The organism is Micromonospora sp. NBRC 101691 (assembly GCF_030269285.1).
GTDB lineage: Bacteria > Actinomycetota > Actinomycetes > Mycobacteriales > Micromonosporaceae > Micromonospora > Micromonospora echinospora.
The window spans coordinates 173,015-230,085 of record NZ_BSTB01000006.1 but is presented as its reverse complement, the minus strand read 5'-3'; the positions used below and the strand labels follow the sequence as shown (position 1 = coordinate 230,085).

At 73.5% G+C, this 57,071-nt stretch carries 48 protein-coding genes and 1 pseudogene (1 of these 49 cut by a window edge); 23 read left to right on the top strand and 26 right to left on the bottom strand.

Annotated features, from left to right (window positions below; all coding sequences use genetic code 11):
• Positions 1-245: 245 nt before the first annotated feature.
• The 11 genes from QSK20_RS12860 to QSK20_RS12810 all read left to right on the top strand — a co-directional run bounded on the left by QSK20_RS12860 (position 246) and on the right by QSK20_RS12810 (position 13,834).
• Positions 246-2,384, top strand: coding sequence for an Agd3-related carbohydrate-binding protein (locus tag QSK20_RS12860; protein ID WP_285788841.1), 2,139 nt, complete (start codon positions 246-248; stop codon positions 2,382-2,384).
• Between the two features lie 51 nt (positions 2,385-2,435).
• The gene (gene pelF, locus QSK20_RS12855) at positions 2,436-4,163 is read left to right on the top strand and encodes a GT4 family glycosyltransferase PelF (RefSeq protein ID WP_285788840.1); all 1,728 of its coding nucleotides are present in this window, start codon (positions 2,436-2,438) and stop codon (positions 4,161-4,163) included.
• A complete protein-coding gene (locus tag QSK20_RS12850; protein WP_285788839.1) occupies positions 4,160-5,668 on the top strand; it encodes a hypothetical protein in 1,509 nt (502 codons plus the stop codon). The genes pelF and QSK20_RS12850 overlap by 4 nt, the downstream gene beginning before the upstream one ends.
• A 28-nt stretch (positions 5,669-5,696) precedes the next feature.
• Positions 5,697-6,419: a nucleotidyltransferase family protein gene (locus QSK20_RS12845; RefSeq protein ID WP_285788838.1), complete on the top strand. Its 723-nt coding sequence runs from the start codon at positions 5,697-5,699 to the stop codon at positions 6,417-6,419.
• Positions 6,416-7,312, top strand: a complete 897-nt coding sequence (locus QSK20_RS12840) for an NAD-dependent epimerase/dehydratase family protein (protein ID WP_285788837.1) — start codon at positions 6,416-6,418, stop codon at positions 7,310-7,312. Before QSK20_RS12845 ends, QSK20_RS12840 begins: the two co-directional genes overlap by 4 nt.
• Positions 7,309-8,268: a glycoside hydrolase family 191 protein gene (locus QSK20_RS12835; protein ID WP_285788836.1), complete on the top strand. Its 960-nt coding sequence runs from the start codon at positions 7,309-7,311 to the stop codon at positions 8,266-8,268. Before QSK20_RS12840 ends, QSK20_RS12835 begins: the two co-directional genes overlap by 4 nt.
• Before the next feature lie 100 nt (positions 8,269-8,368).
• Positions 8,369-9,715, top strand: coding sequence for a nucleotide sugar dehydrogenase (locus QSK20_RS12830; protein ID WP_285788835.1), 1,347 nt, complete (start codon positions 8,369-8,371; stop codon positions 9,713-9,715).
• A complete protein-coding gene (locus QSK20_RS12825) occupies positions 9,712-10,677 on the top strand; it encodes an NAD-dependent epimerase/dehydratase family protein (protein WP_285788834.1) in 966 nt (321 codons plus the stop codon). The genes QSK20_RS12830 and QSK20_RS12825 overlap by 4 nt, the downstream gene beginning before the upstream one ends.
• Complete coding sequence (locus QSK20_RS12820) at positions 10,677-11,369, top strand: putative glycoside hydrolase (protein WP_285788833.1); 693 nt, start codon at positions 10,677-10,679, stop codon at positions 11,367-11,369. Before QSK20_RS12825 ends, QSK20_RS12820 begins: the two co-directional genes overlap by 1 nt.
• Before the next feature lie 125 nt (positions 11,370-11,494).
• A complete protein-coding gene (locus QSK20_RS12815; RefSeq protein ID WP_285788832.1) occupies positions 11,495-12,451 on the top strand; it encodes an NAD(+)/NADH kinase in 957 nt (318 codons plus the stop codon).
• Between the two features lie 96 nt (positions 12,452-12,547).
• Positions 12,548-13,834 (top strand): MFS transporter, encoded by a 1,287-nt coding sequence (locus QSK20_RS12810; protein ID WP_285788831.1) that lies wholly within the window; start codon positions 12,548-12,550, stop codon positions 13,832-13,834.
• A gap of 311 nt (positions 13,835-14,145) precedes the next feature.
• Here QSK20_RS12810 and QSK20_RS12805 read toward each other — a convergent pair.
• The 5 genes and pseudogenes from QSK20_RS12805 to QSK20_RS12785 form a co-directional block, all read right to left on the bottom strand.
• A pseudogene (locus QSK20_RS12805) lies at positions 14,146-14,664 on the bottom strand (M23 family metallopeptidase); the annotation flags it as partial.
• 215 nt (positions 14,665-14,879) lie between these two features.
• Positions 14,880-15,344: a MaoC family dehydratase gene (locus QSK20_RS12800; RefSeq protein WP_285788830.1), complete on the bottom strand. Its 465-nt coding sequence runs from the start codon at positions 15,342-15,344 to the stop codon at positions 14,880-14,882.
• Complete coding sequence (locus QSK20_RS12795; RefSeq protein WP_285788829.1) at positions 15,341-16,513, bottom strand: acyl-CoA dehydrogenase family protein; 1,173 nt, start codon at positions 16,511-16,513, stop codon at positions 15,341-15,343. The genes QSK20_RS12800 and QSK20_RS12795 overlap by 4 nt, the downstream gene beginning before the upstream one ends.
• Positions 16,514-16,545: 32 nt before the next feature.
• Positions 16,546-17,304, bottom strand: a complete 759-nt coding sequence (gene fabG, locus QSK20_RS12790; RefSeq protein ID WP_285788828.1) for a 3-oxoacyl-ACP reductase FabG — start codon at positions 17,302-17,304, stop codon at positions 16,546-16,548.
• A gap of 17 nt (positions 17,305-17,321) precedes the next feature.
• Positions 17,322-18,470 (bottom strand): acyl-CoA dehydrogenase family protein, encoded by a 1,149-nt coding sequence (locus QSK20_RS12785; RefSeq protein WP_285788827.1) that lies wholly within the window; start codon positions 18,468-18,470, stop codon positions 17,322-17,324.
• Positions 18,471-18,573: 103 nt separating this feature from the next.
• Here QSK20_RS12785 and QSK20_RS12780 point away from each other — a divergent pair, with 103 nt between their 5' ends.
• The 3 genes from QSK20_RS12780 to QSK20_RS12770 are packed head-to-tail and all read left to right on the top strand — an operon-like array spanning position 18,574 to position 21,774.
• On the top strand, positions 18,574-19,239 hold the full coding sequence (locus tag QSK20_RS12780) for a TetR/AcrR family transcriptional regulator (protein ID WP_285788826.1): 666 nt from the start codon (positions 18,574-18,576) through the stop codon (positions 19,237-19,239).
• Positions 19,240-19,285: 46 nt separating this feature from the next.
• Entirely contained in the window at positions 19,286-20,704 is a 1,419-nt protein-coding gene (locus QSK20_RS12775; RefSeq protein WP_285788825.1) for an aldehyde dehydrogenase family protein, read from the top strand.
• Positions 20,701-21,774, top strand: a complete 1,074-nt coding sequence (locus QSK20_RS12770; RefSeq protein WP_285788824.1) for a zinc-binding dehydrogenase — start codon at positions 20,701-20,703, stop codon at positions 21,772-21,774. The genes QSK20_RS12775 and QSK20_RS12770 overlap by 4 nt, the downstream gene beginning before the upstream one ends.
• Positions 21,775-21,908: 134 nt before the next feature.
• Here QSK20_RS12770 and QSK20_RS12765 read toward each other — a convergent pair whose 3' ends face one another.
• Positions 21,909-22,736: an RNA methyltransferase gene (locus QSK20_RS12765; protein WP_285788823.1), complete on the bottom strand. Its 828-nt coding sequence runs from the start codon at positions 22,734-22,736 to the stop codon at positions 21,909-21,911.
• 112 nt (positions 22,737-22,848) lie between these two features.
• Entirely contained in the window at positions 22,849-23,682 is an 834-nt protein-coding gene (locus QSK20_RS12760) for a phytanoyl-CoA dioxygenase family protein (protein ID WP_285788822.1), read from the bottom strand.
• Positions 23,683-23,850: 168 nt separating this feature from the next.
• Here QSK20_RS12760 and QSK20_RS12755 point away from each other — a divergent pair, with 168 nt between their 5' ends.
• From QSK20_RS12755 to QSK20_RS12745, 3 genes are all read left to right on the top strand, one after another.
• Positions 23,851-24,255: a GyrI-like domain-containing protein gene (locus QSK20_RS12755; protein ID WP_352232292.1), complete on the top strand. Its 405-nt coding sequence runs from the start codon at positions 23,851-23,853 to the stop codon at positions 24,253-24,255.
• A gap of 61 nt (positions 24,256-24,316) precedes the next feature.
• Positions 24,317-24,880 (top strand): AAA family ATPase, encoded by a 564-nt coding sequence (locus QSK20_RS12750; protein WP_285788820.1) that lies wholly within the window; start codon positions 24,317-24,319, stop codon positions 24,878-24,880.
• Positions 24,881-24,925: 45 nt separating this feature from the next.
• The gene (locus QSK20_RS12745; RefSeq protein ID WP_285788819.1) at positions 24,926-25,747 is read left to right on the top strand and encodes a MerR family transcriptional regulator; all 822 of its coding nucleotides are present in this window, start codon (positions 24,926-24,928) and stop codon (positions 25,745-25,747) included.
• A gap of 21 nt (positions 25,748-25,768) precedes the next feature.
• Here the strand turns inward: QSK20_RS12745 and QSK20_RS12740 are convergent, their stop codons facing one another.
• From QSK20_RS12740 to QSK20_RS12675, 14 genes are all read right to left on the bottom strand, one after another.
• Positions 25,769-28,480 (bottom strand): helix-turn-helix transcriptional regulator, encoded by a 2,712-nt coding sequence (locus tag QSK20_RS12740; protein ID WP_285788818.1) that lies wholly within the window; start codon positions 28,478-28,480, stop codon positions 25,769-25,771.
• A gap of 75 nt (positions 28,481-28,555) precedes the next feature.
• A complete protein-coding gene (locus QSK20_RS12735) occupies positions 28,556-29,167 on the bottom strand; it encodes a TetR/AcrR family transcriptional regulator (RefSeq protein ID WP_285788817.1) in 612 nt (203 codons plus the stop codon).
• Between the two features lie 39 nt (positions 29,168-29,206).
• Positions 29,207-30,442, bottom strand: a complete 1,236-nt coding sequence (locus QSK20_RS12730; protein ID WP_285788816.1) for an acyl-CoA dehydrogenase family protein — start codon at positions 30,440-30,442, stop codon at positions 29,207-29,209.
• Positions 30,442-31,425, bottom strand: coding sequence for a phosphotransferase family protein (locus QSK20_RS12725; RefSeq protein ID WP_285788815.1), 984 nt, complete (start codon positions 31,423-31,425; stop codon positions 30,442-30,444). Before QSK20_RS12725 ends, QSK20_RS12730 begins: the two co-directional genes overlap by 1 nt.
• Complete coding sequence (locus QSK20_RS12720) at positions 31,418-32,197, bottom strand: SDR family NAD(P)-dependent oxidoreductase (protein WP_502888892.1); 780 nt, start codon at positions 32,195-32,197, stop codon at positions 31,418-31,420. The genes QSK20_RS12725 and QSK20_RS12720 overlap by 8 nt, the downstream gene beginning before the upstream one ends.
• A gap of 8 nt (positions 32,198-32,205) precedes the next feature.
• Complete coding sequence (locus QSK20_RS12715) at positions 32,206-32,973, bottom strand: SDR family oxidoreductase (protein WP_285788813.1); 768 nt, start codon at positions 32,971-32,973, stop codon at positions 32,206-32,208.
• A 43-nt stretch (positions 32,974-33,016) separates the two neighbouring features.
• Positions 33,017-34,300, bottom strand: coding sequence for an ABC transporter substrate-binding protein (locus QSK20_RS12710; protein WP_285788812.1), 1,284 nt, complete (start codon positions 34,298-34,300; stop codon positions 33,017-33,019).
• A 62-nt stretch (positions 34,301-34,362) separates the two neighbouring features.
• The gene (locus tag QSK20_RS12705) at positions 34,363-35,475 is read right to left on the bottom strand and encodes a branched-chain amino acid ABC transporter permease (protein WP_285788811.1); all 1,113 of its coding nucleotides are present in this window, start codon (positions 35,473-35,475) and stop codon (positions 34,363-34,365) included.
• Positions 35,472-36,350 (bottom strand): branched-chain amino acid ABC transporter permease, encoded by an 879-nt coding sequence (locus QSK20_RS12700; protein WP_285788810.1) that lies wholly within the window; start codon positions 36,348-36,350, stop codon positions 35,472-35,474. The genes QSK20_RS12705 and QSK20_RS12700 overlap by 4 nt, the downstream gene beginning before the upstream one ends.
• A 29-nt stretch (positions 36,351-36,379) precedes the next feature.
• The gene (locus QSK20_RS12695) at positions 36,380-37,102 is read right to left on the bottom strand and encodes an ABC transporter ATP-binding protein (protein ID WP_285788809.1); all 723 of its coding nucleotides are present in this window, start codon (positions 37,100-37,102) and stop codon (positions 36,380-36,382) included.
• Positions 37,099-37,884 carry an ABC transporter ATP-binding protein gene (locus QSK20_RS12690; protein ID WP_285788808.1) on the bottom strand — a complete coding sequence of 262 codons (786 nt, stop codon included), beginning with the start codon at positions 37,882-37,884 and terminating at the stop codon, positions 37,099-37,101. Before QSK20_RS12690 ends, QSK20_RS12695 begins: the two co-directional genes overlap by 4 nt.
• A 125-nt stretch (positions 37,885-38,009) precedes the next feature.
• Entirely contained in the window at positions 38,010-39,122 is a 1,113-nt protein-coding gene (locus QSK20_RS12685) for an acyl-CoA dehydrogenase family protein (RefSeq protein WP_285788807.1), read from the bottom strand.
• Complete coding sequence (locus tag QSK20_RS12680; protein WP_285788806.1) at positions 39,119-40,357, bottom strand: acyl-CoA dehydrogenase family protein; 1,239 nt, start codon at positions 40,355-40,357, stop codon at positions 39,119-39,121. The genes QSK20_RS12685 and QSK20_RS12680 overlap by 4 nt, the downstream gene beginning before the upstream one ends.
• A gap of 127 nt (positions 40,358-40,484) precedes the next feature.
• A complete protein-coding gene (locus QSK20_RS12675; RefSeq protein ID WP_285788805.1) occupies positions 40,485-41,384 on the bottom strand; it encodes an alpha/beta hydrolase family protein in 900 nt (299 codons plus the stop codon).
• A 354-nt stretch (positions 41,385-41,738) separates the two neighbouring features.
• On the opposite strand from QSK20_RS12675, the gene QSK20_RS12670 reads away from it, so the two are divergent.
• Positions 41,739-42,512, top strand: coding sequence for an SAM-dependent methyltransferase (locus tag QSK20_RS12670; RefSeq protein WP_285788804.1), 774 nt, complete (start codon positions 41,739-41,741; stop codon positions 42,510-42,512).
• A gap of 18 nt (positions 42,513-42,530) precedes the next feature.
• Here QSK20_RS12670 and QSK20_RS12665 read toward each other — a convergent pair whose 3' ends face one another.
• Positions 42,531-43,103: a TetR/AcrR family transcriptional regulator gene (locus QSK20_RS12665; RefSeq protein WP_285788803.1), complete on the bottom strand. Its 573-nt coding sequence runs from the start codon at positions 43,101-43,103 to the stop codon at positions 42,531-42,533.
• A gap of 74 nt (positions 43,104-43,177) precedes the next feature.
• Between QSK20_RS12665 and QSK20_RS12660 the strand changes: the two genes are divergently transcribed.
• Complete coding sequence (locus tag QSK20_RS12660) at positions 43,178-44,947, top strand: ABC transporter ATP-binding protein (RefSeq protein ID WP_285788802.1); 1,770 nt, start codon at positions 43,178-43,180, stop codon at positions 44,945-44,947.
• Between the two features lie 218 nt (positions 44,948-45,165).
• Here the strand turns inward: QSK20_RS12660 and QSK20_RS12655 are convergent, their stop codons facing one another.
• The gene (locus tag QSK20_RS12655) at positions 45,166-45,873 is read right to left on the bottom strand and encodes a DUF6585 family protein (protein WP_285788801.1); all 708 of its coding nucleotides are present in this window, start codon (positions 45,871-45,873) and stop codon (positions 45,166-45,168) included.
• A 135-nt stretch (positions 45,874-46,008) separates the two neighbouring features.
• The gene (locus QSK20_RS12650; protein ID WP_285788800.1) at positions 46,009-46,890 is read right to left on the bottom strand and encodes an AfsR/SARP family transcriptional regulator; all 882 of its coding nucleotides are present in this window, start codon (positions 46,888-46,890) and stop codon (positions 46,009-46,011) included.
• A 190-nt stretch (positions 46,891-47,080) separates the two neighbouring features.
• Here QSK20_RS12650 and QSK20_RS12645 point away from each other — a divergent pair, with 190 nt between their 5' ends.
• The 4 genes from QSK20_RS12645 (at position 47,081) to QSK20_RS12630 (ending at position 54,140) form a co-directional block, all read left to right on the top strand.
• Positions 47,081-47,872 (top strand): hypothetical protein, encoded by a 792-nt coding sequence (locus tag QSK20_RS12645; RefSeq protein ID WP_285788799.1) that lies wholly within the window; start codon positions 47,081-47,083, stop codon positions 47,870-47,872.
• Positions 47,873-48,146: 274 nt separating this feature from the next.
• Positions 48,147-52,484, top strand: coding sequence for a S8 family serine peptidase (locus tag QSK20_RS12640; RefSeq protein WP_285788798.1), 4,338 nt, complete (start codon positions 48,147-48,149; stop codon positions 52,482-52,484).
• Between the two features lie 182 nt (positions 52,485-52,666).
• Positions 52,667-53,350 (top strand): DnaJ-like cysteine-rich domain-containing protein, encoded by a 684-nt coding sequence (locus QSK20_RS12635; protein ID WP_285788797.1) that lies wholly within the window; start codon positions 52,667-52,669, stop codon positions 53,348-53,350.
• A 55-nt stretch (positions 53,351-53,405) separates the two neighbouring features.
• Entirely contained in the window at positions 53,406-54,140 is a 735-nt protein-coding gene (locus QSK20_RS12630) for a DUF8817 family protein (protein WP_285788796.1), read from the top strand.
• Positions 54,141-54,287: 147 nt separating this feature from the next.
• Here QSK20_RS12630 and QSK20_RS12625 read toward each other — a convergent pair whose 3' ends face one another.
• Positions 54,288-55,844, bottom strand: coding sequence for a ricin-type beta-trefoil lectin domain protein (locus QSK20_RS12625; protein ID WP_285788795.1), 1,557 nt, complete (start codon positions 55,842-55,844; stop codon positions 54,288-54,290).
• Positions 55,845-55,933: 89 nt separating this feature from the next.
• Positions 55,934-57,071 carry the 3' portion of a glycoside hydrolase family 64 protein gene (locus tag QSK20_RS12620; RefSeq protein WP_285788794.1) on the bottom strand. The gene runs 455 nt beyond the window's last position, so the window shows 1,138 of its 1,593 coding nt (coding positions 456-1,593); its start codon lies beyond the right edge, outside the window; the stop codon is at positions 55,934-55,936.

The window sequence follows — 57,071 nt, the reverse complement described above, 5'->3', positions numbered from 1 at the left end:
GATCACGAAACGCGCACGTCACGCCCCCGGGCCCGCCGCGACGTCACGGGAAATTCATCGAGAATCGCGATACCAAGGTCGAGAAATGGGCGACGCTCTAGCACCCGCTCGACGGTCGCGTCAATTCGGCAGGCGACAGTTGTAGCCTCTGACGGCCGCAATTTGTCATTGATAGCCTTCGTCGGCACTCGCCACCGTCCACATCGGACGGACCCACCGGTCGTCTCCTCATCGGAGGTCAGTACATGGTCCCCACCGGACCTGCGCGCCGTCGCGCCACACGACTCGCCCTCGCCGGGCTGACCGCGCTCACGGTCGTCCTCGGCACCCAGACCGCCGGCCTCGCCCGGCCGTCGACCGCACCGGCCCAGCCACCCACCGTCGCCGGCCACGGTCAGGTCGCCACCCCGAAGCAGGCCATCCCCAAACCGCTGCCCACCCGGTCCGGCACCGTCAAGGTCACCGGGTCGACGCAGAAGTCCCGCAGTGGTGGCGTCGGCACCCAGGCGATCAACGACAAGGTCACGCTCCGGGCGCTGGTCGTGGCCACCAACACGTCGGACTTCGGCGTGCCGGCGATCACCACCACCCTCGACCGGGTGGGCGCCAAGTACGACGTCTTCTACAGCGCCACCCAGGCGCTCACCGCCAGCGTGCTGGTCGACGCCAACGGCGTCGGCAAGTACAACGCGATCCTGCTCACCAGCGGCACGCTGCTGTACGAGTCGGGCGGCAACTACCTGGCGGGCTTCACCGACTCGGAGTGGAACCTCCTCTGGGCCTACGAGCGCAACTTCGAGGTCCGGCAGGTCGCCCTCTACACCAGCTACGGCACCTGGCCGGAGGACTACTGCCTCACCTCCAACGGTGAGGGCGGAGTCGGCGAGACGCCCCTGCCCGTCTCGCTGACCACTGCCGGCGCCGGCGTCTTCGACTACCTGAACAGCGCCGCCCAGATCCCGGTGACGGGCTCGTACGTCTACCGCAACGCGATCAGGAGCGGTTGCAGCGCCGACGCGCTGATGACCAACGGTTCCGACGTGCTCGCCGTGCGCAGCACCTCGTTCGACGGCCGGGAGCGCATCGCGCTGACCTTCACCTCGAACCAGTACCTGCTCCACACCGACCTGCTGGTCTACGGCCTGTTCCGGTGGGCCACCAAGGGTCTGCACCTCGGTGAGCAGAAGCACCACCTCAACGTCGACCTCGACGACTGGTTCAGCCCGTCGGCCCACTACAAGGACGACGGCACCGTCGAGTACTCCCCCGGTTTCCGGCTCAGCGGCCACGACGCGGTCAACCTCGACGCGCAGCAGACCGCGCTGCGCACCGCGTACCCGCTGGCGTCCGGGTTCACCTTCACCATCCCGTACAACGGCTTCGGGATCGACCCGTTCGCCGGCGACACCTGCAGCCCCAACGGTGGCCCCAACACGCTGACCGCCACCTCGAAGTGCCTCAAGAACAACTTCCGGTGGACCAACCACACGTACAGCCACCCCGCGCTGAACACGACGGACTACACCACCACCTACAACGAGATCGAGGACAACCGGACCGCGGGCGCGGCGATCGGGCTGAACGCCCCGAGCAACGTGCTGAAGACCCCGGAGTACTCCGGCCTCGGCGTCTACAACGCCACCCCGAGCAACCCCGGCGCTCCGCTCACCGACTTCGGCCTGGCCGCCTCCAACCCCGACCTGATCGAGGCGGCGGCGGACCTCGGCATCGACACCGTGGCCGGCAACATGTCCTTCGCCAGCCACGTCCCGGCGAACTTCAACACGGCCAAGGCGCACCCGATGGACACGAGCATCGCGGTGGTGCCGTGCTGGCCGACGAACATCGCCTACTTCACCACCACCGGGTCCGAGCAGGCGCACTTCTACAACTCCCTCTACGGCCCGAACGGCGCCTTCCCGTACTGGCCCACCGACCGCACCTACGCCCAGGTCCTGGACCTGGAGGCCACGGTGGGACTCCAGCACGTCGCGGCCGGCTCGATCTACGCGCACACCTTCCACATCGGCAACGTGCGTGACTACGACTCCGGCAAGACGCTGGTCACCGACTGGGTCAAGGAAGTGGTGAGCAGGTACAGCTCGTACTACTCGGTGCCGCTGCTGAACTCGTCGTGGGCGCAGATCGCCACGTACACCAAGGCGCGTACCGCCCACTTCGCCGCGCTCGGCGCCGGGGCGTCGGCGGTCTACGACCGGACCACCGGTGAGATCACGGTGACCTCGCCGGCCGCCGGTTCGCTCCAGCTCGGTGGCGTGGCCACGACCACCACGGGCGCCGTCTCGTACGGCACCGACGTCACCGTGCCGGTGACGCTGGCGGCGAACACCCCGGTGACGTTCACCGCCGCTCCCCGTCCGTAACACCCGAACAAGACGAAAGAACAGTGAAGCAGAAGTGAACGGGAGCGCTCGGTGAGGATCGCACTGGTCTCGGAGGGGACCTACCCCTACGCGATGGGAGGCGTGAGCATCTGGTGCGAGCAGCTCATCCGGGGGATGCCGGACTACCGGTGGGAGGTCGTGGCGCTCACCGTGGACGGCACCGAGAAACCGGTGTTCGACCGGCCGGAGAACCTGGACCGGGTGCACTCGATCCCGTTGTGGGGCGGACGGCCGTCGGGCCGCCGCCCCCAGCGGGGGGTGCTGGTCCGCACCGGGCGCCCCGGCGCGGGGTTCGTCGAGTCGTACGAGGTGTTCCTGCGGGCGCTGGTCACCCCGCTGGAGTCGACCCGTTCCCAGGCGGGCGCGGTCAACCGGAGCACCTTCCTGCTCGCGTTGCGCGGCATGTTCGAGTACGCCGCCGACGGCGGCGACCTGGACGCGGGCCTGCTCTCCAACCAGGCCCTGGGGATGATGCTGGACGCCTGGCACACCCTGCGGGTCGACGAGACCGGGCCCGCGCTCACCGTCGCCGACGCGCTGGAGGCGGCGTGGCTCATCGCGCACATGCTGCGTCCGCTGAGCGCGCCGCCGGTGCGGGCCGACATCGTGCACTCCTCGATGAACGGCCTGGCCATGCTCGTCGGGATGACGGCCAGTTGGGCGCACGGTACCCCGCTGGTCCTCTCCGAACACGGCATCTACCTGCGGGAGCGGTACATCTCGTACCTGCACGACGCCGCGCCGCACGCGGTGCGGGTGCTGGTGCTGAGCTTCTTCCGCTCCCTCGCCGGCGCGGCCTACCTGATCAGTAGCGCGCTGGCGCCGCACTCCCAGTACAACCGGCGCTGGCAGCTGCACAACGGCGGCGACCCCGAGCGGATGTGGACCATGTACAACGGCGTCGACCCGGACGACTTCCCCCCGGCGGCCGGTGAGCCGGACGTGCCGACCATCTCGTTCATGGGCCGGATCGACCCGCTGAAGGACCTGCACACCCTGATCCGGGCGTTCGCCCTGGTGCGGGCGGAGATCCCGACAGCCCGACTACGCATCTTCGGCGGCACGCCCGCCGCCAACAAGGTCTACCACGCCAGCTGCGAGGCCCTGATCGACGAGTTGGGGCTGACCGGGCACGCCGTCCTGGAGGGCCGGGTCGGCAACGCGGTCGAGGCGTACCACGCCGGCAACCTGGTCGCGTTGACCAGCATCTCCGAGGGCTTCCCCTACACGGTGGTGGAGGCGATGGCGTGCGGGCGGCCCACCGTGTGCACCAACGTCGGCGGCGTCGCCGAGGCGGTCGGGGACACCGGGTTCGTCGTCGCGCCCCGGGACGTCGCCGCCGTCGCCGACGCCTGCGTACGCCTGCTGCGCGACCGGGAGCTGCGGCTACGCCTCGGCGCGGTGGCCCGGGCCCGGGTGCTGGAGAAGTTCACGCTGCAACGCTCGTTGCAGGCGTACCGCGACATCTACGAGCGCCTCGCCGCGCCCCGCGCCGGGGCGACGCCGCCGAAACACCTGCGCGGCCAGGCCCAGGGCCGGGTCACCGTTCCGAACCGGCGGATCCCGCCGGGCGTGGCGGCCGTCCCGGTCCGGGTGCCCCAGCCGCGCGCGCCGCAGGAGCAGGGCGAGGTCAACCCGCCGTACGCGCCGCGCCGCGACCCGGGTCCGGCCAGCTGGCCGGCCCGCCCGCCGGACGGCGGACTCCTCGGCGGCGGCGCGACGGTCGGGACGCCACGGCTGGCCGGCGGGGCACGATGAGCCGCGACCCCGACGCCACCGACCCGGTGTCCCGGCCGGTCGGCACGATGACCGCCGCGACGGACCCGGCCGGCGAGCCGGAACGCACCATCCTGCTGCCCCGGATCTCCACCGACCCGGTCGACGAACTGGTCGAGCGGGTCCGGCCCCAGCTGGGTCGGGCGGTCGACGCGCTCCAGGTCGCCGCGGCCCTGGAGGCTGCCGGGCACACCGACCGGGGCGCCCAGGTCGAGTACGGCTACTCCGACGTCTTCGTGCTCGCCGCCGAGGTGTACCGGCGGCTGGGGCCGGCCTCGCCCGTCGCCGACGCCACCGGCGTGCCGACGCCGGGGACGGGCCGGTGGGACGGTCTGCGACCGGTCTGGCACGGTCCGCTCTACCTGCTGCCGAGCGCCACCTTCCCGGCCGTGCTGGCGGTCGTGGGACGCCCGGGTCTGGTCCTCGGGCTGGTCGTCGCCGGCACGGTGGGCTGGGTGGTCTCCGGGGTGACCGCGTACGCGGCGTACCGGCTGCTCGGGCTGGGCCGGCCGCGCTCGGCGGCCCGGCTGCTGCGCACGGCCGCCCTGGCCGGGACGCTGCTCGGCGTGCCGCTCGGACTGACGGTGCTGCCGCACGGTGGCCTGCCGCTGGCCGCGATGATGGTCTGCCAGCTCGCCTACCAGATGGCCAGCACGCTGCTGGTCTTCTACCGGCGCGAGTGGTGGCTGGCCGCGACGCAGGCGCCGGCCTTCCTGTTCGGCGCGGCCTACCTGCTGGTGGGCGGGGCGACGGCCCGGAGCTGGGCGGTGGCCGTGGCGGCGCTCGGCGTGCTCGCCGCGTTCGCCGCCGCCCTGCACGCCACCCGCGCCGCCGCCCGGGTCGAGGAGCGGCCCGCCCGGGAACCGCTGCTGCCGGAGACGACCGCGCTGGTCGGGGTGGCCGGCTACGGGCTCTGCTCGGCGGTGCTGCTGTTCCACGCGCAGATGCCGTACCTGCTGGACCGGCTGGACATCGCGGCGGCGGCCGCGCCGCTGCTCGTGTCGATGGGGTTCGTGGAGTGGCGGACCAGCCGGTTCCGGGTGAACGCGGTCGCGCTGACCCGGCGGGCACGCCGCCCGGCGGAGTTCGCCGCGCTCGTCTGGCGGACGATCGGCCGGGACCTGGCGGCCTGTGTCGCCGTGGCGGCGGTGCCCGGGGCGGCGCTGCTGGCCGGTCTCGCCCACGCGGGGATGCTCTCGGCCGCCGGAACGGTGATGACGCTCGCGCACGTCGCGCTCGCCGGCGCCTACTACCTGGCGTTCCTGCTGGCCGGACGGGGCCGGTACGGCTGGCTGTGCCTGTCCATGGTCGTGGTGGTCGCCCTGCACGTCGGGGTCGGCGGCCTGCTCGGTGTCGCGCCCCTGCTCGGTCAGGACGGGTCCGCGCTCGCCGACACCTCGCTCCACCTGGGCGGCGTGCTGCTGCTCCAGGCGCTGTTCGCGCTCGGTCTCCTGCCGGTCATCGGGCAGGTCCGGCACTACCGGTAGTTCACTCGAGACCCTTGGGGAGGTCCGGATGCACGCGGTGATCCTTGCCGGCGGTAAGGGGGTGCGGTTACGGCCGTACACGACGGCACTGCCCAAACCCCTGATGCCGATCGGCGACAGCCACTCGATCCTGCAGATCGTGCTCGACCAGCTCGCGTCGCGCGGGTTCACCTCGGTGACCTTGGCGATCAACCATCTCGGTCCGCTGATCCGGGCGTTCGTCGGGGACGGCCACCGCTGGGGGCTGACCATCGACTACGTCGAGGAGGACCGGCCGCTGTCGACGGTCGGCCCGCTGTTCGCGCTCAAGGACCGGCTGCCCGACGAGTTCCTGGTGATGAACGGGGACGTGCTCACCGACCTGGACTACGCCGACCTGTTGCGCGCCCACACCCTCTCCGGGGCGGCGCTGACGCTGGCCACGTCGGAGCGGGTGCACCGGATCGACTTCGGGGTGCTGGACGTGGACGCCGGGCGGATCGTCGGGTTCCGGGAAAAGCCGGCGCTGAGCTACCCGGTCAGCATGGGCGTGTACGGCATGTCCCGCAAGACGCTCGCGCCGTACCCGCCGGGGCTGTCCCTCGGGTTCGACCAGTTGGTGCTGGACCTGCTCGCCGCCGGTGAGTCCCCGGCCACGTACCCGTTCGACGGCTTCTGGCTGGACATCGGCCGGCCCGAGGACTACGACGAGGCGAACCGGTCGTTCGCGCATCTCAAGACGATCCTGCTGCCCTCCGGGGAGCGGGCGTGACGCGGGTGATGCTGTTCGGGGCGTCCGGCTTCATCGGCGGCCACGCCCGGGCCGCGCTGGCGGCCGACCCCCGGGTCAGCGAGGTGCTCTGCCCCGGCCGGGCCGCCGTCGACCTGCTCGACGGCACGACGGACGCGCTCGGCGCGCTGCTACGCGCGACCGCCCCGGACGCGGTCGTCTGCTGCGTGGGCGCGCTCACCGGGTCCACCGCCCACCTGGTCACCGCGAACACGCTGGTCGCGGCGAAACTCCTGGAGGCGGCCGGCACGGCGGCGCCGGCCGCCCGGCTGGTCCGGCTCGGCTCCGCCGGTGAGTACGGCGTCGTCCCGGAGGGGACCTCCGTGGCCGAGGACGACCCGGCGCGGCCGCTCAGCGCGTACGGGATCAGCCACCTCGCCGGGACCCGGCTGTTCCAGCTCGCCGGCGAGTCCGGGCAGGCCGACACGGTGTCGCTGCGGGTGTTCAACCCGATCGGTCCCGGCATGTCCGAGGAGAACCTGCTCGGCCGGGCGGCGGCGCGGATCCGTGGCGCGCTGGCCGACGACGCCCCCGAGATCACCCTGGGGCCGCTCGGGGCGTACCGGGACTTCGTGGACGTCCGCGACCTGGCCGCGCTGATCGTCGCCGTCGTGCTCGCGCCCGAACTGCCGCACCGCGTCTACAACGCGGGCAGCGGTCGGGCGGTCACCGCGCGGGAGGCGGTCGGACTGCTGGCGGCCACGGCCGGCTACCACGGCCGGGTCCGGGAGGCCGGCACCGGGCCACAGCGCTCGACCGCGGTCGACTGGATCCGGGCCGACGTCGGGCGGGCCGGCCACGACCTGGGCTGGGCGCCGGCGCGCGACCTGGCGACGTCGGTCACCGACATCTGGCACGCCGGGGAGGCCCGGTGAACCGACGGCCCGCAGGCGGCGGGGGACGGTGGCTGGTGGTCGTCGGCGTCACCACGACCCTGCTGGTGGTCGCCGGGTGGGCGCTCGTCGGCCGCCGGTCGCAGAGCACCGGACCGGACGCCGCCGTCACGCCGCCCCCGGCCGGGTCCGTCACCCGGTGGGCGTACCAGCTCCAGGGGTACGCCGACGGCCGGCTCGACGCGCTGGCCCGGGGCCCGTGGCAGCTCGCCGTGGTCGACCTGGCCCGGGACGGACACACCGGGTACTTCACGGACACCGAGATCGGCGCGGTGCGTCGCAGCGGCAAGTGGGTGCTGGCGTACTTCGAGATCGGCAGCATCGAGGACTTCCGCCCCGAGTACCCGGTCGTCCGGCGCGACGCCCCGGACCTGGTGGCCAACCCGTGGCCGGACTGGCCGGGCGAGTACTTCGTCCGCTACTGGGACGGTCGCTGGTGGGACCGGGTCGTGCGGCCCCGGGTGGACCAGGCGCTGCGCGCCGGCTTCGACGGGGTCTACCTGGACACCCCCCTGGCCTACGAGGAGATCTCCCTGGACGCCGCGCAGGGCCGCGACCGGACGCGGCTCGCCGCCGAGATGGCCGCCCTGGTCGTCCGGATCAGCGAGTACGCCAAGGCCCGCCGGCCGGGTTTCCTGGTCGTCCCGCAGAACTCCCCCGAACTGCGCGAGCAGCCGGGTTACCCCGCCGCCGTCGACGGCATCGCGATGGAGGAACTCTTCTACCTCGCCACGGACGAACCGTGCGCCCGCGACTGGTGCGCGGAGAACCTGGCGCACACCCGGGCGCTGCGCGACGCGGGCAAGTTCGTGCTCGCCGTCGACTACGCCGTACGACCCGACCACGTCCGGACCGCCTGCGGCCGGTACCGCGCGGAACGGTTCGCCGGCACGGTCACCGTCCGGGACCTCGACCGGATCCCCGCCCCCTGCGGCTGAGCCCCGCCGTCGCGGGACGGCCCCGCGACGGGAGGTCCGGGCCCGGACCTCCCCGCACGACCCACCCACCGCACTCAGGAACCAGAAAGGACTCAGGCGAATGCCTACAAAGATCGGAGTCGTCGGCCTCGGCTACGTCGGGCTCACGCTCACCGCCGCCCTCGCCGACAAGGGCTTCACGGTGTACGGCGCGGACGTGTCACCGGCGGTCCTGGCGTCACTGTCCCGTGGCCGGCCGCACATCTTCGAGCCGGGCGTCGAGGACGTCTTCGCCGCCCGGATCGGCCGGAACATCCACGTGGGCACCGAACTGCCGCGCGACACCGTCGACGTGGCGGTGATCAGCGTGTCGACGCCGGTCGACGACGTCACCCGCCGGCCGAACCTGGCGAACCTGGCCGCCGCCGCCCGGGCGGTCGCCGCCACCTGCCGGCCGGACACGCTGGTCGTGGTCCGCAGCACGGTGCCGGTCGGCGCCAGCCGCCGGGTGGTGCTGCCGGAGCTGCGGGCCGCCTGGGGCGACCGGGTCCGGCTGGTGATGGCCCCGGAGCGGACCATCCAGGGCCAGGCGCTGCGCGAGCTGGTCGAGCTGCCGCAGGTGGTCGGCGGCCTGGACGCCGAGAGCCTCGCCGCCGGCGTCGCGTTCTTCGAGGGGCTGGCCCAGCAGATCGTCCCGGTGTCCGGGCTGGAGACCGCCGAGCTGGTCAAGCTCTCCAACAACTGCCACACCGACCTGATCTACTCCTTCGGCAACGAGATCGCGCTGATCGCCGAACGCCACGGCCTCGACCCGCTGGAGGTGATCCGGGCGACGAACGTCGACTACCCGCGCCCGGACCTCGCCAAGCCCGGGTACGTCGGGGGCGGCTGCCTCTCCAAGGACCCGTACATCATGATCGACAGCGCCGGTGAGCGACGGCCGTTCCTGGTGGGCAAGGCCCGCCAGCTCAACGAGTACCTGCCGATCCACGTCGCCGAGACGGTCGTGCGACTGCTGACCGAGGCGCGCGGCAGCAGCCTCGGCACCCGGCTCGCGGTCCTCGGCTGGGCCTACAAGGGGTGGCCGCCCACCGACGACATGCGCGGCACGCCGATCGCCACCATGATGCGGGTCTTCTCCGCCGCCGGGGTGACCGTCCTCGGCCACGACCCGATGGTCACCGACGACGTCATCCGGCAGTACGGCGGCGAGCCGGTCGGCTTGGACAAGGCGTTCACCGACGCCGACGCGGTCCTGATCATCAACGACCATCCGGCGTACCGGGCGATCCGGATCCCGGAGGTGTTCGGCGCGGTCCGCCCGGCGTTCGTCTACGACTCGTGGCGGGTACTCGACGGCGACGCGGTCACCGCCGCCGGGGTCCGCTACGCGGGGCTGGGCTACCTGCCGCCCGCGCCCGCCGGGGCGTCGGTGTCCGCGCCGGCCGGAGCGGAGGCGTCGGCATGAGGGTGCTCCTGCTCGGCGGGGCCGGTTTCATCGGCCTGCACCTCGCCCGCCGCCTGGTGACCGACGGCCACCAGGTGACCATCGTGGACGACTTCTCCCGGGGGCGGGACGACGCCGACCTCGACCGCCTGCGCGCCCATCCGGCGGTACGGGTGGTCTCCGGGGACCTGACCGCCCCGGACACCTGGGCCGCCCTGCCGACCGGCTGGGACCAGATCTACCTGCTCGCCGCGGTGGTCGGCGTCCGCAACGTGGAGCAGGACCCGGCCCGGGTGGTCCGGGTCAACACCCTCTCCGCGCTGCACCTGCTCGACTGGGTGGCCCCGGGCGAGCGGGTGTTCTTCGCCTCCACCAGCGAGGTCTACGCCGGGGGTGTGACCTCCGGGGTGGTGCCGGTGCCGACACCGGAGACCGTCCCGACGATGATCTCCGACATCACCGCGCCCCGGTTCGCGTACGCGGCCAGCAAGCTGCTCGGTGAGGCCGCGTTCCTGCACACCGCGCGGGCCCGGGGCTTCGAGACGGTGGTGGGCCGCTTCCACAACGTGTACGGCCCCCGGATGGGCGCCGACCACGTCGTCCCGGAGATGTCCCTGCGCGCCCTGCGGGGAGCCGACCCGTTCCCGGTGCCCGGAGCCGACCAGTACCGGGCGTTCTGCCACGTGGACGACGCGGTCGAGGCCATGCTGCGGCTGATGGCCGCCCCGGCCGCCGCCGGCCAGATCGTGCACATCGGCAACGACCGCGAGGAGACCAACATCGGCGACCTCGCCAAGTTGGTCCTACGTGTGGCGGGGGTCAGCCCCGCCATCGAGGCGACCTCCGCGCCGTCCGGATCGGTCAGCCGACGCTGCCCCGACCTGTCCCGGCTGCGGGAGCTGACCGGCTACGAGCCGACGGTGAGCCTTGAGGAGGGGGTCCGCGCCACCTTCTCCTGGTACCGGGAGCACGGGTGGTCGTGATGCGTCGACGCCCGATCTGCTTCTACTACGGCGACGGCCGGCTGGAGGAGCTCAGCGGATACCTGCGGGTGGTCCTGCAACCGGACTTCTACCAGCCCGCCGAGCTGCGCCACCTCGCCGACCAGGGGGTGCAGACCCTCGGTTACCTGTCGCTGTCGGAGGACCAGGGCCCGCCCGCCCCCTGGCAACGGCAGGAACGCAACCCGGACTGGGGTGGCGCGTTCGTCCAGGTGGGCCACCCGCTCTGGGTGGCCCACGTGGTCGGGCAGGCCAAGGACGTGATCGCCCGCGGCTTCGCCGGGCTGTTCCTGGACACCCTCAACGTCGAGCTGACCTACCCCGAGGATGTCCCGCACCTGATCACCCTGGTGGGCGCGGTACGGGAGGAGGCCGAACCGGCGTACCTGCTGGCCAACCGGGGCTTCGGCATGCTGCCCCGGCTCGCCGAGATCGCCGACGGGATCGTCTTCGAGTCGTTCTCGGCCCGGTGGACCGACCAGGGCTACGCCCCGTGGCCGCCCGACGTGCTGGAGTTCCACGCCCAGATCGCCGAGCAACTGCTCCAGCTGGAACTGGACCTGTACAGCCTGGACTACGCCGACAGCCCGGGACTGACCGACTTCGCCGAGCGCCGGGCCCGCCAGTTCGGCCTCCAGTCCTTCGTCAGCGACCGCGCCCTGTCCCGCGCCTGACCCGCCCGTCCCCGCCGGGCCGCAGCGCCCGCCCCGCGTCACCACGCGGGGCGGCTCCGGCACGGCGGGGACGGGAACGGGCAAAGGTCGCCGGTGCCGACCCCCGCCCCGGTTACGCTCGGCGGATGAGCCGTCAGACCGTCGGCGTCACCAGGGTCCCCACGTTGGGTCTGGTGGTCCACCCCAGCCGGACGGTGGGCGGATCCGTCTCGACGATCCTCGGCTGGGCCCGTACCCACTCGGTCCGGGTCGTCGCGCGCGACCAGGACCGCGACCGGATCGTCCCGGAGGTCGAGACGGTGCCGGACCACCGGTTCGTCGCCCAGGTCGACGGGGTCGTCGCCCTGGGCGGTGACGGCACCATGCTCGGCGCGATGCGGCTGGTCGTCGGGCACCCGGTACCGGTGCTCGGCGTCAACCACGGCAACCTCGGCTTCCTCGTCGAGATCACCCCCGACGCGCTGGAGGAGGCGCTGGCCCGGCTGGTCGGTGGCGACTTCACCGTCGAGTCGCACAGCTGTCTGGTCGCCGAGCACACCGGTGGCACGCCGCTACGGACCGGCACCGGCTTCAACGACATCGTGCTGGCCCGGCACGGCCGGACCGGCACCGTCTCGGTCGACCTCACCGTCAACGACCAGCAGTACGGCTACTACCGGTGCGACGCGTTGGTCGTCGCCACCCCCAGTGGCTCCACCGCCTACAACTACGCCGCCGGAGGGCCCGTCGTCTCGCCGTCGGCGCGCACGATGGTGATCACGCCGGTGGCGCCGATGGCGGGCATCGGCCGGTCCGTGGTGCTGGGCGCCGGTGACCAGGTGTCGTTGCGGGTCGCCCCGGACAGCGCGCCGGTCGCCGTCGACGTCGACGGCACTCCGTCGGCGGAGCTGGGTCCCGGCCGGACGCTGACCGTCCGGCTGCGCGAGGACGCCGGTCATGTCGTCCGGTTCTCGGCCAGCCGGCACGTCAAGCGCAGCCAGCTCAAGCTCAGTCTGCTCGACCTGCCGCTGCGCCGTGACCAGCTTCTGGAGCTGATCCCCGAGCACCTCCGTCCGCCCTCGACCGGCCCCGACGCCGTCTGACCCACGCTGCCGGTACGGTCGTGCCGGGCGTGGGACGGACCCCCACGTCGTGTCCGACCGATCCGGCACACGCCGGTTGCGCCCGAGGGAGCCAGCATGCCGCAGGTGTCGACCGGTCCTGCCGCCACCGCCCCGCGGTCGCCCGCACCGGCGTGGTCCGCGTGGCGGGTCGTGGTCGGTTTCGGGATGGTCAGCCTGGCCGCCGACATGGTCTACGAGGGCGCGCGGTCGATCACCGGCCCGCTGCTGGGCGCCCTGGGCGCGTCGGCCCTGGTCGTCGGCCTGGTCTCCGGGGCCGGCGAGGCGATGTCGCTGCTGCTGCGGCTGGCGTCCGGGCCGCTGGCCGACCGCACCGGCCGGTACTGGTCCCTGACCCTGGTCGGGTACGCGTTGACCGCCGTCTGCGTCCCCCTGCTGGCCGTGACGCCCTTCCTCGGCGGGGCGGGTCTGGCGGTCGCGGCGGCGCTGATCCTGACCGAACGCGGCGGCAAGGCCGTACGCAGTCCGGCCAAGTCGGCGTTGCTGGCGCAGGCCGCCGGCGCGGTCGGTCGTGGTCGTGGTTTCGCGGTCCACAAGGCGCTGGACCAGGTCGGCGCGTTCGCCGGCCCGCTGCTGGTCGCGGCGGTCCTGGCCGCCACCGGCGTGATCTGGCCGGCCCTGGCCGTGCTCGCCGTCCCCGGGGCGCTGGCCATCGGCCTGCTGCTCCGGATCCGCCGACGGGTGCCCGACCCGTCCGTCTTCGACACCGCCCCCACGGGGTCCGCCACCTCCCGGCCCGACGGGGGCGGTCGTACGCCGAGCGCGCTGGGCCGTTGGATCGGGGCCGACCTGCCCCGTCGCTTCCTGCTGTTCGCCGCGGCGGCCGGAGCCGCCACCGCCGGGCTGGTCACCTTCGGGATCATCTCGTTCCACGCCAGCCGGACCGGCCTGATCCCCGTCGCGGGCATTCCCCTGCTGTACGCCGCCGCGATGGCCGCCGCCGCCCTGGCCGCGCTGGTCAGTGGTCATCTGTACGACCGGTGGCACGCGCGGGTGCTGTTCGCCCTGCCCCTGCTCGGCGCCGCCGTGCCGGCGCTGGCGCTCTCCGGCAGCCTCGTCGCCGTCGTGGCGGGGGCACTGCTGTGGGGCGCTGCCGTCGGGGTGCAGGACTCCACCGTCAAGGCCCTCGTGGCCGACCTCGTCCCCGCCGCCCGTCGGGCCACCGCCTACGGCGTCTTCGCCGCCGTCCAGGGTGGCGCGGCGCTGGCCGGCGGCGGCCTGGTCGGCGTCCTGTACGCCCGCTCGCTGCCGGCGCTGATCGTCGTCCTCGGCGCGACCCAGCTCCTCGCGCTGGGCCTGCTCGTCGCCAGTCTGGCCGGTCGTCGGCCGTCCCCGGCGCGGTAGCCGGCGTCCACGACGGGAACCACCGCGCCGGCCGCCCCGCGCAGGGGCCCGCGACCTGCCGCCGGTCACGGCGGGTCGCGGGCCCGCGCCGGTCAGCAGATGGGCACGCCCGGTAGCTGCGCGGCCGGGTGGTCGATGTAGATGTTGGTCATGTAGCCGTTCTGGTCCCGGAGCCGGGACCACCAGTTGTTGGTGTAGCCGTCGGCGGTGACCGTGTCGCCCTGCTTCTGGCAGAGCACGTACACCAGGGTGGGGCCGGGCAGGGTGGTGACCACCGGTGCCGCGAGCCGCACGTCGCTGCGGACCCGGATGCCGGAGCCCCAGGTCCAGAACGCGGTGCCGCCACCGCCGCAGCCGTTGTCGCTGGTCAGGTAGCGCTGGTGGTAGCCGCCCGGGTAGGGGGCGAGCGAGGCCCCGTTGATCACGATGTTCTGGCCGACACCGTTGAAGAGCTGCTCGTAGTGGATGTGCGCGCCGGAGGAGTTGCCGGTGCTGCCGGTGGTGCCGATCTGCTGCCCCTGGTTGACCCACGCGCCGCTGGCGACGGAGAACGCGGCGAGGTGGAAGTAGTAGGTCTTCCAGCCGCCACCGTGGTCGATGACGACGTAGTTGCCGGCGCCGCTGGCCTGGTAGTGGCGGGTCGCGGTGCCGGCGGCGGAGGCGAGGACCGGGGTGCCGGCGGTGCCGCCGCCGTCGGCGCGGACGAAGTCGAGGGCCAGGCGCACCTCGGCGCTGTGGTGGCTGTAGGTCCACCGCTGCCCGCAGGGGTACGGCGCCTTGAACAGCGGGGCGGCCTGGGCGGGGGTGGCGACGACGAGAGTGGCGGTCAGGGCGGTGGCGAGGGCGGCCAGGAGCGTGGCGACGTATCTGATTGATCGCACGGTTCGTCCTTGAGGCTAGGAATAGAACAATGTCGATGCACGCGCGTACGGGAATCGTAGGCACGGCATCGATCAATGTAAATATCTATCCCGAGCGGCCACTCCTTGGTAGCTTTCCTGCGATCACCGCCCGCCCGCCCGCAGCAGGACCAGAGGCCGGGCGGTCACCCGTCCGCCTCGGGGTAGAGGCGGCTGACCGTCTCGGCGACACAGACCGGCTTGCCGCCCGTGTCGGCGTGCACGGTGACCGAGACGACCGCCTGCGCCCCACCCTCGACCGGGGACACCCCGACGACGGTGGCGCTGGCACGCACCGCGCCGCCCACCCGCAGCGGGGCCGGGAAGCGGACCCGGTTGAGCCCGTAGTTCACGCCCATCCGCAGCCCCTCGACCCGGTAGAGGCGGCCGACCAGCGCCGGCAGCAGGGCGAGGGTGAGATAGCCGTGGGCGATGGTGCCGCCGAACGGACCGCTCGCCGCCCGCTCGGCGTCCACGTGGATCCACTGGTGGTCGTCGGTGGCGTCGGCGAAGAGGTCGACGCGGCGCTGGTCGACCGGTGTCCAGGGGCCCGGTCCGAGGGTCTCCCCCACGGCGGCGGCCAGCTCGTCGATGTCGGCGAAGATCCTCATGCCAGGTGTCCGCCGATCTTCGTGTAGCCGCGCAGCAGGTCACGGGAGATGATCAGTCGTTGCATCTCGTCGGTTCCCTCGAAGATCCGGTAGAGCCGCACCTGCCGGTACCAACGTTCGATCGGCAGCTCGCGGGTGTAGCCCATGCCGCCGTGGATCTGGAGCGCCCGGTCCACCACCCGGTTGACCATGCCGGCGCCGTAGAGCTTGCCCATCGAGGAGGCGTGCCGGGGATCCAGGCCCTGGTCGACCGTCCAGGCGGAGCGCAGCACCAGCCAGCGGGCCGCCTCCAGTTCGGTCTCCGAGTCGGCGATCATCCACTGGATGGCCTGGTTGGTGCCGATCTTCGCGCCGAAGGTCTCCCGGGTGTTGGCGTGGTCGATCGCCATCTGGAGCACCCGCTCGGCGATGCCGATGGCGTGCGAGGGAATGGTGTAGCGCCCCTTGCCGATCCACCGCATGCCCAGGTCGAAGCCCTGGCCGACCTCGCCGAGGACGTTGCGGTGCGGCACCCGTACGCCGTCGAAGACCAGCGACGCCGGGCCGCCCTCGCCCATGGTCGGGATGAACTCGGACCGCCAGCCCATCGCCCGGTCCACCAGGAAGGCGGTCGCGCCGCCGTGCCGGGCGCCCTTCTCCGGGTCGGTGACCGCGACGACGATGGCGAAGTCGGCGTCGTTGCCGTTGGTGATGAACGTCTTCTCGCCGTCGAGGATCCAGTCGTCGCCGTCGCGGCGGGCCCGGAACCGGATGTTGGCCGCGTCCGAGCCGGCGCCGGGCTCGGTGATCGCGAAGCAGGAGACCCGCTCGCCCTCGATGGTGGGGACCAGGAACTCCGCCTTCTGTTCCGCGGTGGCCTCGAAGAGGATGTTGTCGGCCTCGCCACCGAACCGGAACGGCACGAAGGTACGACCGATCTCGGTCCAGATCAGCGACTGGGTGACGGCGGGCAGGCCCATGCCGCCGTACTCCTCCGGGGTGTCCAGTCCCCAGAACCCGAACGCGCGCGCCTTGAGCTGCAACTCGCGCAGCTCGGCGCGGTCCAGTCCGGGGCGGTGCGCCCGTTCCCGGCGCAGCACCTCCTGCTCCAGCGGCACGACCTCCCGGGTGATGAAGTCGCGGGCCGTGTCACGGATGGCCCGCTCCTCGTCGGAAAGCGCGAAGTCCATGTCTCCTCCGGGTCCTCGGGTTGACGTGCGGGTCAGCGTGCCCCGCCGTTGACGTACAGGGTCTGGCCGCTGACGTACGAGGCGTCGTCGCTGGCCAGGAAGGCGATCACCGAGGCGATCTCCGTCGGCTGGGCGACCCGCCGCAGCGGGGTCTGCTCGGCGACCATCCGTTGGTGGTCCTCGGGGGTGCTGCCGACCCGCTGCGCGGTGGCGGCGGTCATCGCGGTGGCCACGTAGCCGGGGGCGACGGCGTTGACCGTGACGCCGAACGGGCCCAGCTCGACCGCCAGGGTGGCGGTGAGCCCCTGCACGCCGGCCTTGGCCGCCGCGTAGTTGACCTGGCCCCGGTTGCCCAGCGCGGACCGGCTGCTCAGGTTGACGATCCGGCCGTAGCGGGCCGCCACCATGTGCCGCTGGGCCGCCTGGCAGCAGAGGAACATGCTGGTCAGGTTGGTGGTCAGCACCGTCTCCCACTCCGGCAGCGCCATCCGGAAGAGCAGGTTGTCCCGGGTGATCCCGGCGTTGTTGACCAGCACGTGCAGGCCGCCGTACGTCTCGACGACCCGGTCGGTGGTCGCGGCCACCGCGTCGGCGTCGGTCACGTCGCAGCCGAGGCCGACGGCCCGGCCGCCGGCGGCGACGATGTCGTCGGCGACCGCACCGGCGCGGTCGGCATCGAGGTCGACCACCGCGACGGTGGCCCCCTCGGCGGCGAGCCGGCGGGCGGTGGCCGCCCCGATGCCCTGGCCCGCGCCGGTGACGACGGCGATCCGGTCGGCGAATCTGGTCACGGTTCCCCCTGGCGGGTCTAGAAGGCGGCGACGCCGGTGAGCGCGCGTCCGATGAGGAGCTGCTGGATCTGGCTGGTGCCCTCGTAGAGGGTGGCGACGCGGGCGTCGCGAAGGTACCTGCCCACCGGGTACTCGTCGACGTAGCCGTACCCGCCGAAGACCTGGACCGCGTCGTTGGCCGCCCGGACGGCGGCCTCGCTGGCGAAGAGTTTGGCCATGGACGCCTCGGTGGCGAACGGCTCGCCCCGGTCGATCAGGTCGGCGACCCGCCAGACCAGCAGCCGCGCGGCGGCGGTGTCCACCGCGATCCGGGCGAGCAGCTGCTGCACGAGCTGGTGGCCGGCGATGGGCTTGCCGAACTGGGTGCGCTGGCCGGCGTACCCGACGGCCGCGTCCAGGCAGCCCTGGGCGATCCCGACGCAGCCGGCGGCCACCGACATCCGCCCCTTGGCCAACGTGCCCAGCGCGAGCCGGAAGCCCCGGCCCTCGTCGCCGAGGCGGGCGGTGTCGGGCACCCGGACGTCGTCGAGGACGAGTTCGGCGGTGGCCTGTCCGCGCAGGCCGAGCTTGCCGTGGATCTCCCGGCGGGAGAAGCCGGGGGCGTCGGTGGGGACCAGGAAGGCGGTGACGCCCCGAGGCCCGTCGCCGCCGGTGCGGGCGAGGACCAGCGCCACGTCGGCGGTGGTGCCGTTGGTGATGAACACCTTCCGGCCGGTCAGCAGCCAGTCGGTGCCGTCCCGGCGGGCCCGGGTGGTCAGCGCGGCGGCGTCCGAGCCGCTGCCCGGTTCGGTGAGCGCGAAGCAGCCGAGGGCCTCGCCGGCGCAGAGGCGGGGCAGCCATTCGGCCCGCTGGGCCGGGGTGCCGTGGCGGGCGATCGTCGTCGCGACCAGGCCGAGCGAGACCGAGACGATGCCACGTACCGACGAGTCACCACGCCCGAGTTCCTCCAGGACGAGGCAGTAGGCGAGGTGGTCGCCGCCGGAGCCGCCGTGCTCCTCGGCGACGGTGAGGCCGAGGAAGCCCAGCTCGCCGAGGCGGCGGACGATGCCCGGGTCGACCGACTCGCGGCGGTCCCACTCGGCGGCGTGCGGGGTCACCTCGCGCGCGACGAAGTCGGCGGCGAGCCGGCGGACCGCGGCCTGCTCGGCGGTGAGGTGGAGGTCCATGGCCATTCAAACTAGCGGTGCAAGTTTAATTGGTCCAGACCCCGCTGTGGCAGAGTTCTGCCCGGAACACCGGCGCACGCGCCACCGAGCCAAGGAGGAACGGATGCCCCGGCCACGGCAGCCACTGCTCAGCCGGCAGCGGATCGTCGAGGCCGCCGCCGCGCTGATCGACGCGGACGGCCTGGCGGGGTTCTCCACCCGCCGGCTCGCCGCCGAACTCGGCGTCCGGGGCCCGTCGCTGTACAACCACTTCGCCACCAAGGACGAGATCCTCGACGCGGTCGCCGACAGCATCACCGCGCAGGTGGACGTGTCGTTCTTCGGCGTCCTCGACTGGCGGGAGGCGCTGCGGCGGTGGGGGCACTCGTACCGGGCCGCACTGGCCGCCCACCCGCACATCGTGCCGTACCTCGCGCAGGGCCCCGGACGCCGTCCGGCCGCCCTCACCATGGCCGACGCCGTCTACGGCGGACTCGTCGACGCCGGCTGGCCGCCGGCGCGGGCCACCCACATCGGGGCGCTCATGCGCTACTTCGTCGCCGGGTCGGCGCTGGGCTCGTTCGCCCGGGGCTTCGTCGAGGACCCGGGACTGTACGCCGACCAGTATCCGCACCTCACCCAGGCCCACCGACTCGCCGAACACCAGCAGCGGGTGGACGAGGGCGCCTTCGCCCTGGGTCTCGACGCGCTCGTCGACGGCCTGGCCGGCACCTACGAGCGGACGATCGGTCCGCTGCCGCCCCTCCCGTCGACCGCCGACACGCACTAGAGTCCAAACTTGCACTGCTAGTTTGGCGACGTACGTGAGGGGCGCCATGAAGCTCGCACGGTCCGACTTCTACCTCGACGGCCACTGGGTCCCCGCTGCCGGCGGCGAGACGATCCCGGTGCGGAACCCGGCGACCGAGCAGGTCGTGGCGACCGTACCGGCCGGCACGGCCGCCGACGTCGACCGGGCCGTACGCGCCGCGCGGGCCGCGTTCGAGGGCTGGGCCGCCGCCGCGCCGACCGACCGGGCGGCCTGCCTGGACCGGCTGCACGCCACCCTGACCGCCCGGGTAGACGACATCGCCCGGACCGTCGCCCTGGAACTGGGCACACCGTTGAAGGTGGCCACCCGGGTGCAGGCCGGGCTCCCCCTCACCGTGCTGCGCGGCTACGTCGACCTGGCGGCCCACCCGCCGGCCGAGGAGATTGTCGGCAACTCCCTGGTGGTCCGCGAACCGGTCGGCGTGGTCGGCGCGATCACCCCGTGGAACTACCCGTTGCACCAGGTCATGGCGAAGCTCGCCCCGGCCCTCGCCGCCGGCTGCACGGTGGTGCTCAAGCCGAGCGAGCTGACCCCGCTGACGGCGTACCTGCTCTTCGACGCGATCCACGCGGCCGGTTTCCCGCCCGGGGTGGTCAACCTGGTCACCGGCACCGGTCCGGTGGTCGGCGAGGCCATCGCCGCCCACGGTGGCGTCGACATGGTCTCCTTCACCGGTTCCACCGCCACCGGCCGGCGCGTCTCCCACCTGGTCGCCGACCGGATCGCCAAGGTCGCGTTGGAGTTGGGCGGAAAGTCCGCCAACGTCGTCCTCGACGACGCCGACCTGACCACCGCCGTCAAGGTGGGCGTCGGCAACGCCTTCCTCAACTCCGGGCAGACCTGCACCGCCTGGACCCGGATGCTCGTGCACCGGTCCCGCTACGACGAGGCGGTCGACCTCGCCGCGAAGGCCGCCGCAGGCTACCGGCTGGGCGACCCCTTCGACCCGGCCACCCGGCTCGGTCCGCTCGTCTCGGCAGCGCAACGGCAGCGGGTGCGCGACCACGTCGAGAAGGGCCTCGCCGACGGGGGCCGGCTGGTCGCCGGTGGGCCGGACGCCCCGCTGCCGGAGCAGGGCTGGTTCGTCGCGCCGACGGTGATCGCCGACGTCGACCCGGACAGCGCGCTGGCCCAGGAGGAGGTCTTCGGGCCGGTGCTCGCGGTGATCCCGGTCGACGACGACGACCACGCCGTCGCGGTCGCCAACAACTCCCGGTACGGGCTGGCCGGCGCGGTCTGGTCCGGCGACGAGGACCGGGCGCTGCGGGTCGCCCGGCGGCTGCGCACCGGCGCGGTCGACGTCAACGGCGCGCCGTTCAACCCGCTCGCCCCGTTCGGGGGCTACAAGCAGTCCGGCCTCGGCCGGGAACTGGGCCGCCACGGGTTGGCGGAGTTCTACGAGACGAAGGCGATCCAGCGGTGAGGGCACTGGTCGCCCGGGGCGTCGCGGAACCGCTGCGGGTGGAGGACGTGGAACTGCCGCCCTGCGGCCCCGGCGAGGTCCGCGTCGAGATCCGCGCCGCCGGGGTGTGCCACTCCGACCTGTCGATGGTGAACGGCACCCTGGCCCCGCCGTACCCGCTGGTGCTCGGGCACGAGGCGGCGGGCGTGGTGGCCGAGACCGGCCCCGGCGTCGACCGGGTCGCGACCGACGACCACGTGGTGCTCAACTGGGCGCCGCCGTGCCGGGACTGCTGGTACTGCGGACATGACGAGCCGTGGCTGTGCGAACGGGCCGGCGCACCCGCCGCCGCCCGGGGGCGCACCCCGGCCGGCGAGCCGCTGCACGTGACCCTCGGCCTGGGTGCCCTCGCCGAGCAGGTGGTGGTGCCCCAGCGCGCCGTGATCCCGGTCCCGGCGGACCTGCCGCCGGAGTCGGCCGCGCTGCTGGGCTGCGCCGTGCTCACCGGCGTCGGCGCGGTCCGGCGTACCGCCGGGGTCGCTCCCGGCGAGTCGGTCGCCGTCGTCGGCCTCGGCGGGGTCGGGCTCTGCGTGGTCTCCGCCGCGCGGGCGGCCGGCGCGGGCCCGGTGCTCGCCGTGGACCTCTCCCCGGCCAAGGCGGAGCTGGCCGCCGCCGTGGGCGCCACCGACTTCCTGCTCGCCGACGACACCCTCAACCGGGAGATCCGGGCCCGCACCGGTGGGCGGGGCGTCGACCACGCCTTCGAGTGCGTCGGGCGCAGCGCCACCATCCGCACCGCCTGGCGGGCCACCCGGCGGGGCGGCCAGGTGACCGTGGTGGGCATGGGCGCGAAGGACGACGTGGTGGGCCTGAGCGCGCTCGACATCTTCCACTCGGCGCGGACGCTGCGCTCCTCGGTCTACGGGTCGTCCGACCCGGACCGGGACGTTCCCGGCCTGGCCCGGGCCGTCCTCGACGGCGCCCTGGACCTCGGCCCCCTGATCACCGACCGGACCACCCTGGACGGCGCGCCGGAGGCGTTCGCCCGGATGGCCCGGGGCGAGGGTGCCCGTACCGTCGTCCTACCCTGAGGAGTCGCAGCAAGGACGACGTCTGCCCGCGCCCGTGTGTGCCCGGCTGCGGAGCCTGCCCGCAGAAGGGCGCGGCGGGCCAGGTATTGCGAGGGTGGCGGACAGCCGCCGGTCGGCTGCCTGCTGTCAGTGCGCTACCGCCGGGCGGCGGCCCGCTGGCGTGCCGATTCGTACAGCACGACAGTCGCGGCGGTCGCCGCGTTCAGGGAGCTGGCGGACCCGGACATGGGGATCCGGACGAGCTGGTCGCATGCCTCGCGCCAGCCGGAGCTGAGGCCGGTGGTCTCGTTGCCGATCAACGTCAGCGTGGGTTGCGTGAAGTCGTACTGGGCGGCGTCCAGAATGCCGCGCTCATCGGTTCCCATGATGCTCATGCCGATGCCGTCGGCGCGGACGTCAGCGACCCAGGACAGCACGGCCTGGTGGGACGGCACCCGGATCACGGGCAGGGCGAACAGCGAGCCGGTGCTCGCCCGGACCGCCTTTGGGTCGTACACATCGGCGGCGTGGCCGGTGACGATGACGCCGCTGGCGCCGAAGGCGTCCGCCGACCGAACGAGGGTCCCGATATTGCCGGGGCTGGTGGGCCGATCGAACACGACGGTGAGCATGGTCGGGCCGACCGGGATACGGCGCAGATCGTCCTCCGGCAACGCGACCACGGCCAGCAGTTCCGGAACCGTGTCTGCCTTACCTCCCAGTTCGTGGATCAGTTCACGCGAGACGGCGAACTTCTCGGCCCGGACTGTGTCCATGGCCTCGCGTGCCCACCCGGACAGTTGAGCGCTGGCGTCGTAGAGCAGCTCCCGGATCTGCCAGCCGTGTTCGACGGCCATGGTGATGGGGCGCACGCCCTGCACGAGAAACTCGCCGCGTCGCTGCCGCTTGGTCCGGTTGCCGAGAAGAGCTTTCCACTGCTGGAACCGCGCATTGCGGCCACTCACTCGCAGAACCACTGCCACCTCCGCCTCCGTCGACGTAGCCCGCCCATGCCCGGCAACTGCCACACTCCACCGGCCTCGGTGCCCTCACCCTGGCTCCCCGAGGTTCTCGGCAGAACCTCTGGCCAGGCGGTCAGGGACGGACGGGGCAGGTCGCTCCGGTGCCGCGGTCGGTGCCGTCCCCGTCCGGACCGAGGGCGTCCTGTCCGAGACCCCGACGGATCGCGATCTCTACGGGTGAGTACGCGCCGTCGGCCCGCTCCAGTTCGTACGGTGCGGCCGGCATCAGCGGCGGTTGGGCCATGAAGCGGGGCCGCGCTCCGTGGTGCGGTTGCGCCGCGTGCACCAGGAACGGGTGGCACAGGAACACGTCGCCCGGAGATCCGGTGGCGAGGGCGAGCGGCCGGTGCTCGGACGCCGTCGCCAGGTCGGGCGCAAGGGCCAGTCCGCTCGCTCCGTTCTCCCCGTACTTCTCCAGCACCTTCGGCACGTCGAGGTGTGAGCCGACCCGGATCCGGGTCGGGGCGTCCTTCTCCCCGACCTCACTGAACAGGAACAGCATCAGCAGCGCCCGGCCGCGGGAGCGCACATTGGTGAAGTACCAGCTCTCGCCCTCCGGCAGGTAGCTGCCCTCGATGTGCCAGCCCGCGTCGTCCGGCTCCTCTTCGTGCGGGAAGCGCAGCGGGAACGTGCCCAGCGAGTAGCGCTGCTCCCAGCGTCCCGCGCCGACCAGCAGGTCGTACGCGCGATGGAGGAACGGGGAGTTGGGAGCGGCGGCGAACGGTCCCTGCGCCATGCCGGGCACCCAGTGCACGGGCTGCGTCCACGTCGCTGGATCGTCCGGGTCGCAGCCCGTCTCCCGCCACAGCAGCCGCGCGCAGTCCGCTGCCACGCGCGGCGCGACGGCGCCCTCCAGCTTGACGAAGCCGTCGCGAAGAAAGCGGGACACCAAGGTCGTGTCATCCATGCCCCGATCGTGCGGCGGCACCAGTCTCGATCACCCGACATTTTCCGCGCAGCTTCTGTCGCGTACTGCCCGGTGCGCTGCGATCAAGGTTGACGTCGACCGGAGGCTTGATGACCTTGGCACTCGGTCTGACCGTCAGAGGGAGCGAACACGTGGACACCCCCACACATCCAGCGGCACATCACCGCACTGCCGACGGAGGAGCACCTGCGCTTGAAGGCTCTCGGCAACACTGAGCCGAGCGGCCTGCTCGCGGTCAGCGACGACCTTCACCCCGACTACGCCGAGGGCAGCGAGCTGACCTACCTTCACGGGGTCGCCGTGTCCCCGGATACGCCGATCCCCGACGGTCTCGACATCATCGAAGTTCCGGCCGGCAGGTGGGTGGTCATCCGGACCACGGGCCCGCATCCGCAGACCCTGCAGAAGGCCTGGGCCACGGCCGCAGCCGCGTGGTTTCCGTTCAACCCGTGGCGTCTGCGGCCAGGTCCGGAGATCGTCGCGGTGCTTGAGGCGACGAACGACTTCAGCACCGCGACCTGTGAACTCTGGCTGCCCGTCGAACCGGTGTAACGATCTGGCGGACAGCCAGACAGCATCTGAGCATGTCGGCGCCCGCCGGTACGCTGGCCCGGTGCCCCGGCTGATCCTGCTGAACGGGCCGCCGGGCTGCGGCAAGTCGACGCTGGCCCGCCGGTACGCCGAGGAGCACCCACTCACCCTCGACCTCGACATCGACCGGATCCGTGATCTGGTCGGGAGGTGGCGGGAGCAGGCCTGGACCGCCGGCCTGCTCGCCCGGGCCGCCGCGCTCGCCGCCGCCCGGGTGCACCTGTCGGCCGGACACGACGTGATCGTCCCGCAGTTCCTCGGCCGGGTCGAGTTCATCGAGCAGGCCGAACGGGTGGCCTACGAGGTCCACGCCGCCTTCCACGAGGTCGTCCTGCTGGCGCCCCGGGACGAGGCGTTGCGGCGCTTCGTCGAACGCGGCCGGATCACCGGCGACCCGGCGCACCTCGACGCCGAGCGGATGCTGCACCGGCACGGAGGCACCGCCGAGCTGGCGGCGATGTACGACCGGCTCGGGACGGTCGTCGCCGCCCGCCCCGCGACCCGGATCGTCCGCAGCGTGGCCGGCGACGTGGACGGCACCTACCGCGACCTGCTCGCCTGCCTCGCCGGGCCACCCGGACGGTAGCCCCTTGACCCTCACACCGTGTCAGGCGGTCGACTGGGAGACATCATGTTCACCATCGGAGAGTTCGCCCGGCACGGCCGCGTCTCGGTCCGGATGCTGCGCCACTACGACGCGACCGGCCTGCTGCGCCCGGCCCACGTCGACCCGCTCACCGGCTACCGCCGCTACACCGCCACCCAGCTCGCCCGCCTCAACCGGGTCGTCGCGCTCAAGGATCTCGGCTTCACGCTCCAGCAGGTCGCCGAGATCGTGGACGGCAGCCTCACCACCGAGGAGCTGCGCGGCATGCTGCGACTGCGGCGGGCCGAGCTGGAGAGCGCCGTGACCCTGGCGACCGCTCGACTGGTCCAGGTCGAGGCGAGACTCCGAGCGATCGAGAGTGAGGGGCAGATGCCCACGAACGACGTCGTCGTCAAGAACGTCCCGGCGGTCCGGGTCGCCGAGCTGACCGCGACCGCCGCGAGCTTCGCGCCGGAGGACATCGGCCCGGTGATCGGGCCCCTGTACGACGAACTCTTCCAGCGCCTCGACGCGGCCGGGATCGTCCCGACCGGACCCGGGATCGCCTACTACGAGGACGAGCCGGACGGGACCGGCCGGATGATCGTGCACGCCGCGGTCCAGGTCTCCGCTCCCTGCCAGGACGGCGCGGTCCGGGTGTGGGACCTGCCGTCGGTCGGTCAGGCGGCGACCGTCGTGCACCGGGGCCCGATGGACGCCGTCGTGCCCACCGTCCAAGCCCTGACCCGGTGGATCGACGGCAACGGGTACCGGGCCACCGGGTACCCGCGTGAGGTCAACCTGGAGTGCCCGGCGGACCGCGACGACTGGGTGACCGAACTCCAGGCGCCGGTGATCCGCGCCTGACCCACCGCACCGGCCCGGGTGTCAGAGCACCCGGGCCAACTGGGTGCGGGAACGGATGCCGAGCCGGTGGAAGATGTTGCGCAGGTGGTGGTCGACCGTGCGGGTGGAGAGGAACATCCGGTCGGCGACCTCCCGGTTGGTGGCACCCTCCGCGACCAGCTGCGCGACCCGGAGCTGCTGGCCGGTCAGCAGCTGGGCCGCCGACCGGTCCGGGCCGCCGACCGACTCCCCGGCGGCCCGCAGCTCCGCCGCCGCCTGCTCGGCCCAGGCAGCCACGCCCAGGCGGGTGAAGGTCTCGCGGGCGTCGTGGAGATACCGGCGGGCGTCGCGGGGGCGACGGCTGCGGCGCAGTTCCCGGCCGAAGAGGAATTCGGTACGGGCCCGCTCGAACGCGCCGGCTCCCGGCGGGTGCCACCGCAGCGCGGCGCGGAAGCCCTCCTCCGCCGCCTGGCTGCCCCGAGGGGCGAGCAGCGCGTGACACCGCGCGGAGAGGGCCCGGCGGGACGGGCTGGCCGTGCTGTGGGCCCAGCGGTCGAAGACGGCGAGCGCGGCGACGGCCGCCGGCCGGTGCACCGACGCGGCGGCGGCCTCCACCAGGTACGGCGTGGCCATCACCTGCACCGTGACCTGCCCGCGTCCGGTGCCGGGGCAGGCCAGGGCCGCGAGTCGGGCGGCGGCGTCCTCGGGTCGCCCGTCGAGCAGGTCGAGCACCGCGAGGGCCCAGCGGGCCAGGGCGTCGGGACGGCTGCCCGGTGCCGGTTCCTCTCCGAGTTCCCGGATCAGCCGCAGACTGCCCGCCCGGTCGGCGCGGACGGCGGCCAGCACCGCCGACAGGCCCCGGTGGACTCCGGCCCAGGTGGTCTGGCCGGCGTCCCGGGCCGCGCGCAGCCCCTCCCGGGAGGTCTCCGCCGCCGCCTCGTGCCGGCCCAGCCAGTACTCGGCGACCGCCCGCAGCTCCAGCGCCCGGGGCAGGTCGCAGACCTCCCCCCGCACGCGGGCCAGTGCCACCGCCCGGTCGGCGAGCCGGTGCGCCGGGCCGTCCTCGGCCACCAGCAGGGCGGCCACGGCCGCGCCGGTCAGCGCGGTCGGCGTGAGGTCCGGCCCGGTGAGCCGGTCGCCGAGGACGACCGCCCGGCGCAACGTCGGCCCGGCCGCCTCGTGGTCGCCCCGCAGGGTCGCCGCCACACCGGCGAGCTGCGCGGTCAGCAGTTCCGTCCCGGGTGGCGACCCGGCCCGGCCCAGTGCCCGCGCCCGTCGCGCCACGTCGGCGTACCGGTACTGGTCACCGGCGAAGCAGACCGCCTCGCCGGCCCGCAGCAGCGCCGCCAGGGCCAGGTCCGGGGCGGTGTCGGCGCACGCGTCGGCGGCAGCGAGCAGGGCCGCCAGCGCGACCGGGGTACGGCCGCAGCGCAGTTCCATCTCGCCGCGTAACAGCTCCACCCGCCCGGTCACCGCCGGTCCCGGCAGGCCGGTGGGCAGGTGCCGGGTGAGCAGCCAGGCCCGGTGCGGGCGGCCCGCCGACCATGCGTGGTGGGCGGCTGCCACCAGTCGGGCGGCGGCGCGGTCCGGGTCGACGCTGAGTTCGGCGGCGCGGTGCAGTGCCGTCGAGCGGGTGTCCGGGTCGCCACCGTCGCGGGCCGCGGCCTCCAGTTCCGTCGCCAGGGCGGGATCGCGACCCTCGGCGGCGGCGGCGAGGTGCAGAGCCCGGCGGAGCCGGTGGTCACCGTCGTCGAGCAGGGCGGCGAGCACCAGGTGCGCGGCGCGGCGCGCGGCGAGGGGCGCCGTGGCCACGACCATCGCCCGCACCAGGGGTCGTGGGAACGTCACGCCGTGCGCCTCGACGCGGACCAGGCCGGCGACCTCGGCCGGGACGAGCGCCTCAATCGCCGTACCGGTGGCGCGCGCGGCCCGGACCAGCGTCGCCGCGTCCAGTTCGGGGTCGATGGCGGCGAGCAGCAGCAGGTGCCGGGCGTCGTCGGGCAGCCGGTCCAGCCGGGCGCGGTAGTCCCGGCCCAGGGCGCCGTCGGGCGGTGGCGTGGTGGGCAGGTTCTCCTCTCCCCGGCACTGGGCGGGAGTCAGGGATTCGGCCAGGTCCACGAGGGCCTGCGGGTTTCCGGCGGCGACCGCGCCGAGGGTGGTGACGACCGGGTCGGAGGCGGGCACCGGCAGCCGGTCGGCGAGGAGGGCGCGGCTGTCGTGCCCGTCGAGGGGACGGAGTCGGCGGGCGGGGATCCCGCCGGGAGCGGTGTCGACAGCTCCGGTGAGGAGGACGACGACCGGCAGGTGGCGCAGGCGGCGCGCCACGAAGGCCAGTGCCGCGGCGGTCGGCCGGTCTCCGAGGTCGACGTCGTCCATGGTGCAGAGCAGTGGACGTTCCCGGGCGGCGACGGCGAGCAGCCCGAGCACGGCCATCGACAGGGTCAGCCGCTGGCCGGCGGGGCAGCCGGCACCGGCCAGGGCACGCCGCAGCACACGACGCTGGGCGACGGGAAGCGCCCCGGCCCGGTCACGCACCGGGTCGAGAAGGCGTTGGAGCCCGGCGTAGGGCAGCGCCGCCTCGTCGGTGAGCCCGGCTCCGGCGAGGATCGTCCGGTCAGCGGCGTGCCGGTGGGCGTAGCCGACCAGGGCGGTCCGGCCCGATCCCGGCTCGCCCTGGAGCAGCAGCGCTCCCCCACCGGCGCCGTCGAGCAGGTCGCGGATCGCCCGGCGCTCCTCGTCCCGGCCCCGCAACACGGTTATTTGCACTGTCGATGCAGTAACCATGTATTTAGTGTTACCTATCGGTAACGGGTTGGAAAGAGGTGCCGGTCAGCGGGCGGCGGGGTCGGCCAGCAGAGCGGCCACCGTCCGGGCCATCACCGCGCGGGCCTGGTCGACGCCCAGCCCGAGACCGTCGCGCAGCATCGACCAGGCCGGCCACATGCTCGCCGCCACCAGGGCGTGCACCAACTGCTCCCGGCCCGGTCCGGCCTGCGCCAACTCGGCGGCGAAGAGCTGCCCGACCTCGTCGCGGACCCGGTCGACGTGCTTGAGCCGGTTGCGGTGCAGTTGCTCGGAGACCGGCTCGCGCATCTGCGCGGCCCGGGCGGAGGGGGCGATGAGCTGGAGCAGCCGGGCCCGCTGCCGGCAGAACGCGTCGACCCGTTTGGCCAGCGGCAGGGTGGACGGAATCGGCCGGTAGGCGGCGTCCTGCTGGCGGAGCACCTCTTCGCCGCTGGCTTCGAAGAGGGTCTCCATGTCCTTGAAGTTGGTCCAGAGGGTGCGCAGCGAGATGCCGGCCCGTTCGGCGATGCGTTCCCCGGTCGGCCGCAGGTCACCCTCGGAGATGAGCGCCAGGTGCGCCTCGACGATGGCCGCCCGGGTGCGTTCGGCCCGGGCGGTGCGCCCGTCGACCCGCCCCGGTGCCTCGACCCTGCCCATCCCGCCCTCTCCCTCCCGCGCCGCCGGTCGCCCGCGAGTCTAGACGGGGGTCTCGTCGGGGTTCCGGGGCTGGTGGCGGCGCAGCTCCCGGCGGGCCAGCGACTGCCGGTGCACCTCGTCCGGCCCGTCGGCCAGGCGCAGGGCGCGGGCCCTGGTCCAGAGGCGGGCGAGCGGGGTGTCCTGGCTGACCCCGGCCGCGCCGTGGGCCTGGACGGCCCGGTCGATGATCCACTCGACGGTCTCCGGCACCACGATCTTGATGGCCTGGATCTCGGTGTGCGCCTGCCGGTTGCCGGCCGTGTCCATCAGCCAGGCGGTCTTGAGCACGAGCAGCCGGGCCTGTTCGAGGCGGACCCGGGACTCGGCGATCCAGTCCCGGACGACCCCCTGCGCGGCCAACGGCCCGCCGAAGGCGTGCCGGTCGGCGACCCGCCGGCACATCAGCTCGAGCGCCCGCTCGGCCATGCCGACCAGGCGCATGCAGTGGTGGATCCGGCCGGGGCCGAGCCGGGCCTGCGAGATGGCGAACCCGGAGCCCGCCGCACCGACCAGGTTGCCGACCGGCACCCGGACGTCCACGAAGTCGATCTCGGCGTGCCCGCCGTGGTCGCTGTCGTCGTACCCGAAGGTGCGCATGCCGCGCCGGACGTCGACGCCCGGGGTGTCCCGGGGGACGAGGATCTGGCTGTGCTGCCGGTGCCGGGGAGCGGTCGGGTCCGTCCGGCCCATCACCACGAACAGCTCACAGCGCGGGTCCATCGCGCCGGTGACGAACCACTTGCGGCCGTTGACCACGTAGTCGTCGCCGTCGCGGTCGATGCGGGTGGCGATGTTGGTGGCGTCGGACGAGGCCACCGCCGGCTCCGTCATCGCGAACGCCGACCGGATCCGGGCCTCCAGCAGCGGGGTGAGCCAGCGTTCGCGCTGCTCCGCCGTGCCGAACAGGGCCAGCAGCTCCATGTTGCCGGTGTCCGGGGCCGCGCAGTTGAGCGCGACCGGGGCGAGGCTCGGGGACCAGCCGGTGATCTCGGCGAGCGGGGCGTACCGGAGGTTGGTCAGGCCCGCGCCGTGCTCGCCGGGGAGGAAGAGGTTCCACAGGCCGCGTCGACGGGCCTCGGCCTGGAGCTCGGCGATGACCGGTGGGGCCGTCCACGGGTCGGTCCGGTCGAGGAGCTGCCGCTCGAAGACCGGCTCGGCCGGGTACACCCACTCGCTCATGAAGTCGGTCAGGCGTGCCCGCAGCCGTTCGGTGGTCTCGTCGTAGCCGAAGTCCATCAGCGCCTCCGCATCCTGGTCAGGCCCTGGGCGACCAGCGGCGGCACCCGCGCGCCCACGTCGCCGAACCCGCTGCCCACGGTCTGCCCGCGCAGCCAGCGGTAGTGCACGCCCTCGAGGATCACCGCGAGCTTGAACGCGGCGAAGGCGAGATACCAGTCGAGGGCGTCCACCCGCCGGCCGCTGCGATGGGCGTACCGGTCGGCGAGCGCGTCGTCCCCGGGGCGGCCGGGCAGGTCGGCCCGGCCGGCGTAGACCAGGAAGAGCGCCAGGTCGGTCAGCGGGTCCCCCAGGGTGGACATCTCCCAGTCGAGGACCGCCCGCACCGTACGGTCGTCGCCGACGAGGACGTTGTCCAGCCGGAAGTCGCCGTGCAGCAGCACCCCGGCCGGGGACTCGGGGACGGCCGCCGCGAGCCGGTCGTGCAACTCCTCGATGCCGGGCAGGTCCCGGCTGCGGGACGCGTCGAGCTGGCGTTTCCAGCGCCGCACCTGCCGACCGGTGAAACCCTCCGGGCGCCCGAAGTCGGCCAGGCCCACCCCGGCCGGATCGACCGCGTGCAGCTCGGCGAGGACGTCCACCAGGGACAGGTACAGCGCCCGGACGTCGGCCGGTCGCCACCCGACCAGCTCCGCCGGCTCCCGGTACGCCCGTCCCGGCACGTGGCGCATCAGGTAGAAGGGCGCCCCGAGGACCGCCGGGTCCGGGCAGAGGTGCACCGTCGCGGGCACCGGCACGGGCGTCGGGGCGAGGGCCCGCATCACCCGGTACTCACGCCCCATGTCGTGCGCGGTCGCCAGCACGTGACCCAGGGGCGGGCGGCGCACCACCCACCGGGACCGGCCGTCGGTCACCGCGTAGGTCAGGTTGGACCGTCCGCCGGTCAGCAGCTCGCCGCGCAGCTTTCCGGCGAGCAGGCCGGGCACGGCCCGGTCCAGGTGGTCGGCGAGTCGGGACAGGTCCAGGCCGGGCAGCTCAGCCATGCCGTTCGCGCTCCGCGTCGCGCTGGGTCCGGTTCATCGCCCGCAGCCAGCGGTCCGGGTCGGCGGCCCGCCGGGCGTACCAGCCGGCGACCTGCGGGTGCGGCAGCACCAGGAAACGGTCGTCGGCCAGCGCCTCGACGACGCAGTCGGCCACCTGCTCGGGCGTGACCGCCGTGTCGTCCAGCAGGGCGGCGCTCAGCCTGTCGGCGTCGGCCAGCATCGGGGTGCGGACCCCCTGGGGGCAGAGGGCCTGGACGGTGACGCCCCGGTGGGCGTAGCTGGCCCGCAGCCACTCGGCGAACCCCAGGGCCGCGTGCTTGGTCACCGAGTACGGGGCGTTGCCGAGCAGGGTGAGCAGGCCGGCGGCGGAGGCGGTGACCAGCATCCGGCCGCGCCCGGCGGCGAGCCAGTGCGGCAGCAGCGCGCGGGCGGCGTACACGTGGGACAGCACGTTCACCCGCCAGGCGCGGGCCCACGTCTCGTCGGACGCGTCGGGACCGCCGCCGGAGGCCACCCCGGCGTTGGCGCAGAACAGGTCGACCGTGCCGAACCGGTCCCGGGCGGCGTCCACCAACGCGGTCACCCCGGCGGGATCGGCCGCGTCGGCGGGGTGGGCGTGCCCGCCGATCCGGGCCGCGACCGCCCGCGCCGCCGGGGCGTCGACGTCGTTGACCACCACCCCCGCGCCGGCGGCGGCGAACCGGGTGGCCAGCGCCGCGCCGATGCCGGACCCCGCTCCGGTCACCACCACGCCCGCCCCGGCGAGCGTCAGGCCGGTCATCAGGCCGGCCCACCGGTGAGGGTGAGGCCGCCGTCGAGGACGAGCGTCTGCCCGGTGATCCAGGCCGCCTCGTCGGAGGCGAGGAAGGCGACCGCCGCGGCGACGTCCCCGGGCTCCCCGAGCCGCCCCAGCGGGTACGCCCCGGCGACCTCGTCCTCCCGGTCCGCGTAGAGGGCCGCCGCGAACCGGGTCCGCACCACGGCCGGGGCGACCGCGTTGACGCGTACCGTCGGGGCCAGCTCGGCGGCCAGGCAGGCGGTGAGGTGGTCGACCGCGGCCTTGCTCACGCCGTAGAAGGCGATGCCGGACGACGGGGTGCGCCCGGCGATCGAGGAGACGTTGACGACGCAGCCGCCGCGCGCGGTCAGCCCGGCGGCGCAGACCTCCTGCGTCCAGCCGAGAGTGCCGAGCAGGTTGACGTCGAGGATCTTGCGCGCGGCGGCCAGGTCGAGGGTGGCCAGCGGCCCGTGGACGGGGTTGACGCCGACGTTGTTGACCAGGATGTCGACCGGCCCGAACGTCTCGGTGACCCGGCGGACGGTCGCGGCGCGGTGCGCCGGGTCGTCGGCCCGGCCGGACACGCCCACGGCGTACGCGGGCCCGCCGAGGGCGGCGACCGCCTCGGCCAACGCGTCCGGGTGCCGGGCGGTGACGCCCACCCGGGCCCCGTCGGCGACCAGCCGCCGGGCGACGGCCAGCCCGATGCCACGGCTGGCTCCGGTGACGACGGCCACCCGCCCCGCGAGCGACAATGAATTTGCATTCATAGTGCAGATACTATGAGCGGGACGGATCGCACGTCAACGCCTGTCAGGAGCCCGTCGGCACACCGTTGGCCGGGGGCGTGACCGGCGGCGCGGTGTACTCACGGACCGGCCCGTCGCCCTCGTCGGTCTCGTACGTCGGACCGAAGTAGCTCTGCGTTCCCCCGCTCACCCGGTTCAGCCGCAGACCGCCGTAGCCGGAGTGGTCGGTGTCGGAGAAGCGCAGCGGGGCCAGTCCTGGGCCCTCGAAGCCGCCCCGGCCGACGGCCGCGAGCAGCGAGTCGCGGGTGAGGTCCTTGCCGGCGGCGGCGAGCGCCTGCACGAAGAGGTACCCGACCGCCATCCCGTAGACGGTGTTGCCGTCGAACGGCGCGTCCCCGTTGTGCTCCTTGTTGATCCGGCTGAAGAGTTGGATCCACGGGTTCGCGGTGTCGTGCTGCATCGGCAGATAGTTGGCACCGACCATCCCCTCCAGCAGCGGCGCGGCGGCACCGAGTTGCTGGGCCAGGGTCGGGTGGTCCCCGCCGACGTTGGAGACCAGCCACTGCGGGGCGAACCCGAGCCGCTTGGCGGTGCCGACGGCCAGCGCGGTGAACCCGGGCACGGTAGCGAGGATGACGACCTGGCAGCCGGCCGCCTTGAACGCGCCGATCTGGGGTGCGACGTTGGGGTTGCTGGTGACGTACGTCTGCCGGGAGACGACCGCCTCCGCGCCGAGCACCTTCTCCACGCCGACCAGGCTGTCCCGGCCGAAGTCGTCGTCCTGGCCGAGGAAGCAGACCTTCCGGCCGGGCAGCTCGGTCTTGACGTGGTGGGCCAGGATCTTGCCCTCCACCGTGTAGTCGGGGTTGAACCCGAACGTGCCCGGATACTTGTCCGGCTGGTCCCAGCTCCGGCTGCCGGAGGCGACGAAGAGGTCGGGCACCCGGTTGCTCTTGAGGAAGTCGAGCACGCCGGTGTGGGTGGGCGTGCCGAGTCCGTTGAGGAGGGCGAAGACCCGGTCCTGGAGGACCAGCTGGCGGACCACCTGCTGGGTGTTCGCCGGGTTGTAGCCATCGTCCATCACCTTGTAGGTGATCTTCCGGCCGTGCACGCCACCGTTGGCGTTGACGTAGTCGAAGTACGCCTTCGTAGCTGGGGCGATCTTGGAGTAGCCGGCCGCGGCGGGCCCGGTCAGGGGCATGTGGGTGCCGACCACGATCTCGGTGTCGGTGACGCCCGGCACCGACGCGCGGCCGGAGTCGGAGTCGCCGTCGCCGCAGCCGGTGGCGGCGACGAGCAGGCTCATTGAGGTGGCGATCGCGAGACCGCATCGGGTGAGGCGTCGCATCAGGACACCGACCTTCCTTGTCGGTTGCGGGGGGACGGGTGACGGGGTGAGACGACGGCGGTTCAGGACCGCCGCGACGGCCGCCGGGCGAGCAGCGGCCGGGCCAGGCGGGAAAGGAGACCCTGCACGCCGCCGGGCGCGGCGATCATGACGACGACCAACGTGATCCCGAAGATCGCCAGCGGGAGGTTGCCCTCCAGCCGCTGGGCCACGGCGGGAGAGAGGGCGAGCCGCTCGGTGAGGGTGTGCGTCAGGTCCGGCAGGGCGACCAGCAGGACCGCACCCCAGAACGCGCCGGCGAGGCTGCCCAGACCGCCGACGACCACGGCCATCAGCAGGAAGAGCGAGAGCGTCAGGGAGAAGGCGCCGGGTGACGCGCTCTGGGCCAGCACCGCGAGCAGGGCCCCGCCCAGCCCGGCGCAGGCCGCGCTGACCACGAAGGCGAGGACCTGGGTACGCGCGACGTGAATGCCGGCGAGCCGGGCCGCCACCTCGTCGTCGCGGACCGCCCGGAACGTCCGGCCGAACCGGCTGCGCACGAGGTTGCCGAGCAGCAGCAGGGCGAGCAGGCTCGCCGACCCGGCGACCCAGAGCTGCCACCGCTCGTAGGGGAAGTCGAGGCCGAGCGCCGCCGGGGGCGGGTCGACCGGGACCGACAGTCCCTGCTCGCCGTTGAACACCCCGTCGAAGGTGACGGTCAGCGCCGGCACGACGACCGCGACGGCCAGGGTGACCCCGGCCAGGTACGGACCCCGCAGCCGGGCCGCCGCCACCCCGACGACGGCACCGACGGCGACCGTGGTCAGGATCGCCGCCCCCAGCGAGACCGGGAGCACCCAGCCGCCGGTGGTCCCCCGGTCCGCGAAGGCGGTCTGGCAGAGGGCGACGGTGTAGGCGCCGGTGGCCATCAGCGCGCCGTGCCCGAGCGAGAGCTGCCCGTTGAGTCCGGTGAGCACGGTCAGCCCGGCGGTCGCGCAGAGGTAGGCGGCCACGGTGGCGAGCTGGAAGCTGCGGAACGGTTCCAGCTGGTAGCTGACGACAAGCAGGGCCAGCGCGGCGACCACGGTCCAGGCCAGGTGCCGCAGCAGGGTCGAGCCGCGTGGCGCGCCGGACGGCCGGAGGCCGGGACCGGTCGACGGGCGCGTCGGTGGGGCCGCCGCCCGGGTGGCGCTCACACCCGCCTCGCGGTGACCGGGGCGAAGAGACCGCCGGGGCGGACCAGCAGCACCGCGAGCAGCAGCACCAGCACCGCGAGGGAGGTGAGGTCGCCGCCGGCGTAACCGCTGACGTACGACAGCACCAGCCCGACGACGAGACCACCGACGACCGCCCCGGGCGGGCTGTCCAGACCGCCGACCACGGCGGCGGTGAACGCCGAGACGAAGACCAGGTCCATCGCGTGCGGATGCAGGCCCAGCTCGGTCGGGATGACCAGCATGCCGGCCAGGGCGCCGACCCCGGAGGCGAGCGCCCAGCCGAGGGTGAGCATGCCGCCGACGTTCACCCCGAGCAGGCGGGAGACCTCGGGGGCGAAGGCCGCCGCCCGCATCCGCAGACCCACCGCGGTGCGGGTGAAGGTCCAGGCCAGCGCGACGACCACCACCACGACCGCCAGGAACACGAACAGGTCGTACGGCGAGAGCAGGGTGAGGCCGCCGACGGTCAGCGCGCCCCGGTCGAACGGCGTGCCCACCGGGCGGAACTCGTTGCCGTAGACCATGCCGAGGACGGCCTGGAGCAGTAGGACCAGCCCCAGCGCGACGATCACCGGGTTGAGCGGGGAGCGGTGGTCGACGAAGCGCATCACGGCCACGTCGACGAGCGCGCCGAGGAGCAGCCCGGCGACCAGCGCGGCCAGGAAACCCAGCCAGTAGGACCCGGTGGCCGAGGTGACGCTGTAGGCCACGTAGGCGGCGGCCACCGCCATCGCCCCCTGGGCGAAGTTGACGATCCGGGCGGCCCGCCAGATCAGCACCAGGGACAGCGCGAACGCGGCGTAGACCGCGCCCCTCGACAGGCCGTCGAGGGTGAGGAAGAGGAAGCGGTCCAACAGTCCTCCCTCCGGGGGACGCGGGTGGGTCAGAATCCGAGGTAGGCGTGGCGCAGCTCGGCGTCGTCGCGCAGCCGGGCGGCCGGCGCGGTGGTGACGACCCGGCCCAGGGCCATCACCACCCCCTGGTCGGCGATCCGGAGCGCGCTGCGCACGTTCTGCTCGACCAGCAGCACGGTCAGCCCGGTGTCGTCGCGCAACCGCCGCAGCAGCGCCATGATCTGGGCGACCACCCGGGGCGCCAGCCCGAGGGACGGCTCGTCCAGTAGGAGCAGCCGGGGACGGCCGACGAGCGCCCGGCCGAGGGCGAGCATCTGCCGTTCGCCGCCGGAGAGCTGGTGGCCGAGGTGCCGCCGACGGTTCGCCAGGGGCGGGAAGAGTTGGTAGACCTCGTCGAGGGCACGGGTGGCGTCGGCCCGGTCGCGACGCCACAGCCCGCCGAGGCGCAGGTTCTCGTCCACGGTCAGCTCGGCGACCACGCCGCGTCCCTCCGGCACGTGCGCCATGCCGCGTCGGACGAGCTGCTCCACCGCCACGCCCCGCAGGTCCTCCCCGGCCAGGGTGACCTGCCCGTCGCTCGGGCGCAGCATGCCGGAGAGGGTGCGCAGCAGGGTGGTCTTGCCGGCGCCGTTGGCGCCGACCACGGCGACGATGGTGCCCGGCGCCACGGTGAGGTCGACCGCGTGCAGCACCGGCGCGGCTCCGTAGCCGGCGACCAGACCACGGACCGTGAGCAGGGCGTCGGCGGTCATGACGGGGATCCGTCGACGGCCGCGCCGAGGTACGCGTCGGTGACGGCCGGGTCGTCGCGGACCTGCTCGGGGGCGCCGCTGGCGATGACCCTGCCGAAGTCGAGCACGGTCACCTCGTCGCAGACCGCCATCACCAGGTCCATGTGGTGCTCGACCAGCAGCACCGCGCAGGGGTGCGGGTCCCGCCGGGGCAGTCCCCGGATCAGCTCCGCCAGGTCGGCGACGTCCTCGGCGCCGAGGCCCCCGGCGGGTTCGTCGAGCAGGAGCAGCCGGGGTCGGGCGGCGAGCGCGCGGGCCAGCGCGACCCGCTGGCGTACGGCGAAGGGCAGGGTCGCCGGCGCGGCCCCGGCGTGAGCGGCGATGCCCAGCTCGTCGAGGACGTCGAGGGCGTGCCGCCGCAGCCGGCGCTCGTCGCGGTCGCTGCGCGGCAGGCCGAGCAGGGCCGACAGGAAGCCGGCGCGGGCGGTGTGCGTGGCGCCGGTCATCACGTTCTCCAGCACGGTGAGCCCGGGGAAGAGTCCGGTGCCCTGGAGCGTGCGGGCGATGCCGAGCCGGTTCAGCCGGTGCGGTCGCGGACGCAGCGGCCGGCCGTCGAGGGTCAGCGAGCCCGACTCCGGCGTCACGAATCCGCAGACCACGTTGAAGAGGGTGGTCTTGCCGGCCCCGTTCGGGCCGATCACGCCGAGGACACCGGTGGCGGGAACCCGGAGCGAGACGTCGTCGAGGGCGGTGAGGCCGCCGAAGCGCACCCGGACCTGGTGCAGTGCGAGCCCTTGCTCCATCACCCATCCCTCGGGTCGGCGGGAGACTATTTACACGGGGAGTGTACTTTTCTCGGGCTCCCCGTCAACACCTTCGATACGTCGTTTTTTCGGACCGGAAACGGTCGAGGCTCCACCGGCGGCGGTCAGGGTCGGGGCGCACCGGGTGGCGGCGCGGGCAGGTCGACCAGGTCGGCCAGGACCGCCCGGTGCCGGTCGGCGGCACCGAAGGCGACCGCCGCGCTCCTCGCCCGCTTGAGCAACAGGTGCGCCGGATGTTCCCAGGTGAACCCGAGGCCACCGTGCGCCTGCACGCAGACCTCGGCGGCGGTCGTCGCGACCGTCCCGCAGTACGCCTGGGCCAGTGCCGCGGCCAGGGCGGTGTCCGGATCACCGGTGGCGAGGCAGTCGGCGGCGTACCGGGCCACCGCCCGGGACTGGGAGACCGCCACCCAGACGTCGGCCAGCCGGTGCTTGACCGCCTGGAACGAACCGACCGGACGGCCGAACTGGTGCCGGGTCCGCACGTGCGCGACCGCCAGGTCGAGACAGCGCTGGGCCACGCCGACCTGCTCCGAGGCGAGCAGCGCCGCGCCTGCGGTCAGCGCGTCGGTGACCGCACCGGTGGCCGTCGCGCCGGCGGCGACCCGGCGGGCCGGCGCATCGGCGAACCCGACGTCGGCAAGCGGGCGGGTGACGTCGAGGGAGACCACCGGGGTCCGGCGCACCCCCGGTCCCCGGGCGTCCACGGCGTACAGTCCGTCCCCGGCCGGGACCAGCAGCACGTCGGCCGGGAGCGCGTCGACGACGCCGGCCACCTGGCCGGTGAGCGCCGGACCGGTGGACACCGCGACCGGGTCCGGACGCGTTCCGGGAGCCGTGCCGAACGGGACCACCAGCGTCGCGACGCACCGCCCGGCGGCGAGCCGCCCGAGCAGCCCGGTCTCTCCGCAGGCGAGCAGCGCCCGGGTGGCCAGCACGGCGCTGCCCAGGAACGGCACCGGCGCGACCGCCCGGCCCAGCTCCTCCAGCACCACCGCCACCTCGCGGAAGCCGACGCCCGCGCCACCGTGTTCCTCGGGCACCGGCAGGCCGGCGACCCCGAGCCCACCGGCCAGCCGCGCCCAGAGGGCCGGGTCGTACGCCTCGCCGCCGTCCACCCGGGTCAGGGTCCGCTGCCACGGGGCGTGCGTCGTCAGCAGCGCCCGGACGCTGTCCCGCAGCGCCTCCTCGATGTCGTCGTAGCACAGGTCGGTCATCGGTCCGCCCCCGGCTCGCCTGGCCGTCGGTCCACCCCGGGCTCGGCCAGCGGTCGGTCCGGCCCCGGCTCCGGCGACGGTCGGTCCGGCCGGGGCTCGGGTGGCAGGCCGAGGACCCGCTCGGCGATGACGGTGCGCAGGATCTCCGAGGTCCCGCCCTCGATCGAGTTCCCCCGGGCCCGCAGGTACCGGTACGCGGCGGTGCGGCCGAGCAGGTCCGGCTCCTCCGGGCGGCGCATCGTCCAGTCGTCGTACCGCAGCCCCTCGTCGCCGAGCAGGTCCAGCTCCAACGCGCTGATCCGTTGGGCCAGCTCGGCGAAGGTGAGCTTCACCGCCGACCCCTCGGGCCCCGGCTCGCCGGCGGCGAGCTGCTGGCGCAGCCGCAGGGCGGTCAGCCGGGCGGCCTCGGCCTCCACCCAGGCACGCAGGAGGTCGGCGTGCAGGCCGTGCGTGCGCAGCTCGGGTCGCTCGCGCCAGGCGTGCGTCAGCCGGCCGATCATGCCGCCCTCGCGGGGCAGCGGCCGCCCACCGATCGCGACCCGCTCGTTCATCAGGGTGGTCCGGGCCACCCGCCAGCCGTCGCCGACGGCCCCGAGGCGCAGCGTGTCCGGCAGCCGGACGCCGGTGAGGAAGACCTCGTTGAACTCCGCCTCGCCGGTGAGCTGGCGCAACGGCCGCACCAGCACGCCCGGGGCGGTCATGTCACAGACCAGGTAGGTGATGCCCCGGTGTTTGGCGACCCCGGGGTCGGTGCGGGCGAGCAGGAGGCCCCACCGCGCGCGGTGGGCCAGCGAGGTCCACACCTTCTGGCCGTCGACCACCCAGTCGTCGCCGTCGCGCACCGCACGGGTGGTCACGGCGGCGAGGTCGGAGCCGGCGTCCGGCTCGCTGAACAGCTGGCACCAGACCTCCTCGCCGGTCCAGATCGGCCGCAGCCACCGCCGGCACTGGGCCGGGGTGCCGTGCCGCAGCAGGGTCGGCGCCGCCATCCCGAGACCGATGCTGTTGCGCCGTGGGCGGTGGTCCGGCACACCGGCGCGGGCCAGTGCCTCGTCGAGCACCGGCTGGAGGCGGCGGGGCAGGCCCAGCCCGCCGAGCCCGACCGGATGGTGGACCCAGGCCAGTCCGGCGTCGAACCGGGCACCAAGGAGGGCGGTCGCCCCGGCGTCCGGATCGTGTCGCCGGAGGAACTCGGCGACCCGGCCACGCAGCCGGTCGGCGTCGTCGTCGGGCATGCCCATCCTCCGGTCGGGTAATTGCACTGTGGATGCAATATAAGCTTCCGCCCGGCCGGACGGAAGACGACCTGACCGGGCGGAGCGCCCCGCCGACAGAGTCGGTCCGGGGCGCTCCGCCCACGGATCAGGAACCGGGGCAGGTGTTGCGGTACTCCTCCACGTCCAGGCCGCTCGGGCCCGGGCAGAGGAACGGCTCGTAGCGGGTGTCGTTGTCGACGAACCGCTTGAGCCAACTGACCATCTGCTTGCCGACCAGCGGGTCGGCAGACTGCGGGAAGAAGTGGTCCTCCAGGTTGAGCTCCAGGTACGCCTTCTCGGACGAGGCCGGGATGCTGCTGTAGAACGGCTCCGAGTGCGACGAGACCGGGGCGACGGTGTCGTACTCGCCGCCGATGATCAGCGTGGGGACCCGTACGCCCGACCAGCTCTTGGTCGTGTTCCAGGGCGCGAGCGGAATCGCGGCCTGCAACGACGGGCGCGACACGGCGGCCTCCAGGCTGCCACCGCCGCCCATCGAGTGCCCGGCCACGGCCAGCCGGGTGCCGTCGATCCGGGTCCGGACGGAGCTGCGCTGGACCAGGTAGTCGAGCGCGGCCAGCAACTGCCGGCCACGGCTGTCCGGCTGGTCGAGGGTGCTGTTGGTCTCGATGCCGATGACCACGAAGCCGTGCGAGGCCAGTCGCGGCCCGAGCCAGCTGATGCTGGACCAGTAGGCGGTGAAACCGGGCGAGATGGCGATGGCGCCGAAGGTGCCCTCGCTGGTGCTGGTCGGGTAGTAGATGACCCCGCCGCCGAAGCCGCTGACGCTCAGCGAGGAGACGGTCTGCGAGGCGGTGGCGAAGGGGCCACGGCTGGCCTCCAGGATGGCGGTGGTCGGGTTGGGACCACGCTCGTACGGGTTCTCCGCGGCCTGCGCGCCGGACGACGCCGCCAGGACACCCCCGGTGGCCAGGAGGACAGCCGTGGCGATCCCGGCCACGGCACGGACGAGGGAACGGGGACGGATGGTGGTGGGTGATCGCATGTCGGGTTCTCCCTGCCGGTAGCGGGTAAATCGACATGTGTCAGTCTTGGGGCAGGGCTGACCGGCCCGCATCGGCAAAATCACCGGTCACCACCGCCGGCCGGCACCGACATCCCACGCGACGCCCCGGCGGGGCGGGGCCGTTACGGCTCCCGGCCCACCGCCCCGAGCGGGGGGGACCGATGGTTCCGGGCAGCATGACCTACCGTCCAAACCGGATGGACGTCCGGCGGAACCGGCGCAGGTGACCCCGGGAAACACGATGGCGAACGCGGGTCGGACGGGCCCAGGTGCACGCTGTGGTGTCACAGTGGAGACAGAAGGGGGAACGTCTTCGGTGTTACGTTCGGGCGCATGCCGAACGAGCTCTTTCCCCGCTGTGGCACCTACGACCGGGACTGGGCGGAGGAACACTCGCTGGGCGAGAACGTGCTGCACTTCGTCGAGTCGCTGACCCAGGTGATGGAGCTGCGCCCGGGCATGCGGATCCTGGACCTCGGCTGCGGCCACGCCATCAGCTCGATCTTCCTGGCCCGGGAGTTCGGGGTCCGGGTGTGGGCGGTCGACTTCGGCGTCGACCCCTCCGCGAACCAGCGTCGGATCGAGGAGTTCGGCTGCGCCGACCTGGTCCAGCCGCTCCGCGCCGACGTCCGCGCGCTGCCGCTGCCGCACGACTACTTCGACGCGGCGGTCGCCTTCGACTCCTACCGGTACTTCGGGACCGACCAGCGCTTCCTCACCGGCCTGCTGCGACACCTGCGCCCGGACGGCCGGCTCGGCATCGTCGACGCGTGCACGAGCCGGGATATCTCCAGCGCCGAGGACCTCGGACCCGACCTGCGCCAGGAGTGGCTCGACGGTGGCTGGTACCTGGTGCACTCGATCGACTGGTGGCGCCGGCACCTGACCCGGACCGGCCTGCTCGACGTCACGCTGGCCGAGCCGCTGCCGGGCAGCGACGCCATCCGGACCCGGTACCTCGACCGGTTCCGGGACGATCCGGCGGAGGCGGAGATGGTCACCTTCATGGAGGCCGAGGAGGGCGCGTTCACCGGCTCGTTCCGGATGCTCGCCCACCGGACCGGCCGCCAGCCGCTGCTCGAGGACGACGGGGAGACGCCGTACTGACCCGGCTCCGCCCGACCGTCAGGCCGACCTGACCCCGATCGCCCCCTCCACGGTGCGCAGGACGAGACGGAGCACCTCGTGCCGGGAGGCGCCGGTCTCGGCGAGATAGGACCACCCGGCGTACAGCTGGGACCAGACGATGCTCTGCACCCAGCCCGCCGGCAGCTCCGGGTCGATGCTGCCGTCGCGGTGACCGCGCTCGACCAGCGCGGTGAACTCCGGGTCACACCCGGCCGGGCCACCGGCGGTCGGATCGACACAGAGTTCCGGCTCGCTGAAGATCAGCGAGAGCAGGTCGCCGAGGTCGAAGTACTCCTGACAGAGCCGGCGTACGGCCGAGGCCCCGGTCCCCTCGGCCGGTCGCGCCTGCGCGGTCGCGCGGGCCAGCCGGGCGGTCGCCTCGGCACCGACCGCGGTCAGCAGGTCGGTCCGCTCGGCGAAGTAGCGGTGCAGGGTCGTCCGCCCCACGTCGGCGGCGGTGGCGATGTCGCCCAGGGACGCGGCGGGATTGCGCCCCAGCACCTCGATCGCCGCGTCGACGATGGCCTGGCGGGTCCGGGCCCGGCTGCCGGAGACCTGCGCGTCTGTCACGGACGCAAGGATAGCAACATGCCTTTCCGGTATATCGGTTGACTGTCTTGGAACAGCCATGTTCCGTTAAGGGAATGGAATCATCCAACCAGCCGCTCCCCCGGCTGCGCACGCTCACCTCGTTCCTCGTCCCGCACCGACGAACGATGCTCCTCGGTCTCCTGCTGGGTCTCGCCGCGAACGCGGCCGGACTCGCGACGCCGATGGTCACCAAGTGGGTCCTGGACACCCTCGGCGACGGCGGGTCGATGGCCCGCCCGATCGCCGTCCTCCTGGTGCTCGTCGTCGTCGGCGCGGCGATCGGGTTGTGGCAGTGGCGGCTGCTCGGGACACTCGCCGAGCAGATCGTGCTCGACGCGCGGACCGCGATGGTCGCACGCTACTTCCGGGCCCGCGTCGGTGAACTGCAGCGCCGACCCACCGGTGAGCTGGTCACCCGGGCCACCTCCGACACCCAGCTGCTACGCGAGGCGTCCAGCAGCATCGTGGGCCTGGTCAACGCGGGCATCGCCCTGGTCGGCACGCTGGTGCTGATGGGGGTGCTCGACCTGTTCCTGCTGGGTTGCACGCTCGCGGCCGTGCTGGTGGTCGCGGCGGTCATGGGCGTCCTCATGCCCCGCATCGCGGCGGCACAGGTCGCCGCCCAGGAACACATGGGTCGGCTCGGCGGCGCGCTGGAGGGCGCGCTGCGCGCGGTCCGGACGGTCAAGGCCAGCCGGGCCGAGGCCCGGGTCACCGAACGGATCGTCGACGACGCCCGGCAGGTCGCGACGCACAGCGTACGGGCGGCGCTGGTGACCGCGTCGGTCTGGACGATCGCCTGGACGGGCATCCAGCTCGCGGTGATCGTGATCCTGGGCATCGGCGCCTGGCGTGCCCAGCGTGACCTGCTGGAGATCTCCAGCCTGATCGCCTTCCTGCTGTACGTGTTCCAGCTGATGGGTCCGATCACCGAGCTGACCCAGAACACCACGGCGTTGCAGGCCGGGATCGCGGCGGCCGGGCGGATCCGCGAGGTCGGGACGATGGCGACCGAACCGGCCGGCCCGGCGTCCACGTCGACGCCGCGTCCGGACACCGCCGACCCGGAGCAGCCGGTGCTGGTCTTCCGTGGGGTCACCGCCCGGTACGGCCCGGACACGCCGCCGGCCGTGCGCGACGTCGACCTGGTCATCCCCCGGCGCGGGCACACCGCGATCGTGGGACCGTCGGGGGCCGGCAAGACCACGCTCTTCTCGCTCATCCTGCGCTTCCTCGAACCCGAGCACGGGCAACTGCTCCTCGACGGCCGTCCGTACGCCGCGTACCGGCCCGACGAGGTGCGGGCCCGGCTCGCCTACGTCGAGCAGGAGACGCCGGTGGTGCCGGGCACCATCCGGGACAACGTGCGGTTCACCCACCCCGACGCCACCGACGACGAGATCCGCGCGGTGCTGCGGGCCGTCCGGCTGGACGAGAAGGTCGACTCACTGCCGGAGGGTCTGGACACGCCGCTGTCGTCCACCGAGGTGTCCGGCGGGCAGCGGCAGCGCATCGCGCTGGCGCGGGCGATGCTGCGTACCCCGCAGGTGTTGCTGCTCGACGAGGCGACCGCGCAGCTCGACGGCCTGACCGAGGCCGCGTTGCAGGAGTGCGTCCGGCAGCGCGCGGCGGCCGGCGCGGTGGTGACCATCGCGCACCGGCTCTCCACCGTGCTCGACGCCGACCGGATCGTGGTGCTGGAGGACGGGCGGATCCGTGCCGAGGGCACCCACGCCGAACTGCTGGCCGGCGACGACCTCTACCGCCGCCTGGTCGAGGCGCTGCGCATAGCGGCCGAGGAGCCCCTGGCCGCGGCGCGGTAGCGGCGACCCGGTGGGCCGGCGTGCCCGGCCCACCGGCGGGTCGCGGAGAACGACGGCGTGGCGTTCCACCGGTACGGAGCCCAGCACCTCACCGAGACGCACCGGCTGTTCGGGGGCAGGTCGGGCCCGGACGCGGACGGACGTCGACGGCGGCTGGACGCGATGGAGGCGCTGGTCACGTGGCTGGTCGAGGCCGCCGAGGGGTCGGGCCGGACTGATCACCGCAACTGGTCGGCCAGGCCGAGGAACACGTAGAGGTTCGGGACGCCGGCACTGACGACGGCCGGCAGCACGTGGCGACCCGCTCCCTTCTCGAAGTACACCTGCCCGTGCACCAGCCGGATCTCGTCGAGGTCGGCCCAGCGGCAGGTCTTCTCCTTCACCGACACGGTGTGGCGGTCCACGGTGATGTCACCGAAGGTCAGCCGTTCCCCCGCATTCAGCCGGGCCAGGGCGGCGGGCAGCTGGGCGGCGGTCACCCGGCGCTGAATCTCCGGGCCCCACCGCATCGGGTCGACGAAGACCGGTCCCCAGGTGACCGAGGTGACCCCCACCCGTTGCAGGTGGCGGCCGAGCAGACCGTGGTGCCCCGGCCCGAGGCTCAGCGCCGTACCGTCGCCGTCGATCAGGGTGTAGACCGCCTCCACCAGCCCTCCGTTGACCCGGGTGTGGTTCTGGAGGACCCGGACCGACTCCCACCGGTAGCTCCGCCCGAACCCGTCGGGCGCGGTGACCCGCAGTCCGCCGGTGAACAGGTGGAGTTCGGCGCCCCGCCACCGTCGGCCGAAGAGGCTCCTGCGGGGTGCGGCCGTCATGACCGGGGCGCCCAGGTCCTGCCCGCCGCCCGGTACGGCCGCCGGGTCACCGGGTCGTGCGCCGTTGTCGTTCACCTGGAACTCCGGAGGATCGCGGACGGACAGGTCCACCCGGTCGGGGTGGTGACCGACGGCCGCCCAACGCTGCCCGGGAACGGTCGCTGGACGAGGGAACTCTACGCGACCCACCTCGTGTCCGCTCCACTCAGGACATGACGTCGGGACGCGGCCGGGCCGGGCGGGACGTCACGGGGACGGTCGTCCCGGCGCAGCCCGGCGTACCCGCAGGACCCGTCCGGCCGGCGGACGACGGGGCCGGTGCCGAGCGGGCGCCGACACGGCGGCCGGGGCGAGCGTCACGTCGTGGTGGAGGATCGCGGCCTCGATCCGCCGCAGGGCCGGCCCCGGGTCCGCGCCGAGCTGCTCGGCCAGGGTGCGGCGGGCACGCCGGAGCACGGCGAGCGCGTCCCCCTGCCGGCCGTCCCGGTAGAGCGCGGTGGCCAGCAGCTCCCACCCCCGCTCACGCAGGGGCTCCTCGATGACCAGCGCCTCCAGCTCGCCGACCAGGGCGGCGTGCCGTCCCGCCTGGAGCAACGCCGTCAACCGCAGCTCCACGGCGGCGGCGCGGGCCGCCGCCAGCCGGGTCACCGCCGGCAGGACGAAGGGCACGTCGCCGAGATCGGCGAAGGCCGGGCCCCGCCAGAGGGCCAACGCGGTGTCGAGGGTGGTCGCCGCCTCGACGGGCCGCCCCCGGTCGAGCTGCGCCCCACCGGTCTCCACCAGCGCCGTGAACCGTTCCGCGTCGACCCGCCCCGGAGGCAGTCGGAGCGCGTAGCCGGTCCCCGCGTGGACGAGCACGTCGCCCCGGCGGGCCGCGTGCTCCGGTTCCAGCACGCGCCGCAGGCCGGCGACGTACCCGTAGAGCGTGGCCCGGCTGGCGACCCGCTCGCCGTCACCCCACACCAGCTCCCGCAACCGGTCCACCGGCAGCATCCGGCCCTGGGCGACCAGCAGCGCCGCCAGCACCAGACGCTGCCGACGGCCACCGAGCGCCACCGGCCGCCCGGCGCGCACGGCCTCGACCGGGCCGAGCACCCGCAGGTCGACGTCGGTCTCCGTACCGGTCACCGGCCTTCTCTCCGCCCCCACCGTCATCCCCCTCCGCCACCGGTGCCGGCGCGTCGGATCACGACGGCTCCCTGTCGATCACTGGAGACGCCGTCGGTCGTCGGGAAGGTTGGGGCGCCGGCCAGTCGGGTAGCCGACTGTCCCGACGGTTTCCCAGACGGATCCCAGACCGGGCCGATTCGCTGCCCACATGAGACGTTTCCTCACGCTCCTCGCCGGGGCGGTGGTCGCGGCCACCGTCGCCGTCGCCGCGCCCGCCGCCGCCGCGCCCGACTGCGAGGTCCCCGTGCCACCGCCGATCTGCAACCCGATCGAGGACCCGCCGCCGCCGGAGGGCAGCGACAAGTCGCCGACCGGCCGGGTCGAGTCGTACGGCTTCGCCCACGGCACCTTCAACGTCCGGGGGTGGGCCCGGGACGTCAACGGTGGACCGGTGACGATCTGGGTGAACGTGGACGGGCCGTTCGTCGGCGGGTACACCGCCGGGCTGTGGCACGCCGGGCAGGGCGGCAACGTCGGTTTCGACATCACCGTGCCCGCGCCGTCGACCGTCGGCACCCACCAGGTGTTGATCACCCTGGTCAACGTGCCCGACGGCACCCAGCCGGCGGCGCCGTACTCGAGCCTCCTGAACTACCTGACGTACACGGTGGAGGCGACCCCGCCGGCCAACCTGAGCCTCACGCCCGTCGTCACCAACGGGCAGGACGCGATCGTCGTGGGCTTCACCGACCTCTCCACCGCCGAGGAGGGTTACCAGATCACCTACGACTGGATGGCCCGCCGGATGAACGACGACGGGCACTGGGTGCTCACCCCCGAGTCGCGCACCGTGCACGTCGGCCCCAACCCGGGAACCGGCTGGTACAGCCACACCATCACCGGGCTCGTCTCGAACACCTTCTACCGCTTCTACATCCGCACGAAGGAGAACGGCCGGATGTCCACGCCGACGACCGGCGGGGTCTCCACCCTCGACTGACCGCCGATCCCGACGACCGTCGGAGCCGGTGAGTCACCTCGTCCGAACGGCCGGCCAGCGCCGTTCGGACGGCTCACCGTCACTCCACCGAACGACCCTCCCGCGCGACCGCCCGCACGGCGGCGCATCCAGGCATGTGCACAGTTCATTGCCGTGACCTCGATGATCATCTAAGTTGGCACACGATCGCGCCGAGCAGCCCGAGCTCTCCCCGGCTCTGAGCAGACAGCGACCCATCGATCGATCGCGCCGCACGGTGAACGAGGAGCGCACGGTGGCCCAGCCCCGCTATCGAAGAAGACCAACCCTGACGACCCCCTCCCGCCTGGTCACGGTGGTGGCCGCGAGCGCCCTGCTGCTCGCCGGCGTCACCGTGCCCGCCACGGCGGCGCCCACCCGCGCGCCGCTGCCGGGCGGCCAGGACACTCCCGAGCAGCCGAAACCCGACCAGCGGCAGCCCGCGAGCGGGCTGTGGCTGGTGAAACTGGACCGGCCGTCGCTGGTGGCCGCCCGCTCCGCCGCCGCGCCCGCCGGCCGGATCGACGCCCGGTCCACGGCGAGCACCTCGTACGTCCGGGAGCTGGCGCAGCAGCAGGACGCGCTGGTGGACGAGATCGAGACCACCCTGGGCCGCCAGGTGAAGGTCGCGCACAGCTACCGGAACGTGCTCAACGGCCTGGCCGTCGCGGTCACCCCGGACGAGGCCCGGTACCTGTCCGGCCTGCCGGGAGTGGCGGCGGTCGTGCCCGACGCGACCCTGACCATGGAGACGGACACCAGCAACGCGCTGATCCGGTCGGACGCGGTCTGGGAGGGACGCACGCCGGAGCAGGTGGCGACCCGGGGCGAGGGGGTCGTCGTCGGCGTCCTGGACTCCGGGATCACCCCCGGGCACCCGTCGTTCGCGGCGGTGGACGGCGACGGCTACCGGCACACCAACCCGCGTGGCGCGGGCTCGTACGTCGGGGTCTGCGACCCGGCCCGCCCGAACCACGACCCGATCTGCAACGACAAGCTGATCGGCGCCTGGGCGATGACCGGCACCAGCGCCCGGGACGACAACGGACACGGCAGCCACACCGCCTCGACCGCCGCCGGCAACCGGCACCGGGCGAGCGTCACCGTGGGCGCCGACACGCACGAGATGACCGTCTCCGGGGTGGCACCCCGCGCCAACATCATCTCCTACAAGGTGTGTGTGGTCACGTCCTGCTTCTCGTCGGCGACGATCGCGGCGGTGGACCAGGCGATCGACGACGGCGTCGACGTGCTCAACTACTCCATCTCCGGCCGGGACGACCCGTGGAACGACCTCGTCGACCAGGCGTTCCTGGAGGCGTACCAGGCGGGGATCTTCGTCGCGGCGTCCGCCGGCAACAGCGGACCGGGTGAGCGGACGGTGGCCAAGACCGCGCCGTGGAACGCCTCCGTCGCCGCCGTCAGCCACGAGCGGATCGTCGCGCACCGGTTGGACGTGACCGGTCCGACGCCGGTCCCGCCGGCGCTCACCGGCATCGCCGCCGTGCTCGGCGAGGGCTCCCCCGCCCCGCCCATCGAGGGTGAGATCCGGTTCTCCGGCACCGTCGACGCCGACAACGAGCAGGGCTGCGTGATGTTCCCGCCGGACGTGTTCCGGGGCCGGGTGGCCCTGATTCCCCGGGGCGGCTGCGACTTCGCCGTCAAGGTCCGCAACGCGGCCGCCGCCGGTGCCACCGGCGTGGTGGTGCACACCCAGTACGGCGGTCCCCCGATCACCATGGGCGCGCTCACCGGCAGCCCGCTGCCCGCCGTCATGGTCAGCCTCGCCGACGGCAAGCGTCTGCGCGACCACCTGGCCGCCGCCTCCGGTCCGGTCACCGTGCGGGTGGGGGCCGGCAGCGAGGTGCTGCGCGACGACGCGTGGACCGACGTGGTCACCGACTTCAGCTCCCGGGGACCGAGCCAGTTCGACATGCTCGCGCCCACCATGGCCGCCCCGGGCCGCAACGTCCTCGCCGCCACCGTCGGCACGCGGAACGAACCGGTCCGGTACGCGTTCATGCAGGGCACCTCGATGGCGTCCCCGCACGTGGCGGGCGCCGGCGCGCTGCTGGCGGCGCTGCACCCGGACTGGTCGCCGACCCGGATCCGCTCCGCCCTGGCGGTCACCGCCGACCGGAACGGCGTGGTCAAGGAGGACGGCGTCACGCCGGCCGACGCGTTCGACATGGGATCCGGCCGGATCAACCTGGGCCAGGCCGCCCGGACGGGTCTCGTGCTCGACGAGACGGCCGAGAACTTCGTCGCGGCCGACCCCGACACCGGCGGCGAGCCGCAGACGCTGAACCTGCCGGCCGTGGTGGAGCACCACTGCCTGAAGGTCTGCACCTTCACCCGGACCGTGTCCAGCGTCGCCACGGTGGCCGCCACCTACCAGGTGACGGCGCAGGCCGCGCCGGGCGCGCGGGTGACCGTCACGCCGGCCCGGTTCACCCTGGCCGCCGGCGCCCGGCAGGAGCTGACCGTCACCGTGGACGTCACCGGGACGCCGCGCGAGGGCTGGCTCTTCGGCGCGATCGAGCTGACCACCGACGCCACGCACGGCGCGGGCGGACCGGAGGTCGCCGACGCGCACCTCCCGGTCGCCGTCCGGCCCGCCGCGCCGGAGCTGACCGTCGACCCGACCAGCCTGCGCAGCAGCATGGACGTGGCGCAGAGCGAGCGGCACACCGTCACGGTCGGCAACGCCGGTGGTGACACGCTCACCTGGCGGGCCACCGGCGACGGCGACGGCTGCGCCTGGCCGTCCTGGGTCAAGGTGACGCCGGCACAGGGCACGCTGGCCCCGTTCAGCAACCAGCAGATCGAGATCACGTTCGACTCGACGGGCCTGGACGACGGCGGGGACTTCCGCGCCGACCTCTGCCTGGCCAGCAACGACCCGAAGCGCCGGAGTGCGCCGATCGCGCTGGAACTGTCGGTCGTGCCGGTCCCCGAGATCGAGGTGGCACCCCGATCGCTGTCGGCGCGGCAGCCGGCCGGGCTGGTCACCACGCGGTCGTTCACGGTGCGCAACACCGGGCACGGCGTGCTCGACTGGCGGCTCGACGACCCGGACGCCGGTCCGGACGAGCAGCGGGTCAAGCTCCTGCGCGACGGGGTCCTGCTGATCCCCAACTCGGGCAGCGCGACCCGTGGGGTGATGGCGTTCGACCCGCACTCCGGGAAACTGATCGACCCGCAGTTCGTCCGGCACGTGTCGTACGACCCGTCGACCAGCCTGTACACGCCCTTCCAGATCGTCGCCAAGCCGGACGGCACCGGGTTCCTCATGTCCGACCAGGTGCGCTCGGTGGTCACCGAGCACGGCCTGGACGGCAGCTTCCACCGGGTGTTCGCCCCGGCCGCCGGCGCAGCCGACCCGAAGATCATGGGCAACACCCGGGGCATGACCGTCTCCCCGCGCGGCACCGTCCTGGTGACGGTCGCCAGTCAGGACAACGCCCACTCGGTGGTCGAGTTCGACGCCGACGGGAAGTACCTGGGGCCCTTCGTCGCACCGGGCGCGGACGGGCTGAAGAGCCCGTGGGGCATCACCTTCCGCGGCGACGACGTGCTCGTCTCCGGCAGCGACAGCGACGCCATCCACAGCTTCAGCCGGGACGGCAAGCAGGCCAACCCCCGCTTCTTCGAGGGGCTGAGCTGGCCCGGCCAGATGGTCGAGCAGGCGAACGGCAACGTGCTGGTGGCGAGCTGGGGCAGCGGCTCCACCCCCGGGGTGTGGGAGATGGACCCCGACGGCAAGCTGGTCGGCGTCTACACGCCGCCCGGCGGCACCGGCTACCAGGGCGTCCACCCGCTCGGCAACGGCAACATCCTGGTCACCAGCTCGCGCGGCGTGCACGAGATCGACCGGGGCGGCCGGCTGGTCGAGGTCGAGAACGACAAGGGGGCGGCCCGGTTCGTCACCCACGTCCGGCTGCCCGACCTGCAACCGTGCGTGACTCCGGACGAGGTGCCGTGGCTGTCCGTCGACCGGGCCTCGGCCGGCACCGGCGCCGGCCGCAGCACGGAGGTGAAGGTGTCGCTGGACAGCACCGGCCTGGCCGCCGGCACGTACCGGGCCCAGCTCTGCGTGACCAGCGACGACGCGACCACGCCGCTGGTCACGCTGCCGGTGACGATGGAGGTCACCGACCAGACCTGCGACCGGGTGATCAAGGGCGAGTACCGGGGTCCGGTGCGGACCGGCACGACGGTGACCTGCCTCGCGCCGGGGGCGACGGTGTTCGGTCCGGTGACGGTCGACAAGGGCGCCGGGCTGATCGCGCTCGACGCCGCCGTCTCGGGTCCGGTGACCGCCACCGGAGCGGGTGTGGTCGAGTTGACCGGCAGCCGGATCGACGGTCCGGTCTCGGTCACCGCCGGCACCGGACGCGTCGCGATCAGCGGCACCCGGGTCACCGGCCCGGTCAGCCTGGTCGACAACCGCACCGGTACCACCCCGGTGGTGGTCTCCGGCAACCGGATCGAGGGGCCGCTACGGTGCGTCGGCAACGAGCCCGCACCGACGAACGACGGGGTGGCCAACACGGTCAGCGGACCACGCTCCGGCCAGTGCGCCGGACTCTGACCGGGCACCGGAGCTGAACCGGCCCGTCGGTGCGGTCGCGGATCGCGACCGCACCGGCGGGCCGCCGCCCGTTGTGGGCGTCGCACGGGGGCGACGTCGACCCATGATGGAACTACCCTCGGAGCCGGGACGGGCCGTCGTCGACGCCCGGCCGAAACCTGCGGGGACGGGAGGCGGCGGCGATGGCCGGGATCCCCTGGGCCCGGGAGAAGTTGGACCGCGCCGCCATCATCCTCCGTGACACCATGGCGCACCTGGTCAGGCTCCTCGAACCGGACCAGCAACCCGAGATCGACCTGCTGCCGGAGCCGGCCATCCTCGACTGGCAGGAGCCGCTGCGACACGCCTACACGGCCACCGTGACCCTGACCGCGCGGAAGCACCGGTCCGCCGCACACGCCGTCCGACACGGAGCGGACCTGCTCAGTGGGTGGGGCTGGGCCGTCGAGGAGGAGACCGGCCCGGCCGAGACCCGTACCGTCGCCCGCCGCGACGGATTCGTGATCAGCCTGTACGCCTTCGGGCGGCAGCCGGGTGTCAGCCACCGCGGGGACGGCTACGGCATCAGTGGCCAGACGCCGCACGTCCTGCTCTACGAACCGGTCGGGTTCGTCCCGCCCGAGCCGATCGTCACCGCCGACGCCCTGCCTAACGGGGCGCTGCTCTGCTACGAGTGCGACGGTCTCGGCTGGTGCCCCTGCTGCCTCGGACGGGGCTTCACGCTCGACGACGACCGACGCCGTCAGCGGTGCCAGCTCTGCTTCACCCGGCGGATCTGCCCGATCTGCGAAGGAACCGGTCTGAAGTGGATCCACGCGCTGAACAGCTGGGAGCGGGGGCAGTACCCGGAACTGGGGTCGGACTGACCGCGGCGAATTTGCCATAGGCGGTCGACCCCCTCCCCTCGGCAGAATGGCCGGCGTGACCGATCCCGAGGTTCGTCCGAACGAGACCACCGTGCCGCTGCTGCCCTGCGTGTCCGCCGAGGAGACACTCACCTTCTACCAGTCGCTCGGCTTCCGGGTCACCTACCGGCAGCTCCGCCCCTACCTCTACCTCGCCTTCGCCTGGAGCGGCTTCGAGCTGCACTTCGGCGGCGCGCCGGCGGGGCTGGACCCGACCCGGGAGACCAGCGGCGGCTGCCTGGTGATGGTGGACGACGTCGCGCCGTACCATGCCGCGTTCAGCGCCGGGCTGCGCGCCGCGTACGGCAGGGTGCCGGCCCGGGGTCTGCCCCGCATCACCCGTCACCGGCCCGGCGCGAGCCGGTTCACCGTCGTGGACCCGTCCGGCAACTCGATCATCTTCATCCGCCGGGACGAGGAGAAGGAGTTGGAGTACGGCGGGTCCAAGACGCTGAAGGGCATCGCGCGGGCCCTCGACAACGCCCGCATCCTTCGGGAGTTCAAGAACGACGACCGGGCGGCGGTCCGGACGCTCACCTCGGCGCTGCGCCGGCACGGCGAAACGGCTGCGCCGGTCGAACGCGCCCTGGCCCTGGCGACGCTGGCCGAACTGGCGGTCGCCCTCGACGAGCCCGACCGCGCCGAGGAGTGGATCGCCCAGCTGCGGACGGTCGAGCTGACCGACACCGACCGGCAGCGGGTGGAGAGCGAGGTGGCCAACGTCACACACCTGCGCGAATGGCTGTCCTAGCGTCGATCATGGAGTTGTGGCACACGATCTGCGGCGTTTGTAGCAGCCCGGCTGGTGCCCGAACTCCATGATCGACGGGGCGGTGCCGGCCGGACCGGGGGTGACCGGTCCGGCCGGTAAGCGCCGTTGTGGGTGGGGCGGGGTGGGTCAGGCGGTGCGCCACTTCTGGTTGAGGGTGCCGGCGCAGTCCCAGAGCTGCAACCGGCCGCCGTCGCCGCTGACCCAGTCCTTCATGTCCACGCACTTGTTGGCCTGCGGGTTCACCAGGTCACCGGCGGCGGACAGGACGAACTGCTGGGCCGGGTTGCCGCTGCAGTTGGCGATCTGGATGACCGCGCCGTTCTCGCGGGAGCCCCAGGCGACGTCCATGCACTTGTTGTTCTGGGTGCGCAGCGTGCCGCCGGTGAAGGTCCAGCTCTGCGCGGAGGTGCCGTTGCAGGTCCAGGTCTGCAGCGGTACGCCGTCGGAGAAGTTGGAGTTCGGCACGTCGATGCACTTGTTGTTCCAGTTGCTGACGATCCGGGTGCCCGGTCCCCCGCCGCCGGTGGTGACCAGCGACAGCCCGTAGACACCGAGGATCTCGTTGACCGGCTGGAACCACGTCGTCCCGCCGCTCGTGCAGTTGCCGGAGCCGCCGGAGGTCACGCCCTGCGCCTGGTTTCCGGCGAGCCACGCGCCGCCGGAGTCGCCGCCCTCGGCGCAGGCGTTACTGCGGTGCAGACCCGAGACCGCGCCCTGCGGGTAGTTGACCGTCTCGTTGCGGCCGAGGAGCGTGCCGCAGCGCCACCCGGTCGTCCGGCCGGAGCGGCACACCCCGGCGCCGATCACGGCGTCGGTGGAGCCGGCGACCGACACGTTCCCGCCGGCGTAGTTGTTGACCCACGGCCGGGGCGTCCAGTCGGCGTTGGTCCGCACCCAGCCGTAGTCGTTGCCCGGGAACGACGAGCCGGCGAAGGTGCCCTGGTTCACGTTGTTGTAGCCGAGGGTGGGGCTGCCGGTGCCCCCGCAGTGGCCGGCGGTCACGAAGCCGCCGGCGACGGCGAAGCCCACCGAGCAGAGCGTGTTCCGGTTGATCACGTACTGGTCGCCGCCCCGGATGTCGTAGAGCGGACGGGGCGCCTCGGGCGCGACGACGTAGCGGACCAGGGCGGCGGAGATCCCGCTGCGCGCGACGAAGTCGCGGGCCGACGCGGTGCCGCCGGGGGCCACCGTCACCACGAGGCTGTTGTCGGTGACGTCGGTGTACCAGCTCCGTACCACGTCGGTCGGGCGGTGGCGGGCGGCGTACCCGTCGAGACGGTTCTGGGCGGCGGTGAGCGCGGCCAGGCTCCGGGAGACGAGGCGGGGTTCGGCCCCCTCGGCCCGGACGGCGTCCGCGACGGAGGCGTCGGTGACCGCCACCGTGAGCCGGTCACCGGCGGCCAGCCAGGAGCCGGCGTACCGTGCCCCCAGCCCGGCGCGCAGCCGCTTGTCGACCACGGCGGCGGCGGCCTCGACCCGCAACCGGTCGGCGATCTGCCGGTCGGTCAGGCCGAGGTCCCGGCGCATCGCCTCGGCCATGCCGGCGGGCAGGTCGGCGGCGTCGACGCGGGCCGCTCCGGTCCGGTCGGCCGGGTCCGGGTCGGGCGGGGGCGCGGCAGCGGCGGGCACGGTCAGCCCGACGACCGCCACACCGGTGGCGAGCAGCGCGAGGAACGACTTCATCGGTGTCCTTTCCTACGGGGGATCTGGTGCTGCCCGGCGGCGGGGCGGCCCCGCCGCCGGGTCGAGGGGATGGCCGAACCGGCGGCAGTTCAGCCGGTGCGGAACTTCTGGTTGGCGCTGCCGGCGCAGTCCCAGAGCTGCAGCCGGGCGCCGTCGCCGCTGTTCCAGTCCTTGATGTCGACGCACCGGTTGCTGGCCAGGTTGAGCAGGTCACCGGCGGCGGTGAGGGTGAACTGCTGCGCGCCGGTGCCGTTGCAGGCGTAGAGCTGGACGACCGCGCCGTTGCCGGTAGCGCCGCCGTCGACGTCCATGCACTTGTTGTTCTGGCTCCGCACCGCGTTGCCGGAGAAGGTCCACTTCTGGGCGTTGGTGCCGTTGCAGGTCCACATCTGGAGCGGCACCCGGTCGGCGAAGTTCGAGTTGGGCACGTCGATGCACTTGTTGTTCCAGTTGCTCAGCACCGGCACGCCGGTCGGCGTCGGGGTGCTGCCGCCCCCACCGAACGGGCTGAGCACCACACCGGCGGCGCGCGGGTCACCGTCGTGCACCAGCGACTCGAAGGCCCCGACGTCGTCGAAGGCGAACGCGTACGCCTTGCCGTCGACCATGTTGGCGTGGATCACCCGGGCGTACTGGTTGGTGGGGTTGCTGCGGTAGAACTCGGCCGGGTTGAGGCTGGGCTGCGTGTCGATGGTGCCGAGGGTGCCCCGGTTCAGCGCCGCGCAGAGCGTCCGGGCGATCGGGCCGACGACCTGGTCGTTGGGGGCGTGCAGCTGGCCGTCGCAGCCCCAGACGCTGGCCGACGAGGGCCGTTGGAAGGACGCCACCACCTGGCCGGACCCGTTGGTGAAGGTCATCGTGCTGCCCGAGGTCCGGCCGAAGTAGCGGATGCCGGGCTGGTCGGCGAAGGGCACCACGGTCAACGTCTTCGTGGTGTACGCGTTCCACGCCGAGGCGATGTAGGGGTCGAGGTAGGTCGGGCTGAACAGGCCCGCGCCGGCGGCCTTGCCCGGGGCCAGGACCCGCAGCACCGTGCCGTCCGACCGGGTGTACACGGAGTTCCCCCAGCCGGCCTGCGCCCGGATCCCGTTGATGATGTTGGCGCGGCCGTTGCTGACGACGTCACCGGTCCGCTTGGTGACCCCGTTGGCGCCGGTGACGGTGACGGCGTGCGGCACGGCGAACATGTCCACCTGGGAGCTGTTCAGCCAGAGACCGGCGTCGTTG

What these genes read in the sequence shown, in the direction of transcription:
- QSK20_RS12680 (WP_285788806.1), bottom strand. Translation starts at nt 40,357, where the DNA reads ATGCCCGACGACGACGCCGACCGGCTGCGTGGCCGGGTCGCCGAGTTC.
- QSK20_RS12690 (WP_285788808.1), bottom strand. Translation starts at nt 37,884, where the DNA reads ATGGAGCAAGGGCTCGCACTGCACCAGGTCCGGGTGCGCTTCGGCGGC.
- QSK20_RS12745 (WP_285788819.1), top strand. Translation starts at nt 24,926, where the DNA reads ATGTTCACCATCGGAGAGTTCGCCCGGCACGGCCGCGTCTCGGTCCGG.
- QSK20_RS12810 (WP_285788831.1), top strand. Translation starts at nt 12,548, where the DNA reads ATGCCGCAGGTGTCGACCGGTCCTGCCGCCACCGCCCCGCGGTCGCCC.
- QSK20_RS12785 (WP_285788827.1), bottom strand. Translation starts at nt 18,470, where the DNA reads ATGGACCTCCACCTCACCGCCGAGCAGGCCGCGGTCCGCCGGCTCGCC.
- QSK20_RS12685 (WP_285788807.1), bottom strand. Translation starts at nt 39,122, where the DNA reads ATGACCGACCTGTGCTACGACGACATCGAGGAGGCGCTGCGGGACAGC.
- QSK20_RS12725 (WP_285788815.1), bottom strand. Translation starts at nt 31,425, where the DNA reads ATGGCTGAGCTGCCCGGCCTGGACCTGTCCCGACTCGCCGACCACCTG.
- QSK20_RS12845 (WP_285788838.1), top strand. Translation starts at nt 5,697, where the DNA reads ATGCACGCGGTGATCCTTGCCGGCGGTAAGGGGGTGCGGTTACGGCCG.
- QSK20_RS12775 (WP_285788825.1), top strand. Translation starts at nt 19,286, where the DNA reads ATGAAGCTCGCACGGTCCGACTTCTACCTCGACGGCCACTGGGTCCCC.
- QSK20_RS12645 (WP_285788799.1), top strand. Translation starts at nt 47,081, where the DNA reads ATGAGACGTTTCCTCACGCTCCTCGCCGGGGCGGTGGTCGCGGCCACC.
- QSK20_RS12795 (WP_285788829.1), bottom strand. Translation starts at nt 16,513, where the DNA reads ATGGACTTCGCGCTTTCCGACGAGGAGCGGGCCATCCGTGACACGGCC.
- QSK20_RS12710 (WP_285788812.1), bottom strand. Translation starts at nt 34,300, where the DNA reads ATGCGACGCCTCACCCGATGCGGTCTCGCGATCGCCACCTCAATGAGC.
- QSK20_RS12675 (WP_285788805.1), bottom strand. Translation starts at nt 41,384, where the DNA reads ATGCGATCACCCACCACCATCCGTCCCCGTTCCCTCGTCCGTGCCGTG.
- QSK20_RS12850 (WP_285788839.1), top strand. Translation starts at nt 4,160, where the DNA reads ATGAGCCGCGACCCCGACGCCACCGACCCGGTGTCCCGGCCGGTCGGC.
- QSK20_RS12670 (WP_285788804.1), top strand. Translation starts at nt 41,739, where the DNA reads ATGCCGAACGAGCTCTTTCCCCGCTGTGGCACCTACGACCGGGACTGG.
- QSK20_RS12730 (WP_285788816.1), bottom strand. Translation starts at nt 30,442, where the DNA reads ATGGACTTCGGCTACGACGAGACCACCGAACGGCTGCGGGCACGCCTG.
- QSK20_RS12715 (WP_285788813.1), bottom strand. Translation starts at nt 32,973, where the DNA reads ATGAATGCAAATTCATTGTCGCTCGCGGGGCGGGTGGCCGTCGTCACC.
- QSK20_RS12760 (WP_285788822.1), bottom strand. Translation starts at nt 23,682, where the DNA reads ATGGATGACACGACCTTGGTGTCCCGCTTTCTTCGCGACGGCTTCGTC.
- QSK20_RS12780 (WP_285788826.1), top strand. Translation starts at nt 18,574, where the DNA reads ATGCCCCGGCCACGGCAGCCACTGCTCAGCCGGCAGCGGATCGTCGAG.
- QSK20_RS12815 (WP_285788832.1), top strand. Translation starts at nt 11,495, where the DNA reads ATGAGCCGTCAGACCGTCGGCGTCACCAGGGTCCCCACGTTGGGTCTG.
- QSK20_RS12860 (WP_285788841.1), top strand. Translation starts at nt 246, where the DNA reads ATGGTCCCCACCGGACCTGCGCGCCGTCGCGCCACACGACTCGCCCTC.
- QSK20_RS12660 (WP_285788802.1), top strand. Translation starts at nt 43,178, where the DNA reads ATGGAATCATCCAACCAGCCGCTCCCCCGGCTGCGCACGCTCACCTCG.
- QSK20_RS12800 (WP_285788830.1), bottom strand. Translation starts at nt 15,344, where the DNA reads ATGAGGATCTTCGCCGACATCGACGAGCTGGCCGCCGCCGTGGGGGAG.
- QSK20_RS12635 (WP_285788797.1), top strand. Translation starts at nt 52,667, where the DNA reads ATGGCCGGGATCCCCTGGGCCCGGGAGAAGTTGGACCGCGCCGCCATC.
- QSK20_RS12695 (WP_285788809.1), bottom strand. Translation starts at nt 37,102, where the DNA reads ATGACCGCCGACGCCCTGCTCACGGTCCGTGGTCTGGTCGCCGGCTAC.
- QSK20_RS12625 (WP_285788795.1), bottom strand. Translation starts at nt 55,844, where the DNA reads ATGAAGTCGTTCCTCGCGCTGCTCGCCACCGGTGTGGCGGTCGTCGGG.
- QSK20_RS12825 (WP_285788834.1), top strand. Translation starts at nt 9,712, where the DNA reads ATGAGGGTGCTCCTGCTCGGCGGGGCCGGTTTCATCGGCCTGCACCTC.
- QSK20_RS12735 (WP_285788817.1), bottom strand. Translation starts at nt 29,167, where the DNA reads ATGGGCAGGGTCGAGGCACCGGGGCGGGTCGACGGGCGCACCGCCCGG.
- QSK20_RS12820 (WP_285788833.1), top strand. Translation starts at nt 10,677, where the DNA reads ATGCGTCGACGCCCGATCTGCTTCTACTACGGCGACGGCCGGCTGGAG.
- QSK20_RS12830 (WP_285788835.1), top strand. Translation starts at nt 8,369, where the DNA reads ATGCCTACAAAGATCGGAGTCGTCGGCCTCGGCTACGTCGGGCTCACG.